This window comes from Paenibacillus sp. DMB20 (assembly GCF_000987955.1).
In the GTDB taxonomy this organism is placed as follows: domain Bacteria; phylum Bacillota; class Bacilli; order Paenibacillales; family Paenibacillaceae; genus Paenibacillus_AQ.
The window spans coordinates 1-57,671 of sequence record NZ_LAZU01000056.1 but is presented as its reverse complement, the minus strand read 5'-3'; the positions used below and the strand labels follow the sequence as shown (position 1 = coordinate 57,671).

General features: G+C 46.7%; 48 protein-coding genes, 1 other RNA gene and 4 pseudogenes (1 of these 53 running past the window's edge). 18 read left to right on the top strand and 35 right to left on the bottom strand.

The features are described 5' to 3' along the window. The 7 genes and pseudogenes from XI25_RS30705 to XI25_RS30675 form a co-directional block, all read right to left on the bottom strand. A protein-coding gene (locus XI25_RS30705; protein ID WP_046681625.1) for a 5'-nucleotidase C-terminal domain-containing protein crosses the window boundary here: on the bottom strand, positions 1 to 1,604 show its beginning. Its footprint begins 4,675 nt before the window's first position; the window shows 1,604 of its 6,279 coding nt (coding positions 1–1,604); it begins with the start codon at positions 1,602 to 1,604; its stop codon lies beyond the left edge, outside the window. Positions 1,605 to 2,057: 453 nt separating this feature from the next. Next, complete coding sequence (locus XI25_RS30700) at positions 2,058 to 3,041, bottom strand: SPFH domain-containing protein (protein ID WP_046681624.1); 984 nt, start codon at positions 3,039 to 3,041, stop codon at positions 2,058 to 2,060. Positions 3,042 to 3,062: 21 nt separating this feature from the next. Continuing rightward, a complete protein-coding gene (locus XI25_RS30695) occupies positions 3,063 to 3,845 on the bottom strand; it encodes a TPM domain-containing protein (RefSeq protein WP_046681623.1) in 783 nt (260 codons plus the stop codon). Then, positions 3,842 to 4,879, bottom strand: a complete 1,038-nt coding sequence (locus XI25_RS30690; protein WP_046681622.1) for a zinc ribbon domain-containing protein — start codon at positions 4,877 to 4,879, stop codon at positions 3,842 to 3,844. The genes XI25_RS30695 and XI25_RS30690 overlap by 4 nt, the downstream gene beginning before the upstream one ends. 42 nt (positions 4,880 to 4,921) lie before the next feature. Then, the gene (locus XI25_RS30685; protein ID WP_046681621.1) at positions 4,922 to 5,563 is read right to left on the bottom strand and encodes a PspA/IM30 family protein; all 642 of its coding nucleotides are present in this window, start codon (positions 5,561 to 5,563) and stop codon (positions 4,922 to 4,924) included. A gap of 266 nt (positions 5,564 to 5,829) precedes the next feature. Then, positions 5,830 to 6,741, bottom strand: a complete 912-nt coding sequence (locus XI25_RS30680; protein WP_046681620.1) for an AraC family transcriptional regulator — start codon at positions 6,739 to 6,741, stop codon at positions 5,830 to 5,832. A 263-nt stretch (positions 6,742 to 7,004) separates the two neighbouring features. Then, positions 7,005 to 9,790, bottom strand: a pseudogene (locus tag XI25_RS30675) (glycoside hydrolase family 3 C-terminal domain-containing protein). Positions 9,791 to 10,118: 328 nt separating this feature from the next. Here XI25_RS30675 and XI25_RS32670 point away from each other — a divergent pair. Beyond that, positions 10,119 to 10,526, top strand: a complete 408-nt coding sequence (locus XI25_RS32670) for a CHRD domain-containing protein (RefSeq protein ID WP_082112556.1) — start codon at positions 10,119 to 10,121, stop codon at positions 10,524 to 10,526. 119 nt (positions 10,527 to 10,645) lie between these two features. On the opposite strand, the gene XI25_RS30670 is transcribed toward XI25_RS32670, so the two are convergent. Beyond that, positions 10,646 to 12,727, bottom strand: a complete 2,082-nt coding sequence (locus tag XI25_RS30670; RefSeq protein ID WP_046681619.1) for a methyl-accepting chemotaxis protein — start codon at positions 12,725 to 12,727, stop codon at positions 10,646 to 10,648. Between the two features lie 204 nt (positions 12,728 to 12,931). On the opposite strand from XI25_RS30670, the gene XI25_RS30665 reads away from it, so the two are divergent. Together XI25_RS30665 and XI25_RS30660 are read left to right on the top strand one after the other, a co-directional pair. Then, the gene (locus XI25_RS30665; protein ID WP_052759814.1) at positions 12,932 to 14,554 is read left to right on the top strand and encodes an amidase family protein; all 1,623 of its coding nucleotides are present in this window, start codon (positions 12,932 to 12,934) and stop codon (positions 14,552 to 14,554) included. Positions 14,555 to 15,122: 568 nt separating this feature from the next. Next, on the top strand, positions 15,123 to 16,253 hold the full coding sequence (locus XI25_RS30660) for a DUF4261 domain-containing protein (protein ID WP_046681618.1): 1,131 nt from the start codon (positions 15,123 to 15,125) through the stop codon (positions 16,251 to 16,253). Between the two features lie 349 nt (positions 16,254 to 16,602). On the opposite strand, the gene XI25_RS30655 is transcribed toward XI25_RS30660, so the two are convergent. The 4 genes from XI25_RS30655 to XI25_RS37145 all read right to left on the bottom strand — a co-directional run bounded on the left by XI25_RS30655 (position 16,603) and on the right by XI25_RS37145 (position 22,624). Beyond that, a complete protein-coding gene (locus XI25_RS30655) occupies positions 16,603 to 18,183 on the bottom strand; it encodes a SagB family peptide dehydrogenase (RefSeq protein ID WP_046681617.1) in 1,581 nt (526 codons plus the stop codon). Positions 18,184 to 18,242: 59 nt separating this feature from the next. Beyond that, positions 18,243 to 20,186, bottom strand: a complete 1,944-nt coding sequence (locus XI25_RS30650; protein ID WP_046681616.1) for a TOMM precursor leader peptide-binding protein — start codon at positions 20,184 to 20,186, stop codon at positions 18,243 to 18,245. Then, positions 20,183 to 22,138, bottom strand: coding sequence for a putative thiazole-containing bacteriocin maturation protein (locus XI25_RS30645; protein WP_046681615.1), 1,956 nt, complete (start codon positions 22,136 to 22,138; stop codon positions 20,183 to 20,185). The genes XI25_RS30650 and XI25_RS30645 overlap by 4 nt, the downstream gene beginning before the upstream one ends. Before the next feature lie 291 nt (positions 22,139 to 22,429). After that, on the bottom strand, positions 22,430 to 22,624 hold the full coding sequence (locus XI25_RS37145) for a hypothetical protein (protein ID WP_442950448.1): 195 nt from the start codon (positions 22,622 to 22,624) through the stop codon (positions 22,430 to 22,432). 340 nt (positions 22,625 to 22,964) lie between these two features. On the opposite strand from XI25_RS37145, the gene XI25_RS30635 reads away from it, so the two are divergent. The 5 genes from XI25_RS30635 to XI25_RS30615 all read left to right on the top strand — a co-directional run bounded on the left by XI25_RS30635 (position 22,965) and on the right by XI25_RS30615 (position 25,138). Further along, a complete protein-coding gene (locus XI25_RS30635; protein ID WP_052759812.1) occupies positions 22,965 to 23,399 on the top strand; it encodes a hypothetical protein in 435 nt (144 codons plus the stop codon). A gap of 39 nt (positions 23,400 to 23,438) precedes the next feature. Beyond that, a complete protein-coding gene (locus XI25_RS30630) occupies positions 23,439 to 23,696 on the top strand; it encodes a hypothetical protein (RefSeq protein WP_046681612.1) in 258 nt (85 codons plus the stop codon). A gap of 22 nt (positions 23,697 to 23,718) precedes the next feature. Continuing rightward, the gene (locus XI25_RS30625) at positions 23,719 to 24,240 is read left to right on the top strand and encodes a hypothetical protein (RefSeq protein ID WP_052759811.1); all 522 of its coding nucleotides are present in this window, start codon (positions 23,719 to 23,721) and stop codon (positions 24,238 to 24,240) included. Positions 24,241 to 24,480: 240 nt separating this feature from the next. After that, on the top strand, positions 24,481 to 24,744 hold the full coding sequence (locus XI25_RS30620; protein ID WP_046681611.1) for an AbrB/MazE/SpoVT family DNA-binding domain-containing protein: 264 nt from the start codon (positions 24,481 to 24,483) through the stop codon (positions 24,742 to 24,744). A gap of 1 nt (position 24,745) precedes the next feature. After that, positions 24,746 to 25,138, top strand: a complete 393-nt coding sequence (locus XI25_RS30615) for a type II toxin-antitoxin system death-on-curing family toxin (protein ID WP_046681610.1) — start codon at positions 24,746 to 24,748, stop codon at positions 25,136 to 25,138. Between the two features lie 82 nt (positions 25,139 to 25,220). Here XI25_RS30615 and XI25_RS30610 read toward each other — a convergent pair whose 3' ends face one another. Further along, complete coding sequence (locus XI25_RS30610) at positions 25,221 to 25,451, bottom strand: hypothetical protein (RefSeq protein ID WP_046681609.1); 231 nt, start codon at positions 25,449 to 25,451, stop codon at positions 25,221 to 25,223. A gap of 189 nt (positions 25,452 to 25,640) precedes the next feature. Between XI25_RS30610 and XI25_RS30605 the strand changes: the two genes are divergently transcribed. The 5 genes from XI25_RS30605 to XI25_RS30585 all read left to right on the top strand — a co-directional run bounded on the left by XI25_RS30605 (position 25,641) and on the right by XI25_RS30585 (position 29,923). Further along, positions 25,641 to 26,270, top strand: coding sequence for a YfbR-like 5'-deoxynucleotidase (locus XI25_RS30605; RefSeq protein WP_046681608.1), 630 nt, complete (start codon positions 25,641 to 25,643; stop codon positions 26,268 to 26,270). A gap of 292 nt (positions 26,271 to 26,562) precedes the next feature. Continuing rightward, complete coding sequence (locus XI25_RS30600; protein ID WP_235440522.1) at positions 26,563 to 27,141, top strand: RNA polymerase sigma factor; 579 nt, start codon at positions 26,563 to 26,565, stop codon at positions 27,139 to 27,141. Beyond that, complete coding sequence (locus XI25_RS30595; protein WP_046681606.1) at positions 27,119 to 27,937, top strand: hypothetical protein; 819 nt, start codon at positions 27,119 to 27,121, stop codon at positions 27,935 to 27,937. The genes XI25_RS30600 and XI25_RS30595 overlap by 23 nt, the downstream gene beginning before the upstream one ends. Further along, complete coding sequence (locus XI25_RS30590; RefSeq protein ID WP_046681605.1) at positions 27,921 to 28,793, top strand: ABC transporter ATP-binding protein; 873 nt, start codon at positions 27,921 to 27,923, stop codon at positions 28,791 to 28,793. Before XI25_RS30595 ends, XI25_RS30590 begins: the two co-directional genes overlap by 17 nt. Beyond that, entirely contained in the window at positions 28,790 to 29,923 is a 1,134-nt protein-coding gene (locus XI25_RS30585) for an ABC transporter permease (protein WP_046681604.1), read from the top strand. Before XI25_RS30590 ends, XI25_RS30585 begins: the two co-directional genes overlap by 4 nt. A 189-nt stretch (positions 29,924 to 30,112) precedes the next feature. Here the strand turns inward: XI25_RS30585 and XI25_RS30580 are convergent, their stop codons facing one another. From XI25_RS30580 to XI25_RS30560, 5 genes and pseudogenes are all read right to left on the bottom strand, one after another. Beyond that, positions 30,113 to 31,807, bottom strand: a complete 1,695-nt coding sequence (locus tag XI25_RS30580) for a methyl-accepting chemotaxis protein (RefSeq protein ID WP_046681603.1) — start codon at positions 31,805 to 31,807, stop codon at positions 30,113 to 30,115. A 491-nt stretch (positions 31,808 to 32,298) separates the two neighbouring features. Continuing rightward, positions 32,299 to 33,057 carry an ABC transporter ATP-binding protein gene (locus tag XI25_RS30575; RefSeq protein ID WP_046681602.1) on the bottom strand — a complete coding sequence of 253 codons (759 nt, stop codon included), beginning with the start codon at positions 33,055 to 33,057 and terminating at the stop codon, positions 32,299 to 32,301. A 3-nt stretch (positions 33,058 to 33,060) separates the two neighbouring features. Further along, a pseudogene (locus XI25_RS30570) lies at positions 33,061 to 35,378 on the bottom strand (FtsX-like permease family protein). After that, entirely contained in the window at positions 35,363 to 36,661 is a 1,299-nt protein-coding gene (locus tag XI25_RS30565) for an MFS transporter (protein WP_046681601.1), read from the bottom strand. The pseudogene XI25_RS30570 and the gene XI25_RS30565 overlap by 16 nt, the downstream one beginning before the upstream one ends. Beyond that, entirely contained in the window at positions 36,654 to 37,301 is a 648-nt protein-coding gene (locus XI25_RS30560; protein WP_046681600.1) for a TetR/AcrR family transcriptional regulator, read from the bottom strand. Before XI25_RS30560 ends, XI25_RS30565 begins: the two co-directional genes overlap by 8 nt. Positions 37,302 to 37,635: 334 nt before the next feature. On the opposite strand from XI25_RS30560, the gene XI25_RS33870 reads away from it, so the two are divergent. Both XI25_RS33870 and XI25_RS30555 read left to right on the top strand, forming a co-directional pair. Beyond that, complete coding sequence (locus XI25_RS33870) at positions 37,636 to 37,812, top strand: hypothetical protein (protein WP_200901505.1); 177 nt, start codon at positions 37,636 to 37,638, stop codon at positions 37,810 to 37,812. Between the two features lie 806 nt (positions 37,813 to 38,618). Then, entirely contained in the window at positions 38,619 to 39,959 is a 1,341-nt protein-coding gene (locus tag XI25_RS30555; RefSeq protein ID WP_046681599.1) for a lytic polysaccharide monooxygenase, read from the top strand. Between the two features lie 134 nt (positions 39,960 to 40,093). On the opposite strand, the pseudogene XI25_RS32660 reads toward XI25_RS30555, so the two are convergent. The 4 genes and pseudogenes from XI25_RS32660 to XI25_RS30530 all read right to left on the bottom strand — a co-directional run bounded on the left by XI25_RS32660 (position 40,094) and on the right by XI25_RS30530 (position 44,528). Continuing rightward, positions 40,094 to 41,455 (bottom strand): annotated as a pseudogene (locus tag XI25_RS32660) (IS1182 family transposase). 219 nt (positions 41,456 to 41,674) lie between these two features. After that, positions 41,675 to 42,469 (bottom strand): sensor domain-containing protein, encoded by a 795-nt coding sequence (locus XI25_RS30540; protein ID WP_046681597.1) that lies wholly within the window; start codon positions 42,467 to 42,469, stop codon positions 41,675 to 41,677. A 196-nt stretch (positions 42,470 to 42,665) separates the two neighbouring features. Further along, positions 42,666 to 43,028, bottom strand: a complete 363-nt coding sequence (locus XI25_RS30535) for a hypothetical protein (RefSeq protein ID WP_046681596.1) — start codon at positions 43,026 to 43,028, stop codon at positions 42,666 to 42,668. 321 nt (positions 43,029 to 43,349) lie between these two features. Further along, positions 43,350 to 44,528 carry an MFS transporter gene (locus XI25_RS30530; protein ID WP_046681595.1) on the bottom strand — a complete coding sequence of 393 codons (1,179 nt, stop codon included), beginning with the start codon at positions 44,526 to 44,528 and terminating at the stop codon, positions 43,350 to 43,352. Between the two features lie 239 nt (positions 44,529 to 44,767). On the opposite strand from XI25_RS30530, the gene XI25_RS37140 reads away from it, so the two are divergent. Beyond that, positions 44,768 to 44,914, top strand: a complete 147-nt coding sequence (locus XI25_RS37140; protein ID WP_082112555.1) for a transposase — start codon at positions 44,768 to 44,770, stop codon at positions 44,912 to 44,914. A gap of 638 nt (positions 44,915 to 45,552) precedes the next feature. Here XI25_RS37140 and XI25_RS30525 read toward each other — a convergent pair. The 7 genes from XI25_RS30525 to XI25_RS30490 form a co-directional block, all read right to left on the bottom strand. After that, complete coding sequence (locus XI25_RS30525) at positions 45,553 to 46,335, bottom strand: sugar phosphate isomerase/epimerase family protein (RefSeq protein ID WP_046681594.1); 783 nt, start codon at positions 46,333 to 46,335, stop codon at positions 45,553 to 45,555. A gap of 238 nt (positions 46,336 to 46,573) precedes the next feature. Continuing rightward, on the bottom strand, positions 46,574 to 47,563 hold the full coding sequence (locus tag XI25_RS30520) for a hypothetical protein (RefSeq protein ID WP_046681593.1): 990 nt from the start codon (positions 47,561 to 47,563) through the stop codon (positions 46,574 to 46,576). Between the two features lie 923 nt (positions 47,564 to 48,486). Beyond that, positions 48,487 to 49,092 carry a response regulator transcription factor gene (locus XI25_RS30510; RefSeq protein ID WP_046681591.1) on the bottom strand — a complete coding sequence of 202 codons (606 nt, stop codon included), beginning with the start codon at positions 49,090 to 49,092 and terminating at the stop codon, positions 48,487 to 48,489. After that, positions 49,093 to 50,265 carry a sensor histidine kinase gene (locus XI25_RS30505; protein ID WP_046681590.1) on the bottom strand — a complete coding sequence of 391 codons (1,173 nt, stop codon included), beginning with the start codon at positions 50,263 to 50,265 and terminating at the stop codon, positions 49,093 to 49,095. 107 nt (positions 50,266 to 50,372) lie between these two features. Then, complete coding sequence (locus tag XI25_RS30500) at positions 50,373 to 51,008, bottom strand: ABC transporter permease (RefSeq protein ID WP_235440521.1); 636 nt, start codon at positions 51,006 to 51,008, stop codon at positions 50,373 to 50,375. Between the two features lie 45 nt (positions 51,009 to 51,053). Next, on the bottom strand, positions 51,054 to 51,941 hold the full coding sequence (locus tag XI25_RS30495) for an ABC transporter ATP-binding protein (protein ID WP_046681589.1): 888 nt from the start codon (positions 51,939 to 51,941) through the stop codon (positions 51,054 to 51,056). Positions 51,942 to 52,454: 513 nt separating this feature from the next. After that, positions 52,455 to 52,907 (bottom strand): HNH endonuclease, encoded by a 453-nt coding sequence (locus XI25_RS30490; RefSeq protein ID WP_046681588.1) that lies wholly within the window; start codon positions 52,905 to 52,907, stop codon positions 52,455 to 52,457. 458 nt (positions 52,908 to 53,365) lie between these two features. Here XI25_RS30490 and XI25_RS30485 point away from each other — a divergent pair, with 458 nt between their 5' ends. Both XI25_RS30485 and XI25_RS30480 read left to right on the top strand, forming a co-directional pair. Further along, positions 53,366 to 53,629, top strand: coding sequence for an AbrB/MazE/SpoVT family DNA-binding domain-containing protein (locus XI25_RS30485; protein WP_046681587.1), 264 nt, complete (start codon positions 53,366 to 53,368; stop codon positions 53,627 to 53,629). Next, a complete protein-coding gene (locus tag XI25_RS30480) occupies positions 53,626 to 54,033 on the top strand; it encodes a type II toxin-antitoxin system death-on-curing family toxin (protein ID WP_046681586.1) in 408 nt (135 codons plus the stop codon). Before XI25_RS30485 ends, XI25_RS30480 begins: the two co-directional genes overlap by 4 nt. Positions 54,034 to 54,233: 200 nt before the next feature. Here XI25_RS30480 and XI25_RS30475 read toward each other — a convergent pair whose 3' ends face one another. The 6 genes and pseudogenes from XI25_RS30475 to XI25_RS30460 form a co-directional block, all read right to left on the bottom strand. Continuing rightward, the gene (locus tag XI25_RS30475) at positions 54,234 to 54,551 is read right to left on the bottom strand and encodes a hypothetical protein (RefSeq protein ID WP_152669264.1); all 318 of its coding nucleotides are present in this window, start codon (positions 54,549 to 54,551) and stop codon (positions 54,234 to 54,236) included. 106 nt (positions 54,552 to 54,657) lie between these two features. Beyond that, positions 54,658 to 55,626, bottom strand: coding sequence for a hypothetical protein (locus XI25_RS30470; protein WP_152669263.1), 969 nt, complete (start codon positions 55,624 to 55,626; stop codon positions 54,658 to 54,660). A gap of 147 nt (positions 55,627 to 55,773) precedes the next feature. Beyond that, positions 55,774 to 56,138: a transfer-messenger RNA gene (gene ssrA, locus XI25_RS32650) on the bottom strand. 397 nt (positions 56,139 to 56,535) lie between these two features. Beyond that, positions 56,536 to 57,014 (bottom strand): annotated as a pseudogene (smpB, locus tag XI25_RS30465) (SsrA-binding protein SmpB). 11 nt (positions 57,015 to 57,025) lie between these two features. Then, the gene (locus XI25_RS33585) at positions 57,026 to 57,187 is read right to left on the bottom strand and encodes a hypothetical protein (RefSeq protein ID WP_160308973.1); all 162 of its coding nucleotides are present in this window, start codon (positions 57,185 to 57,187) and stop codon (positions 57,026 to 57,028) included. Positions 57,188 to 57,201: 14 nt separating this feature from the next. Continuing rightward, positions 57,202 to 57,564, bottom strand: coding sequence for a hypothetical protein (locus tag XI25_RS30460; RefSeq protein WP_152669262.1), 363 nt, complete (start codon positions 57,562 to 57,564; stop codon positions 57,202 to 57,204). Between the last annotated feature and the right edge of the window lie 107 nt (positions 57,565 to 57,671).

The following is a 57,671-nucleotide window of genomic DNA, read 5'->3' as shown; positions in this document are numbered from 1 at the left end:
GTCGTATCGCGCTCGATTGGAATCGGGGCGGCGTAAAGGGTGCTTGCCGTGGTCGGAACGGTTCCATCGAGCGTGTAATAAATGCTTGCCCCCTCCGTTGGACTGGATAACGTGACCTTTCCGCCAAGAATGATCGGTCCTGATCCAGGACTGGCTGTCACGGAAAACATGTCTTCGACTAAGGCGTCCTCATTTATAGGAATTAATTCATAGATGTTTCCATACTGCTTGACCACGCCCGTAACGCGGCTGAAGGTTTTGCCCGCGGACAGCTTGGGCAATGCGGAATAAATGATGAATTCCCGTCCGCCCTGCACCGCCGTAAATTCACCGGATTTGTTCTCTGCCTTGATTGACACATCCTCTAAATAGACAAGCCTTGCTTCGTATGCCTCTCCTTGATCCGCGGAAAGATCCCCGCCGCTAATCCGGAGGGCTTGCGGTAACCCCGCATTTTTATCGGTTATGTTATGGGATAACAGTTCGTGGGGTTTGATCTCTTGAAGGTTGTTGTATATCTCCATGACTCCGGCTACGCTTACTCGGTCGCCAACCTCGGCAGCCAGCGGATAGTCATAGAGCACGATTCCGGCGGAATCGTCCTGAATATAGGTTTCTCTGCCTTCCATATGCGTAATAATGCCTTCTGTCCATACATTGTCGGCTTTTGCCTTGCCGCGGGCTTCAGCTACCGATGTCGGGGTAAGAATATCGTACTTGAAGGAAGTCACAGGTCCATCCGGAGAGCCGTCTTGGACTGCGTAAGCATGGATTTGCGTTGGCTCCTTAAGCGCAATAGGACCTTTCACGAGTTGGTAGCCGGAGCCTTCACCGCCCGACAAATATACATCTGCATAGACGGAAGCTCCTACAGTGGGAGGGTTCAGCGTGATCGGCGTTCCGGCTGGCCAGGCATTCGGTGCCGGACTGGCCGTTACGGGACCCAGGGTGTTGCCGGGATTTCCCGGAGAGGAGGTATACGTGCTGTTGCGGGGATCGGGAGAGTCGACCATGAAATCCGCGGCATTATTGTCCGTGTCCAGGCCGCGGTTCCCGGCAGGCCCGGCTGCCGACTCCTTGCGGATTGCAGCAGTGGTGCTAGATAATGCCGGCGTCGACTGTCCTTCCGCTTGCGACACTGTGCCGTACCCGATCAAATCGACGGATTCGCCATCGGCGTTCACCAAATCCACTTTCCCTTTGGTTCCGCTCAACGCCAAGTTTCCTTCAAGGTCAGACGCAGGCAAAGGCAACCCGCTGCCGACGGTACCCGCTTGTTGTATTAATACATAATGATGGGGTTGAATGATGCCATTTAAAGAGGTTTCGTTATTGAAATCACCTGTTGCACTGGCATAACGCACTTTCCAGTTCGTGAGGTCAACCGGATGATCCGTCGGATTGTACAGCTCAATGAAATCATGGCTGTACTTTGCTCCGCTGTTTCCTCCGCCCCCGTAGACCTGGCTGATTACAACTTGGTCATTTTGGGGCGAAGCATCCGCCATCCTCACGGGACCGAAAGGAACCATGATACTCGCGAGCATAACGATTGCCAGAAGTAAGCTTAGCTGCTTTCTGAACTTATGTACCCGGATGCGCATTCAGGCTTTCACTCCTCTATTCTATTAAATTGGCCCTTCTTACTATATATACCAGAAATGTTTTGAGAGTTCTAATATAAAGTGGATTTTATGTAAAAAATATAAACCCTCTCATCCAATTCCGATAACAAGATATATCCGTTCGTAGCGGGCTGCTTGTTCAACGAAAGAGGAACATCTGTATTGGGAGAATAGGGGCAGGGAATGGTTCGGACGCCCAGCGTCTGACACAACCAAAAGAGGCCGCCCAGGGTCAGCGACCTTAAGAGACAGCCTCGTTTCGCGTCCAGTATGTGTTAGCATGAACTAATGTTCCGTAACCCTGGACCGGTTGGCGACAAGTTTTAATCTAACGGACCCTATTTTATACAAACAACCCGGTGCGATGCGGATATCATTAGTTCGGTAGAAATACTAACCTTAAGCAAAAAATTAGTTATACTGCCTTTCGCTTCACAATTTCTGGCCGCAATTCGGGCAAAAATTGGCTCCTTCGTTCTTCGAACCGCAGTTGGGGCAGAAGTTCGGCTTTTTATGGCCTTCGGAAGAAGAGGCGGCAGGCGCGGACTCTGCCTCAGCCGATGTCTTCTGGCTCCCGCTCATATTTTTCATCATTTCGTTCGCCAGATTCATCCCCATCATCATGCCTGCCATATCCGAGGCTGTCCCGCCGCCCTGCACTTTGCCGGATGTTATGCCGTCCGTCATGGTCACCTGCTGGTATTTTTGCAGGTCGCCGATCATTTGATGAGAAGCCGTCTTCGTAATCATGTCCTGGATTTCCTGAGGATAGTTGAAGCTCATCACCTGGAAGCCCGTTATCGTCATCCCGCTGTCCATGACCTGCATATCCAGATCCTCGCGAATGCCTTGGGAAATATCCATCGCATTCGCCTGCAGATTAAACATGTCCTTCCCTTCCCTGCTGATCCATTTCATGAGCAGCTGGTCCAGTACCGAAGTAATCCGGATTTTCACATCCTCCACCAGGTAGCTGTCCTTCATCCCGGCCACCTTATCGATGAGCGTAACGTAATCGTTCACTTTGAAATTGAACGTGCCATTGGCGCGGATGGGCATGCCGCCCGGAAGCTGCGGCGTCGGGATCAGAACGGGATGCTGCGTCCCCCATCTGACCGTCAACTCTTTCGTGTTGACGAACAACACTTCCACCCGCATGCCGCTGTTAAAGCCGAACTTAAATCCTTTTAACGTCGATAAAAACGGGATGATGTCCGAATCGATGCTGTACTCCCCTTCATCCTGGAAAATCCCTTCGATTTTGCCGTTATTGACGAAAATCGCGTCCTGCCCGGCCCGGATCACCAGTTTGCTTCCTTTTTTAATCTCCCGGTTGTTCCACTTCCAAAAAATCATGTCGTCCCTGAATTCGTCCCATTCCACCACATTCGCAAACTGGTTTCTGAAAAATCCCATTCGTGAATCCATCCCTTCTCGTTAAAATGAGCCTCGGCTCCCGCTATGCGAATGACCGCCCGAGGTGGTTCCTCCTCCGCCGCCGGAACTGGAGCTGCTGCTCTCGATTTTCCGTCTCGATACGCTTGTATGAAGGTACCTGTCCTCATGGGCCAGAACGCCTGACGTACTCGCATTCTCGTAGGTCCGCGAATTGACCGTAATCCGGCCGCCGGAACGGCGAACCATCAAGGTAACGATCCCCCCTCCGATGACAACCGAAATGCCCAATTGAACCCAAAGATTATATAAAAGATTATCCGGGTTCACCCCCGGGCGAAATCCCATATAATAATCCACTTTTTCGATATACGTTTGGAAGGCCAACTTGTAGTTGCCGTCCGAGAGATCCGAAGAGATCTTGTCGCGGATCTTATCCAGCCTATCGTCATCCAGATACTCCTTCGCTTTATAAAAACCGGCGATATACAGATCCCGGTGCGTCATATCCAGCATCAAGATCGCCGTATTCCCATGTCGCTTGTCAAAACCAGGTCCGTAATCGTCGTAAAAATCCTGCGTCATTTCCTGGACGTCATAAGCATCCGGGCTGTCGATGGTCACAATCATGATGTCCGTTTCCCGGAGAGCCCCGTATTCATTCGCCAGCGCGTTCAACTCGTTTGCCTCTTCCTGGGTCAGCAGCCCGGCTCCGTCATAGACCAGCGGCTTTATTTCGGCTGCGGACACCGGCGCTGCCAGAGGAAGCGCCAGCAGCAGGACGACAAAAAACAGGACGACAGGGATCGCTCTCTTCCTTCTCACAATGACCCACCTCCCAAGATCCACGAGGTCAACAGCTGCGCGGCAAGAAAAAGAATGCCGGAAATGCCCGTAAACCATGCGGCTACCTTCACCTTGCTGATCGGAGGCTTGCCGACCACCTTGCCCGTCCGTCCGTTCATGGCAAAGGCATGCTCCGATTTATTGTAGTCGTAGAGCACCATCCATACCGGAAGGAGAACATACTCGGCACGCTCCACGCTTGTATCGACATCGACGTCGGAATAACTCACGCTGTGATATTCATTGGTCGTCGAATCGATATAAGATTCTATGTAATCATAGATTTTGTCTTCGGCCCGCGGCAAAAGTTCCTCATGGTCATAGCTGTATTTCTCCGCGACGTAACCGGCAAGATACGGCGTTTTAAAGCTTTCCAGACGATCGTACGGAAAAGGCTCCAATTTATCCATCAGTTCATCGTTCATTTTCTCCGCCGCATCGATCGGTACTTTAACGTAATCCAAGCAAATTTTGCGGTAAAATTCATAATGATCGGTTTCGGTAACCTCGTAGTCGCCGCTTCGGTAGGAGCGCACTTTTGTTCCCCGGCCATGGACCTCCACGTCGTTGTGCAGGTCGTATAGCCAGAACGGGACGTACAGCCCGGTAATGCTCTTGATCCGGTCCGCGGACATAAAACCTCTCGGGGTTAAGATACCTCTCCGGCACCATTTTCGAAAAGCTTTCATCGCTTCTTCCTTGCCGATGGAAAAAGGAATGACTTTGGCCGGAGCCAGCTTTCCGGTCAACCGATCGCCAAGCACCACGGCTGCGCCGCAAAAGCTGCAGTTCGTAGCGCTCGTCTCCGCATCGGTCATGATCACGGCTCCGCAGCTGTTGCAGTGATACTCCCTGGCCCTGTCGTCATCGGAAAACACATGTTTTGTCAGAGGATCGGGAAATTGCCCGACATTGTCTTTTCTTCCGCAGCCGTCACAGGACAGCATCTGGGTCTCAGCATCGAAAACCATACCGCTTCCGCAGTTTGGGCATTTATACTCGATAACCGGCATTATGCTCACCTCTACAACCAAGAAGCTGTTATAACTTCTTGTTCATTTTTTCTTTGTCGTATTGGTTCCCGGGTTTTTCTCCAATTGGGCGATCAGGTCATCCAGGTCGTCTTCCTTCGCGCCTGCCCGCAGCTCGGCCAAGGCCATCGCTTCATCCAAGGCACGATTCGCCTTCTCTTCCATGGCATCGAACGCGGAATGAACTCCTAAAGAAGACCCGCCGTTGTTCAAACCCTGCTGTACTTTGGCAGCCGCGAGTTTCCCCTTCAGCTCAACGCGCCGCGCTTCCAGCCGGCCCAGATCCGACACGAGCTTATCCTGCATTTGTTTCATGCTTGCGGCGTTAGAAGAAGCCGACTCATAAGCGTTTTGCAGTTCGTTTAGCTTCTCTGCCAGCGCGGCCTTCCTCTCCAGAAACTTCAGCGCGTTCCCGTCATCGCCGGCTTCGGCTGCCTTCTCGGCGTACTTTTGCAGCTTATTGGCCTCGGCCTTGCATTCATCCAGAGCGCTTTTCGCCCTTCTCTCGTCCGCCAGCACCGAGGCCGTTTCCGCTTTCACCTTCCCCAGATCGCTGTTCAAGCTTCGCATATAATCATCGATCGTCTTCTCCGGATCTTCTGCCCTATCCAATAAGGCATGTACATTGCTCGCCATAATATCCCTGAACCTCGACAAAATTCCCATGATGAGCGCCTCCTCGAAAATTTTGCATACTATCAACATAATACATGAAATCTGGTAAAAAGGTTTCATTTTCCGAGATTATCGGGTATGGAGTCCTATGCTTCTTTATGTAGAAGTTTGGGAGATCTTTGCCCGTTCCCAACATGTATCATAGAATGAAAAAAAGTACCGTCAAACGCATCACAAAGACGCGCCTGACGATACTATACTTTCACACTCACAGAAAACAAAGTTGACGCCCACGTGAAGGGCATACTAGTTGCGGTTTAACCCAGCTTCTTAACAGGCCGCAAAACTGCGTAGCCATACCCCTCCGGGAAATGCCGCTGATAATCCTGCTTATTTTCTTCATCCCAATCGTATCCCATGCCCCTGGGATCAAAATTCCACGCCGCTTGTTCAACCGTGTTCATGACTGTGCCATTGTCCTTTAAATAGTCAAATGGCGGATGATAAAACACCAGGTATTCAGATTCCGGAATCTCCTTACATTCCATTCCTGGCGGGATCTGTCCATTGTAGTCCAATGAAACCGGAATTCCATAGAAATACCCTTTCTCCCCGCTCCGATAAAACCACCCTGCCGTTTGTCCCAATTGCCCGGGAAGCACCAGGTTGGACATGCTTTCGAGCGTCCCGCAAACTTCGTCACAATCATGGTCATTATTCCAAAATTCCCCGTAATTTTTCGAGGCAGGATCCCAGATTCCGATGAACTTATGCGCCGGAATGATTTCAAGCTTGATTTCAGCCTGCTGTAAATGCATTTTATCCATACCCATACGATTTTGCTCCTTCATCAAATAGTGGTAAGGCGAGAACACCTCCATCCGAATGGCTAACGGTATAGGCCGCGGCGCCTTACGGTAAGCTTGGGGAGTAACTTGAAAAGCCTTAACGAAGGCTCGCGTAAAAGCTTCCTGCGAAGAAAACCCATATTTCACGGCAATATCCAGAACGCGTTCATCCGTATCACGGAGCTCCAACGCGGCACGGCTAATTCTTCGCATCCAGATATAGTCCCTTAAAGTCGTTCCCGTTATAGAGTTGAATTGCCTGGAACAGTAATAAGGCGAATAACCAAGCTGCTCGGACATCTTTATAAGGGAGGGAGTTGATGATAAATTGCTCTCCACCCAGTTCACCATAAGCTGGACCATCTCATTCCATTCGTACATGAAAGTCCTCCTCCTTTCTATTTGATCTTAGCAAAGCAACTGTACTGTATATTTGATTTGAGTTGCAACACGATAAGTCCGTATATAATCCAAAATAGTGCCTGTTGTAGCTGCCGCTGAGGACTTAAATCCCGATACAAAATTCGGTAACCGGTTAACCCTTGACGAATGCCTTGAAACCCATTGGGTTGGATCGGAATGCAGGCAAACGGTAAAAAGACGCCCTTCATCAGGCGTCCAGGCGTCTCTTTACGTTTTTCGCATTACACTTGTTTAAACTCGATCCAATCGATCTGCAAACCTGGTTTGACGAAATCCAGCTTCATCTCGTAAAGGCCTGCTTCCAGTTCGATTTTCGCAAGCTTTTGTCTGATCCATCTGCCGTCCGTACCATTCGTTTGAATGGTCGTCATCGGCTCGCCGTTCAGCGTCACGTTGCAAGCGCTTTGGGCCAGTTCCGATTCCGGCGACATGATGCGCACAATGATCCGGTACTTGCCGGATTGATCCGCTTTTATAAAAGTCGATCCGGTTGCGGCAGGTTTGACCTGTGTGTTTTCGGATAAGACTAACGCCTGTTTCGGCGAGAGGGACGGATCGGCTTTGAAAGCAATGACCGCTTCTTCGATGACCTGTTTTCTGGAGAACACCGGCGCTTGCATCAGGAACTCGCAAATATTCATGGCGCTGCGCTGAAGTTCTCCGCGGGTGAGGGTACCATTTTCCAGGGATTCCAAGGTATTGTCGTCCCACGCATTGATTTCCGCGCCGTAGTTCATGACCACCATATAAAGATCGTTTTGCGCACGGACCATCCAGTTCGTATATTTCCGGTCCGCAGGGCCTCCATGAACCACGTCGTTCATAATGGCCCACCAGTCCGTCATCACGATGCCTCGAAAGCCCCACTCCCCGCGAAGAATGGTGGTGTTCAAATCATAATTGGAAGCCGCCCAGTGTCCGTTGATCGGATTGTAGGAGGTCATAATCGAATTCGCTCCGCCCTGCTTCACCGCGATTTCAAAGCCTTTCAGATAAATTTCCCGAAGCGCGCGCTCGGACACGACGGCGTCGACTTTGCTGCGATGCTTTTCCTGGTTGTTGCAGGCGAAATGCTTCAGCGTGGCATTGGAACCGCCTTTCATAATCCCGCGGGTGCATGCGGCGGCAAACATCCCCGAGATTAGCGGATCCTCCGAGAAATACTCGAAATTGCGCCCATTCAGCGGGCTGCGCCGAATATTCAAGCCAGGGCCGAGCAAAGCATCAATGTTGTAGCTTAATAATTCCCGGCCTTCCATGACGTAAAGTTCTTCGACCAGTTCCGTGTTCCAGGTAGCCGCAAGCAAGGTTCCGATGGCAACCTGCGTTGCTTTTTGCCCGCTGTCCATCCGAATCCCGGACGGTCCGTCCGCCGTGCAAGCAATCGGAATTCCGTAGTCAAGCAAGCCGTCGCTTACCCCGCCGAAAGCCGAAGCCGTGCCCGGCGTGACGAGCGGACTGCTCATGCCTTCTCCCCTAACGATCACCGCCAGATCCTGATCGCTGAGCTGGGCAATAAAGGCTTCCATGCTGACTTTTCCGTCATGCACGTCCCTTAGTTTATAGCCCTGATTTCCGGTTTGCTCCAAGGTTCGCGGCAAATTGTTTTCAATCCGTTCCGCCATGGAAATCTTGCGTTTCGGCACCTCTTCGAAGGTTAGTTCGTACGAACCGTCTTCTTTGCGGGCGCCGGCTTCATTCTCGTAAAGTTTTCCGTCGGGGCCATGGCTTCTTGCAGCTGCTCCACGATTTGAAGGGTTTCCACAACATAGCCGTTTTGGCCTTCGATGCCGATTTCCTCCACGTTTTTGACGCTGGTTCCCACATACAAGCGGTACATTCCGGCTTCTAAGACATAAGCGGAAGGGTGTCCTGTCACGCCGGCGTCGTCATAGGAGGCCATGGCATGAACCGGGAAGCCCACGATGAGATGCTGCGATTCGCCCGCTTGGAGTTCCTTGGTCTTCGCGAATGCCGCCAAAGCTTTAGCAGGCTGGCCCAGCTTTCCTTGCGGCGCTTCGTAATAGACCTGCACGACTTCCTTGCCCGCATAGACAGTTCCGATATTTTTTACGGTTACGCCGATCTCAATGTATTGTGCTCCTTCTTTGACGGATAATTTGGCTTCTTCGGGCTTGATTTCGAACTGCGTATAAGACAATCCGTATCCGAATTCAAACTGGACCCGATCCGGTCGAAACGTTTCGAAAAAACGGTATCCGACATAGATATCTTCCTGATAAAGGTTTTTATGTTCATTGCCGTAATTGCGGGTTGATGGATAATCGTCAATCGAAAAGGCAATGGTATCGGTTAATTTACCGCTGGGCGTGACCTCTCCGACCAAGACGTCGGCAATCGCATTGCCCCCTTCCATGCCGCCCTGCCAAGCGTAAACGACGCATGGAATCGGGTATGTATAGCCTTCGTCATGCATCCAGCTCATATCGATAATATTCGATACATTCAGGACAACGATGGTTTGTTCGAAATAGGCGGTCACCTGCTTCAACATCGCTTTTTCTTCTGTCGTCAATTGATAGCTGCCCGGCTCATTGGCATTATCTTGGTCTTCCCCCGCTGTACGTCCGATCACGATGATCGCCTTGTCGGATTTACTCCTTGCCGATGACACCAGCTCATCGGATAAAGGCATTTCCTTTTGATGCCACGGCTCAGCCGCCCAACCGCCTCCGCCGTTATCAAACGGATTTTGCTCAATCCATTTTTCATAAACTGCCGCTAATTCTTCGTTAATGGCGATGTCCTTTTTATCCCGGAGGCCGCCAAGCAGATTGGTCGTATGGGAAACATGGACGCTGCCGCCCGAACCTGTGCCGCTGCGATAATAATTTACCTGGGTTCTGCCAAAAATCGAAACCCGTTCGTTCTTCTGAATGGGAAGGGCATGTCCGTCATTTTTCAACAGTACGGCGCCTTCTGCGGCTACTCTTCTGCTGAATTCCGCAAAACCTTCTAATGGAGTACCCAGTTTCTCTCCGCTCAATTTATTCCCTCCTGTTTGTCATCTCCATACCTATTGATAGTATGAAGAACGGTAGTAACGTTTGATTCCAACAAGTAATCTCTTACGAAGAGACTCTCGCTTAGTATCATAGTAACAAATTCCATAGAAAAATATAGAAATACGTTTATGGGTTATCTCCTAAGTACGTTAGCTTTACGATTTGAGCCAGCCCCTGAAAAACTGGTAACTGTAGAAGTTGTGATCCGTGCAAACATAACTTAATAACCCAATTGTATTCATGCACAATCCACCGATGAAGTTGCAGAATATTATACCCTGACAACACTAAAGGGAGTGGTGCAGAGTAATGGGAACGTTCAGAGCAATTCTATCAGGGCGTAATGAAGTGCCTCCTGTTCGGACAAACGCAAGCGGCAATACAGTTTTTAATCTGAGCTCCAGTGGTAATCAGCTACGTTTTTCTCTTGTTGTTCGTAATATTACCCGCATGACGCAAGGTCATATTCATCTTGGCCGTCCAGGTGAAAACGGTCCAATCGTCGCTTTTTTATTCGGTCCTTCCAGCTTCGGCTTATCCACTAGAAGAGGGATTGTTCGGGGTACTTTATCTAGGGAAAATCTTATTGGTCCATTGAGCGGAAAAACAATCCGGGATCTTATCCGCGAGTTTCAAAGAGGAAACGCCTATGTAAATGTTCACACCATTCAAAATCCGAATGGGGAAATTCGCGGACAAGTCCGTAAAGTTAGATAATTTTTCCCCTGCGTTCAATTCAGTTAACAGCAAGCCAGCCCGGAGAAGTCTGTGCTTCCGGGCTGGCTTGTTTTGTTCCGAAGAGTGACTCCTCAATACGGGGAGTAATCACCCACCTATTATTTATTTATGGTGAATTTCTTAATATTGTCCTCCAGATCCTTGGAAAGTCCCTCAAGCTGAGACAGATAACCTGCAAAGTCATCGATTGTAGCCAGCTGCTCCTCGGCTGCCGCGGACACGTCTTGGGTAATAGCAGCATTTTCTTCAGTAATCGCTGAGATATTGGTGAAAACGTCCGTGAGTTCATGGCGTTTTTCGACCATCGTCTGGATATGGCCGTCAACCTCGTTCGTCTTGTCCATTTGGCTGTCTACGGAATCCATGATGTCGTTAAAGATCGATTCGGTTTCCCGAACCGCCGTTTCTTGGTCCATAAACAGCCCGCGGGATGTGCCGATGGCTTGAACAGCTGCTCCCACCTGGCTGTTCACATTCGAAATAATTTCGCTGATATTATTTGCGGCGGAAGCCGATTGCTCCGCGAGCTTCCTGATTTCGGCAGCTACGACGGCGAATCCGCGTCCATGTTCGCCTGCTCTTGAAGCTTCAATGGACGCATTCAGGGCCAATAGATTCGTCTGCCTGGAAATTTCGAGAATCGTGGACAGTATGCTGCTGATTTCACCAGCGCTTTCACTTACATGATTAACGGCTTGTGCCGTTTCCTCCGAAGATTGCAGGGTACTGTTAAATCTTCCGACCAACTCCTGCACAATAATGATGCCGCGTTGATTCAGTTCGCCTGTACGACGGGCAAGATCCAGTATTTCCTGCGTGGATGCCGTGACCTGATCGATCGCTCCGCCGAGTTCCTCGACTTTTTCAGAGCCCCCCATAACGGTATTCGCTTCATCGCTTGAAGCGTTGGACAGCTGAATGATGGACTCGGTAATTTGCGAGGAAGCCTTTTGAGTCTGATCCATGCTTTCTTTAAGGTTGGCCGCCGATTGAGAGACAACATGCGCCGAACCGGAAATCCCGCCGATCATCTCCTGGATATCCTGTTTCATGCTGTTAATGGCCCGAACCATGGTGCCTACTTCACTTCGTTTGTTCAACATGGACTGCGGAATATCGGTGGCCAGATTGCCGCTGCCGATTTGCTGCAAATACTGTACAGCCGCATTGAGCGGCTTCGTAATGGCGCCGGATATAAACAAGGAAAACCCGATGGCGATCACAACGATAATAGCCATAACGAGAAGGATAATGTTCTGGATGGCATCGACGGATTCCGCTATTTCGCTATTGTCCATGATTGCGATGTATTTCCACTGGGTTTCCGGAGAAACGAAGACGCTGGCGGTATAGCTCTTCTTATTCATGGTGATCTCGAAATTTTTATTCGCCATTTTGTCGATGTCGGCAAATTCCTTCACGCCCAGGTCCTTCAGCGTTTTAAAGTTCGTTTTTGGGTTCTTGGGATTGGCGAGGATCGTACCGTTTTGGTCTGCCAGGATGACATAGCCGGTTTTACCGATTTTGATGTCATTGATGGTCTTGGTCAGCGACTCCAAGCTTACGTCCACACCCTGAACGCCAACGATATTACCGGCTTTATCCTTAATGGTGATGGAAGAGCTGACGATCGGAACATTTCCGGTAAAGGAAGCGTAGGCACCCGTGCGCATGACTTTGTCGGGATTCTCAACGGCCTGGGTGTACCACGCTCTGGGTCTCGGGTCAAATCTATCGTTGGAAGTGCCTTGGGGCCACTGTATGTATCCGCCATCCTTTGTTCCCAGATAAAGATAGGCCACATTGGGATGCGTGTTGGCGTAATTCAAATAGAAGTTATAAATTTCCGACTCCATGCCTTTTTTTTCCGACGGAGTCATCTGAATGGTCCCGTCCTCCCCTACTGCATTCACATAGGAGGTAATGGATTTGTCGATCCGTTTGATGAGAGGCTGATTGGCAAAATATTCAACCGATTCATTCACGGTGCTAAAGTATAGGTTCATAGCCCCGCTGACTTGCTTGATTTCCTTCCGGGTGGCTTCATAGAAGTCCTTCTCCATGTCGCTCTTAACTCTCTCATTGATCGCGAAGCCCAGAGAAAGTGTCGATAACAATACAAGGATAACCATCGTAACGAGTAGCTGAATCTTCAGATTCCACTGCAGTTTCTTTCTCAAGTTGTTTCTCCTCCATTTTATCTATAGTCTTTACATACTATCGGCAAAAGATCTAATATTGTTAAATATTGTCGAATTGATTACGGAAAAAGTAGGCCTTTTGTCTTAATCTATTCATTTTTTCGGGAGGAATTACGATACTACTAAGGGGGAGAGAAACAAAATGCGAAATATGAACTATAACGACATCAGGAGGTAAGGCACGTGAGCAAAACATTTTTGAATTTCAAAGCTTTGCTAGCTATTTTGCTAGTTGCCGCGGTATTCCCGTGGAATCAAACAAATGCCGAAGCAGCAAAAAATACGTTTGATCCGTTTGAAAAAAGCATCGATGAAATCGCAAATGCTTTGAACGCCAAACAAATTACATCGGAAGAACTGGTGGAATACTATCTGAAACGCATAGAGGCCTTTGATAAACAAGGCCCTGCTATCAATTCCATTATTACGGTAAACGACAAAGCCCTCGAATCAGCCCAGGCACTCGATGCCGAGCGTAAATCCAAAGGACCAAGAAGCAAGCTTCATGGTATTCCTTTTGTCGTAAAAGATAATTTTGACGTCGTTGGCATGCCGACGACAGCCGGATCTGCAGCGCTGAAGAATGCCTATCCTACCAAGAATTCGTTCACCGTACAGAAACTTGTGGATGCCGGCGCCATTGTCATCGCCAAAACAAACATGTCCGAGCTTGCCGCTTCCTACGGCAGATTGGGCTACAGCTCCATGGGCGGTTTGACGCTCAACCCCTACAACCTGAACCGCGATGCTTCCGGTTCCAGCAGCGGCAGCGCTGCAGCCGTAGCGGCCAACTTTGCCGTATTCGGTCTTGGAACGGATACCTCCGGTTCCGTTAGAGGTCCAGCCAATGTTACCGGCCTGGTAGGTATCAGACCGACGCTGGGATTGACCAGCCGCAGCGGCGTTGTCCCTTCCGCCCTTTCCTTGGACGTAACAGGTCCTTTGGCACGCAGTGTCAAGGACGCAAGCTTAGTCCTCTCCGCGATGGCTGGAACAGACAAAGAAGATAAAGCGACGAACGCCGCGAAGCAGCATGTTCAAGACTACGGCAAAAAGCTGAACGCTTCTTCGCTGAAGCATGCTCGTATCGGCGTTGCGACTGATTTCTTCGGTGATAATGCCGAAGTAGATGCCATAACGAAGAAAGCTATTTCCAAAATGAAAAGCATGGGAACGGTTGTGGTTCCTGTCACATTCTCCAAGCAATCCAAATACCTGTGGACTCCGGTTCTTGGGCCGGTCGGCGATGCGGAATTCAAAAGCCAGTTTGAAAAATATTTGAGCTTTCTTCCTTCCGACGCACCCAAAACGCTGCAGGAAGTGATCGACATCAGTGAATCTCCTGAAGTAATGAACTCGGCGACGCCAATGAACCCTGCACGTCTGGAAGGCCTGAAGACCGCTTTGGCAAAAGCCGATGACCTGAATTCCAAGGAATACAAAAACATCATTAACCAGGAAATGCCGAAGACCCGCAAGGAAATTACGAAAATCATGAAGGACAATAAGCTGGACGCCATCGTTTTCCCTACGATGTCCTGCCCTGCTTCGAATCGTTTTGATAAAGAGGATCCTACCTATGTCTGCAAGGCATATGATACCTATGCGGCAAGTTACGTGGCATCAGCTACAGGTTTCCCTGAAGTTACCGTGCCCGCAGGAACCGTGAAAGCGGGAGTACCCGTGGGCATCTCGTTCTTGGGAACAGCATACACCGAGCAAAAACTGCTGGACCTTGCTTATTCCTTTGAGCAAGCCGCCAAAGCAAGAACTGTTCCTGTAAACACGCCGAAACTGACGAAATAACAGCATTACAGCCTCTGAAAAACGGTCCTTCTCTCCCATTCATTATGTAAGCTTCAATAGGTTGCAGGTCAGTTATAAAAACGCTCCTCCATGCGGGGCGTTTTTATTTATAGATATAGAATTTATAAGTTATCAGCGGAGCTGATGGAATTCTATATCGCAAGAAAAACTTCAGCTAAATGCGGTCTGTCTTCTGGGAAAACACGTCGATAGAGTTTTTCTTATAGGAAATGCCAGCATGTTAATAAGTAAAAGCGCAGAGACAATCAACGAGATTGCGGCTACGCAGGACCGGCGCGAACGTATCCCGGAGGTATTATCCAAACGATCAATTAAAGCAAGAATCGTATATCCGTCGAGGAAAATGAACGAACAAGACGCTCATCAAGATATCATCTCGTTAAAGTAAAAGAGCACAGCGTTTACTTTAACGGGATTTTTTATCGTTTCCACGATTGCTGCGCAGCCTAGTGTCATGAAAAGATTTCCATTAACCTCCCTATTTTTGAGGCGGATCGGTTAGAATATACAATTATAGGATTACACCCTCATATAAGGAGAGAGATGAATGACAGCCCAACAACATGCGGCCATGGAATCCATGATCGACTGGCTGGCGGATGAGCGCGAACTCGGCCGTAAGCCCAGCAAAATCGAAATTGCAGGAGAATTCGATTTACACGAAATGCATTACTACATATTCAAGTACAAAAAAACCATGCTCGGAAAATGGCTTCTTGGCGTCTGCGGCGGCTATGAAAGCCCATCTGACACCGAGCATTGCGGCCATATCTTCAGTGAGATGCAGCTTTATGACCCTGCTACTGCGGAGCAGGAAGCGATAGCCATGGTAGAAATGATCCGCGAATACTGGATGAAGCAAGCGGCAGCCATTGAAGCCGAACAAGCGCCAAATGACGACACGAAGCCTGAGGGCGATTCATCCGGCATTTTCAACGGGTTCGTTCTGCTGAACTCGCCCGAATGCGATCTGGATCAAGTGAAGAAGAACTTGCTGCAAGACTGGAACATCTCCTGCTCAACGGAAGATGGAGAAGATCAGAACGCCGGCGAGGAAAAGGAAGGAATCCTTGTCTTCGAGGTGGACGGTTTTACGTTAGCCGTTAGCTTTGTCGATGCTCCCATACCTGACGGTGAGGCCGAACATAACGCGCAGGCAAATTATCTCTGGCCGGAAGCGGCGGAAGTCGTCAAAACGCATGTTGCCCAGATCATACTGGCTGTATTCACCCGCTCAGGCTCCCCGCTGGATAGCGGCAGGCTGTATACGAAGCTGGCGGCAAGCTGTTTGAAACTTCCCAATGCCATAGGGATCTATATGTCCGGCACCGTATTTCAGCCCCAACTTTTTCTGGAATTGGCTGAAATCATGAAGCCCGATGACAGCTTTCCACTGCTGAATCTGGTTCATTTTGGCCTCGTCAGAAGCGAAAACGGGATCAGCGGGTATACTTACGGACTTAAATCATTCGGCAAAGATGAAATCGAAGTCCTGGACAGCCAGGCCGCCCCTGCCGAGCTGCGCGACTTTCTGATCGATATCGCCGGTTACGTCGTAGAACAGAACGTTACTTTGCGGGATGGAGAAACGATCGGCTTTTCGGCAGAGCAAAAGCTGCCCATCACCCGGTCGGAAGGCGTTTATGTCGAGGGAGAGAGCTTGAAAATCGGATTCTAGACAAAGAAATCAAAGAAATCATTGCATATAGCAATTGCGCATATTCTTTTACAAGAAAGCAGTAGTCTGTTCTCATGTTAAAAATGATTGATTTCAGAGCCTGTCCATGACAGGCTCTGCTTGAATCGCCAACATGGAATACATGCCGGAATCATTGATCGCTTCTCTTCAGCCGCGGAGTCTTCTATGCCAACGCAAGCTCCGGGAGAGATGTTGGGCATTTGGGCTGCCGTCAGAAATATCTTCGGATCCGACTTCCCGTTTTGGATTTTTTCCGGATCTACAATGACATCAAAAAAACTTCTCGCGGCTGGCTTTTATGATTCACACGATCTTTATCCATGCTCTTCTAGCCATGTAAACCTCCTGCTAAACGGGGGCTGTGACGATAGGATCCTACCGGGATTTGGATTAGGCTGGTTATTCCTTGCGAAGTCATCTTATAGATCTCATCACATAGTCTGGCATCGAATCCAAGGAGCGGATGTCCCCCTAGCCCGACAGCCGATGCTGCTAACAGCAAACGCTGAACGAGCATCCCCGCTTCCATCTGTTGGATTCGGTATCCCCTATACCCCATTGCTGCTGTGAGATGATCCTTATCCCCTGCTATATGGAAACATATCGGTACTTGGATCAGGTTCACATTATCGGAAGACATCCCATGCTGCAGCTGAAGCCGAAAATCCCCATAACGTACCGGTCGTAACGCATGAGCAGCGCTGTCATAATAGTAAGCTCCTGCCGGAATACCATCAATATTATACAAACAGACGTATAATGAGATGCGAGAAACGAGGTTCTCATGTTCTTCATCCAAATCATTCCAATAGGTGAAGGAAGCCATTGCCTCCTGCAACAGTAAGGCCAGTTGTTCTTGGCTTACCTTGCTCATCATAAAATCACTGTCCGGAGAATACCGCTTTCGGCTTACTGACGCCAGATCATACAATAACCGTTTCGCGCGGGGGAGTGGTACCGTTTGATCACCGAAAGGAACGATCTTCTCTTCCCCGATTCGCGGTATCGACCGAAGTGTTTCCAATAGAGATGCTTCGTTCATTTTGATTAACATCGGAAATTCCTTGACCCTCCGGGACCGGACGTAATGATCATGCTGAAGCGTCGGCAGCTCCGAGCATAATTCAGTGGCGGAGACATTCCCCTCTTCCTCATTCCTATTGGCAAACCAAGATTTCGCAGGCTCCACCGACAAAGGAATAACCGCATACACGCTCTCCTCTTGTTCGGATACCCCGAGAAGATCATTCACGGCCCGATCAAGAAACCGAAAATACACCCCCGACGAAAAGCCAAACCGTTTCGCTACTTCCAAGAGCTGCCCGATCAGCGCACCCGCATCAAGTCCTTGCAGACGGTAAGAAAAGTTATTGTATTTAAAGAAGTTTTTCCAAAACATGGTCGAAACAAAAACAGCGCCAAAGCAAGCCGACACGTCACAGCGATTACCAAGAGCCCTGGCTAAATAAGAATCGAAATCACCTTCTCGCAGCAGCACCAAACGGTGGTGCGCCACATCATAATGATATATCCCTGCAGGCAAATCCTCCATCTTCAAATATACGTATAACTCATTCGGATATAACGCTCCCCCGGAAGGAACAAACCTCCTGTACAGCTGCAGCAGCCCCATTGTTTGTACCATGGAATTCGAGGCAAGGACTGACTGGGACAATTGAGTCAGCCCGAATACGTACCAGAGAAAATGACCCATTCGACGAAGATCGGGCTTCACCGGCGCTTCAACGTCTTCGAGCGTCAGCGGTATTTCCGGAGATAACGGAACCACAGGCAGACCGCGATAAAGCTTGTATGCGAGCGGTCCGTCTTCCCAATCCACCACCAAATCCGGCGGTTTGGTCTTGTCAATGTCATAATGCAGATTATGCAGAAACGACTTCAGACTCATCCTTGTCTCTCCTTATATGAACGAAGGCGGTCAACCACGCCACGTTTCAATTTTTGATGCTATGGAAATGGATGTGGGTATGGATTAAGATGCTCTAGCGTCAGCGGCTTCTTCGCGTACCCGAGTTCCACAGGTACCCGGAGCACACGCTCCAACCCTGCCAGGCGGGTAAATTGATGTCCGAACGTCATCGGCAGCATGCCCGGGATCAGCACTTTCACGCAATGCAGTCCATTTCTTTTGATTTCCGGCGCTGTAACATCCACCACGATCACATCAAGATTCAGTCGGCGGAATGCCTTAAGAATGTCCTTCAGATCATCGGTTAAATCGGCATGCCTTGCCTTCCGCTTGAATTCCTCTTCAAACGTTCGCAACGGACGGTTTTCATCCAGCAGAAATTGCAAGCGTTCCTGCGCTTGCGGCAATCCGTAAAGCAGTGAATGATCCTCCATCTCTTGCACCAGGGATGAATCATGGAACATTCGAACATACGTCTCCCGGTTCGCATCAAATTTCTCGTCAAGCGCCTGCACCATGGCGGCCAACTCATGAACCGCACTTTTCACGGCCCGTACCGGGTCCGGATGGGCTCCGGCCGCACAGATGAGATTCAATCCCGTTTGCTTCCTGTTTTTTGCCACTCCCCAAACGCTTGGAATCCCATTCTCCATCGTCGAATTAAAGAAAAACACATCAAACCCCGCCACTGCCTTCAAACGATCGATCATCAACCGCAATTCTTGGTCGTTAGCGGAGTCAAGGTCAAGGCGTGGGAGAGGCAGCTGCGCATACCAAGTCATCAGAAACGAATCCCGCTCCACCACTTCCAATATGCCGTAAAAAATAGCCTCCTCCAAACTTCCGCCTAACGCGCATCCGTTGGAAGTTTCAGACACAAAGCTGTGCCTGCAACCCATGCTGTAATAGGCCAGCTGCTCCGGAACCAGAATCGGACGCTCTTCCAAAAACGAATAGCCCCATACCCAATCGATGGCTTGGTCAGGATTAAACGGTGTGAACGGAACCCCCGGTTTAGCATACTGTTCCTCCGTGTGCACCCCTACTTTTACGGGATCGAGCGCTTGATCTTTCAGATCGTGGAAGCTGCCATGGACTACCGTCCGTTTGCTTCGCGGTGCCAGACCGCAATACCGTTCCAACCCCTCCAATATGGCGGTCAACTCGCTCGCCGCATAGGAATGAGTCCGACCTGCCGTTCCCACGTCCTCTGTGAACAACGGCAGGTTTACGCTCACATCGGCAAATGGCGACTTAAAGTCAACCATTTTCCCATTCAAAAAACCGGTCCGGTAATCCAGATAGTCTTTGGTCAGAACTTTGCTCAGCTCATCCATCGGACGGCAGCGGTAACTGTCTATGCTCGTCTTCGGACTTGGTTGGAGCGAAATATGGGCTGCCGTCAATGAATCGTCAGGCAATTGACTACAAACCGGACACAGCGGGTCAGGGAGAATAAGGTGAAGTGTGCTCTCCAGCGTCTTCAGGTTGATTAAAAACACCCTCCCTTCCGTTTGAACCGGTTTGCCTTGTAACACCCTCCGCGCCTCTACTGCCAGCAAATAAGCTGCTTGCAAAAGTCCTGTGCGCGACGCCCATGCATCACGCGGCATTCCCCCATGCGTCACCAGCCTCTGCTGCAGCTCCCGCATCTCCCTGCGTTCGCGTCCTGCCATGAGGCGCCGCGCGTCCGCACACTGGGAGCACCCTTGCGTACCCGGTCGAACCAGCGGTCCGATCATGCCCTCACCAAATGAAACGAAACCGCGAAGCCAAGGGATGCCGGCCGGCTGCAAAACCTCTTCCGCCTTTTGATGAACGTAAGGATGCCAAGCATCGTGCAGTACCAGAACCAAATCCGCCGCTTCCGGCACCCCTGTCTCGAAATCGATCTGACGAACGACCTCAAATTGGGTTGACAGTTCTCCGCTCACACAATCCGCCAATACCCCTTCTCCAACAATCGCAATGATCGTGCTCATCGAGATCCCTCCTCTCGCAGCACCACGCCAAAAACCCCTACCGCTTCCTCCTTCAAAAACGGTTCTAATGCCAGATCAAAGACCAAGATCCTCTTCTTGTTCTGCTTCAAAACCTGCAAGGCCGACTGCAAAACCTCAGGTTGTGAGGTTACTTCATAGGCGGGGATATCAAGGCTTAGCGGCACCTGTTCTTCCAGATGAACGGACGAAAACTCCAAAACTTGCGATTTGAGGAAATCCGGTTGGTTTTGTACTGCCAGCAGAGCCTGCTGTAATGCCCTCCGCAAGGCCATTGCCGCATTTAAGCCCACATTTCCATACCAGCCATCGCTCGTGCCGACCCATACAACGGGAAATCCGGACACTTCCTCTCCCAAAGCGATCATCGGCTCTTCCCTCATAGTCGTTAATGCCTGCAAATAAAAAAGGCAATGCTCATCTTCTACCGTACGCAACTGTACCCGAGAGACAATAGGCAGCTGGCACGCCTGCTGCTTGCCCAGCACTTCCTCCAAGCACCTTTGCAGCCCTCGGCAAATACCCTCCGCAACCGTTTCTCCTGCTCCGACGCCGATAAATTCCCGTGTTTCCATCCTGCTGCCTTCAACTCTCTGATGGGAGGGGAGCTTCGGGACGAACAGATCGGCCATTCGCGACACATAGGCTTCAATCCCAGCCAGCCCCGCTTCCAGACGCGCCCCCTCATGCGTCAGATCGGTACAGATCATGTCCGGCAGCAGCCCGGCCGGTCCTTCCGATAGCGGATCGATTGCCTGGACGCGACACTGGGAGAGCGGCAGCTGATTTAAATCCCCCTCCTCCCAAACATGAAAAATCCCTGATTCCGCCGATGTCAACCGGTTGAAGTAAGGAATCAATCCGTTCTCACTTTTATTTAATCTCCGTTCAAGCTGAAGATCGAAATCATGGATCAATTCAGGTGCGCCAAATCCTGTCACAAGCGGATGAGGCATAAACGAATGCCATTGTCCTTCGAGAGTCTCCAAATTCAACAGAAAAAAACGATTACTCGGTTCCGAATCGTTCGCTCCCGTAATCTTTTTAAATAATTCAAATACGATCACATTGGCCAACATCGCTCCCGCCGTGGAAGAAAAGGCGTGCAATTGCGGGTCTTTAGAAATTGCGGATTGGTGTATTCGACGCCACGCTGACTCCCAGCATCCCTCAAAGTCCGGATGCACTAGCGGCCCCGCCAGACCCACCTGCTGCAAACATACAGCAGGAATAAACACCTTCTTCTCCTCCTTGCAGGCCGCATGAAGGGCTCGAAGCACCTCGACATCGTCACGTGACGCAAACAAAATCGAATCAAACGGCCTCACAGCCTCCCGCCAACAACTTCCCCCCTCCTTATGTAGGGTAACCTCCTCTACGGCCACCTCGGAGTCCGTTTTCCGGGCATATACGGCAAGTTCCGCCATCCGCTGCCGATCCGTCGAATCCGAACCCGAGACCAGTACATTAAACTTGGGCAATCCGGATTCGAGCAGCGCGGAAATCGCCGAGATCAAGAATGGACCGGAACCGACGACCAATACTTTGGCTTGACGGTAAGACTGAAATCGATATGCACCCGAATCACCGAAATGATCCAAAAATTCAATTTGAGAAGCATACTTTTCAAGAACCTCTTCCGGCAATTGATGCGGTGCATCTTGGCCCACATCCCGAACAAAGCCATTACGATATAAAACTTCCGCGATTTCATATACTTGGTTCCGGTGTTGGTCCGGCAATCCGTCTGTCAAGTCCCCCAAACTATGCTCCCCATTGAATATGGGTATCAGCATTTCAATCCACTGATCGATCGCCTCTCCTTCCATGCGGAACGAGCTTACATTGTTTCGAAAATACACACCGCCAGAATCAGGGAGAAAAAACGTATCCCTTTTCACCTTAAGACGCATCGAAGGGTTCAAATTTGTCATTCTATTCCTCTCCTCGGTAAGCTGTTCTCAATCTGCCCAGCACTTCACAAATAATCTTATGTACAGCTATTTGTCCCTCATAACTGTAACGTTTGAACTTTTGTCCTTTGTTGCCAACGTAAAACACCCCCTAAAAATGAGTTTAGATTAACCGTGGTTTTTCTAAAATCTATTTAGGGGGTGCACTTCAGATTGATACAGGGGCTTTTCTCTTCCCATTAAGCAGCCACTGTTTCCGTTGAGCAGTTAGCAATAATGGACACAAACATTGCCTTATCGGCAAAAACGACCTCACCGTCCTCCACGGTGGCAATGATGACAGTGGTGACAGTTATGACAGTTGTGGCAATTGTGGCAGTTGTGACAGTTGAAACAATTGAAACAATTAAAACAATTAAAGCAATTGGAGCATCTGAAGCAATTGAAACAGCTGAAGAAGAAGCACAGTCGAGCCGACTGCCCGTTTTGAGCGTTCCAAGGAGTCATCTCACCCGCCTTAAACTTGGAAACATTCAATTTCTGTAGATCATTTTTGAAATTATTCATACGCTTACCTCCATTTTAGATAAACAGTATTACTGGCAGCATAAACTGGCACTAGCAAGAAGAACAAAGCCAAGATAATCAAGGAACAATCGCACCTGTGAAATCCGCCAATCCTAGTACTCATGACAACATATGAATCGAGTTCCGCTCTTGTTACTGTTCTAAATGCCTATATTTTTTCTTCATAAATTCAAGTTGGAACTTGCTTCGTATCGAATCACTGTCCCTTGGCCAAGGACCGGCGATCTATGCCTTTTACGAGAACAAAGAGGATTTGTTCATGACGGTCTTTCGCGAGGCGATGCAGTCGTACAATTCGTTCATTCAAGAAGCGTCTGAGGAACAAAAGGCGCTGAGTGCTAAGGATAGTCTCTATCGAATCCTGGCCAGGCAATATGAATTCTACCAACGGAGTCCGGAAGCGAGTTTAATCGTGCTGCGGTATGTGATCTTTCCGCCCGCTTTCTTGAAGGAGACGATCGATGAAGCTTTTCTCCATTCGGACGAGCTATTGACGAAGGCTATTGAACAATTGATCGTTCAAGGAATAAAAGAGGGCGTTATTCGCGAACAACCCGTGGAGCTTCTCGTAGACTCTTTTCTCAACTTGATGGACGGATTAAGCATGCAATATTTCTATTACACCTCCAAAGAAGTATATGAGCGCAAGCTGAACCATGCGTTTGAGATGTATTGGAACGGCGCGCGTTCATAGACGCAAACAAGAAGATTCATCAACAAGGGGATGGGGAAAATGACAGAACTCAGTCAAGCGAAGAGTAATGATTTAAAAACGCAAGATTTTGAAAGAGAGCCCGTTCCTGCGAGTATGCGTAAAAGATGGCTGTCCATGTCGCTGGTCTGGATCGCGATCGGGATCGATCTGTCGGCCATGTTTTTGGGGGCTCAGCTTGGCAATGGCATGAATCTGGCGGACTCGCTAGTGGCCACCATCGCCGGTTCGATGATTCTTGGAGTGATCGGAGCCCTGTGCGCGTACGTCGGGGCGTAACGGTCGGCCCGGATAGCGTCTGTTGAAGCGCGGCCGCATCTTTGGCGGCGATACGCTTACGGCAACCGATGTGGCGGTAAAGCTTGGGCGATACCAGTGGGAAGGCGCCAAGACCGAGGAGCTTGATGAATCGGTCTGCCGCAGAGCGGATGAGATCATTACGCGGGATATCGAGGATGCGATTGATCGCATGAAGACAAGCGCCGACCCGGTTGACGTCGTACTCGTCGGCGGCGGAAGCATCCTTGTCGCAGATAAGCTTGAAGGCGTGGCACGGATCGTGCGACCGGATCACTACGATGCCGCGAATGCGATTGGCGCAGCCCTCGGTGAAGTCAGCGGAGAAACCGAGCGGATCTATTCGCTGGATGAGATGTCTTATGACCAAGCCAAGGAAGATGCCCGGAACCATGCGATTGAACAAGCGGTTCTGGCCGGCGCAGATCGCGATACGGTGCAGATCGTGCTGTCGGAGGATATTCCGATTGCGTACTTGCCGGGCAACGCCTTGCTGGTGAAAGTCAAAGCGGCAGGACGGTTGTAAGTTTGACGATGGCCTGTCTTGTGGAGAAAAATCTCTTCAAGGCGGGCCTCTTTGCGTAAGAACAGGAGAGTCAAGCTGCATAAATGACCGGGAGACTGGCTTGAAGGAGAAGCCGATTTCGAGGAGTCTTTGGGGATATCAAAGTCACCGGTGGAAGCCCCCCTATTTCTATCTTTTTTTTCTCTTCAGTGCATGTATAATTGTTATAACAGTTGAATATTATAACAAGGAGAAAAAATTATGACCAAGGTGATCGAAATGGAGCGTAAAGTAACAAAATTGGGAAATAGCCTCGGCATTACAATGACCGAAGCCTTAAAAAAAATCGGACTCGAGCTTGGTGATACTGTGAATATCGAGGTAAAAGAAACAGATGGAGAGATTATTATTCGCAAGGCCAACAAGATAGCATTACCTGCAGGGATAAGCACTGAATTTCTTGAGACCCTCTCGGATGTTATGGAGAAATACGATGAAACACTAAAAGGTCTAAAGGATCGCTAATATGAGCATTCGATTCCTGTCTGTCCAAGAAGTCGTTGCAATTAATGTCGCTGTTATACAGAAATATAGCCCAGGAGAAGATATAGGAGTCAAGGATGTGGGCTTGTTAGAATCCGCGGTTCTTCGGCCGCAATCTTCCGCATTTGGCGATGACGCGTATCCTTCCCTATTTGAGAAGGCCACTGCTTTGTTCCAATCCTTAGGACAGAATCATCCCTTTCAAAATGCAAATAAGAGAACCGCCTTTACTGCTCTTGTGATTTTCTTGAAGCTTAATGGATATCATTTCGTCATGGATCAAAAGGCAGCGGAAGATCTAACCGTTGATATGGTTAATCATCATTATAATTTTAGAGACCTTGTGCAAGTTATTAAACAGCACAGCAAAAAATGATAATTAGCTTCAGCATACATCCGTTTCACTAACGTACCAGCCTATCGGTATACTCCTCTAAACCAATCTACCATTTTAATGTCTAGAATTCTTCTGGCGGAAGGCTTTCAATGGCTGTAAAAAACACATCAAAAAGCTCTATATCAAAATTTGCCTTTATGTATTCCGAGATTCTGTTCAGTTCTTCCTGGCTGTCATATTCCAGGCATGGACGTCCTTCGCACCATAAGACCCTGCATTGAAATAGATCCGTCACATGGTCAATAACATAATCTTGCTCCACGGATTCACGGCTGGCTGCCACGATTTTCATGCCCCCTCCACAAAACTTCCACATATTAATTGCTATCCTTATTATTTAAAATTTGATCTATGTTTTCGGCGACATTTGTCACACGGATGTGTGAATAACTTCCTGTTCGAGTTAATTATCCATTAACAAATCGGGTTTATACTCTACCTAAAGACACACGCCATTAAAAAAAAGAAAGGAAATCACCATATGGGCATTCATACGTATTTTCAATCCCTAACCGATTTAGAACGAATTATCCGCTGCCCGGGTAAATTCAAGTTTCAAGAGCATAGCGTATCGGCCCATTCTTGGAAGGTCGTTCAATATGCTAAGACGCTGGCGGATATTGAAGAAAGCAACGGGGTCATCGTAGACTGGAAAAAGCTGTACGAGATTACAAGCAGTCATGATTACGGCGAAATTTTTATCGGGGATATTAAAACACCCGTGAAACACTATTCACTGGAGCTTCGGGCCATGCTGCAAAAAGTAGAAGAAGGAATGGTCGCTCATTTCATTGACGAACATATTCCAGAGGAATTTAAGGACATATTTCGCAGACAACTACGCGAAGGCAAAGACGATTCCGTAGAGGGCAAAATTTTGGAAGTCGCTGATAAACTCGATCAGATCTACGAGGCCTTTGCCGAGCTTCAACGAGGCAACACAGAAAAAGAATTTATCGGGATGTATCGAAATGCTCTAATAAAAATCAAAAAAATCAATCTTCATTGCGTTGAATATTTTTTGCGGCATATTTTGCCCGATATCGTGAGTGAAGGTTCAAAATCTCCTATCGATATTGAAAAAATTACGAAAGAAGCATTGGCGTCTTAGCAATCCTTACAGGGTTCACAACCTCTAAGTTAGTCCCCAATACTTTCAATCTTCCGAGCATCCCTTCCCATCATTTATCTACCCATCTAAAAAAATTCCATCCCCTTCATTCACGCAAAAAAACCAGCCTCTTGCAGCTGGCTTTTTGGTGTAGGCGTCTACAAATCCACTATTCGTCGTTCCATTATACTCAAGCTCCATTAGTACAAAGGCGTGGGGAGTCAAACCCCTGTCCGAAAATCGTAAATCCTTTGCCTTTTTTTCGGCTTTTTTCGTTACATATAGAGAGGGGGTGAGTACTGTTCTTACCGATGAGGAGCTAATTGAAGAGATTCGGGACGGGAGTCAAGCTGCCATGGAAGTGCTTGTAAAGCGCCATTATTCGGACGTCTACGCCTATCTGTATCGAAAGATCGGGAACCAGCATACCGCTTACGATCTGACCCAGGAAGTATTTATCAAGATGATGCAATCGCTCGGCAACTACCGTGACAAGGGGAGGTTCCGCCATTGGCTGTTGAAAATCGCGGTCAATCACTGTTATGACTATTACCGCAGCAAGCAGTACCGGCACCGGCAGGCGCATACGGAATTGGAAGTGGACATGCCGGATGAAAACAGCAATGTATGGGATCTGTTCCATTGCCGCTATCAGCAGGAGCAAGCAAAGCAGGCCGTACTCACCTTGCCGGAGGAGCAGCGGGACGCGATTATACTGAACTTCTATCATGATCTGAAAATCAGAGAGATTGCGGAGATGACGGACACGAGCGTGTCGACAATCAAATACCGTATCAAAGCGGGAATATCCAAGCTCAAGCAAATACTGCTTGCCGGAGGTGAAGGTAATGATTACAAGAAGCAAGGATAAGCCAACAGAACAGCCGCATGACGCCGATTACGAAGCTATCCGCAGCCTGCTCATGCCATATGGGGTGGAACTCCCTCCCGATAAGGGGGTAGATCAGACAATTGAAGCATTAAGAAGACATGTCCCGGTAAAGCCCGCAGCAGTACCGCCTGCGAAGCGGCGATGGGGAGATTTGATGCGCCGGGCGGGAGCAGACATCGCCATGTTCAGCCGCTTGTACTGGCTCGGCTGCCTGATTCTGTTCGGAGCAGGACTGTGGTTTACGTTAAACGCTGCTCACTCTCCCCACACCGCAGTCATCCTTTTAGCACCGCTTCCGTTTATGATTGGATTGCTGGAAGTATTCAAGGGACGAGAGCAGGGAGTGCTCGAAATCGAGCTGGCCTGCAAAATCTCCGTTCAAGAGATTATGCTGTCGCGGCTGCTGTTCATTTTGCTCCACAGCCTGGTATGGAATACATGCTTGTCGGGCCTGCTTTATTTAGTATGGGACGGCTTTTCGTTCTGGAGTCTGACATGGAGCTGGTTCACGCCGTTCATCATCGTCGCCTCCATTTCCCTATGGATCGCCATGCGCATCCGCGGCACATCTGCCATCATGGTTCTGACCGTCGTCTGGATATCGCTGGGCATGATCGTGCCGAATGTCATGCCGTACTTGATGGAAATCAACATCGGCATCACCGTCATCATCAATGTCGGGGCACTCCTGATCCTCATTCGGGAGGGCATGCAGCTTGTCCGGCGCCATTCATTTATCATAGAGGGGAGTCTGAATTATGGAGCTGACCATTGAAAATATATCGAAGCACTACAAGGACAAGCAAGCGGTGCGGCATTTCACGGCAGAACTGAGCCCCGGCGTATACGGATTGCTGGGCCCCAATGGAGCGGGCAAGTCAACACTGCTTCGCATGCTTGCCGATATCCTGCGTCCGACCTCCGGGAGCATTCGCTTAAACAATCAAGACATTAGCAAGTTGGGAGAAGCCTATCGCGACATGTTAGGCTATTTGCCCCAGCAATACGGATTCTACAAAGGGTTTACGGCCCGGCAATTTCTGATGTATATCGCTTCGTTGAAAGGGTTGGATCGAGGTTATGCCGTCGGCAAGGTCGATGAGATGCTGCAGTTGGTCGGATTGGCCGATCAGGCGAAGCGGAAGATCAAGTCCTTCTCCGGCGGAATGCGGCAGCGGCTCGGCATCGCTCAGGCACTGCTGAATGACCCGAAGGTGCTGATTCTGGACGAGCCTACGGCCGGGCTTGATCCTAAGGAACGGATTCGCTTCCGCAATATTTTGTCCGAGCTGTCGGGAGACCGCATCGTCATCTTGTCGACCCATATCGTGTCGGATGTCGAATATGCCGCCAAAGAAGTGCTGCTCATGAAGGAAGGCCGGCTGCTGAAGCAGGACAGCCTTGCTTTGCTGCTGGGAAAACTTAGCGGCGGCGTCTGGAAGGCGAAGATCGATGAGAGCCAACTGCTTCAGTTGAAGCAGCGCTTCAAAATCGGCAACATCCTCCGCCAGCCGGACGGCATTGAAGTGCGGATTCTGGCGGCAGAGCAGCCGTTCTCCTCGGCTATGCCGGAATCTCCGGGACTTGAAGATTTATATTTGCACTATTTTAACGAGGAGCTCGAAGCATGAGACAATTGTTGAAGTATGAATTAATCAAAATTTTTTCGCGCAAAAGCGTGTTTGTCGTCAGTCTGCTCCTGCTGCTCGTTTATGGCCTTTTTATCGTGAACGATATTGATTATTATGAAGACGGATCCCAACAATATAAACCATATGAACGGGTCATAACGGAACAAGATATTGCGGAGGTACTAAAAATATTCGAAGAACATGAGGACAGAAGAGCATGGCCGATCGTTGAGCGCGGCTTGCTGAATGATATTTGGGGTGCGCCCATGTTACAAGAGAAATATACGAAGCAGCTTGCGGAGATTCGGGACAAGGTTAGACTTAGCGCTCCCGGAAGTTACGAATACAAGCAGCATGCTCTGCACGAACAGCTCCTGACGCAAAAGGAGCCTCCTTCGGGACAAGTCTATTACAACAAGCCTTGGGCGAATATAGTTTATATCATAGATCAGTTCGGCGTTGCCTTCATGGGCGTGATGATTCTCATCGGTCTGGCTCCGCTGTACTCCGAGGAATATGCAACCAGAATGGACAGCCTTCTTTTAAGCGGCCGATATGGGAAGGGACGGCTCATCTCCGCCAAATGCTTGGCCGCTATTATTTATGCGTTCATATGCACCGCTGCCTTCCAACTGTTCAATCTCGGTGTGACTGCGCTGCTGTTCGGTAATCTGGATGGAGCCGGCACTCCGCTCTATAGCATAAGCAGATATTTGGACTCTTACTCGTTCCAGAGCTCGCCATATTCATGGACGGTCGGACAGTACTACGTCATTCAGCTCGGAGTGCATATCATCGGGTGCATTGCATTCGCGCTTGCGGTCATGTTCGTGTCTTCCTTAAGTAAATCATCGTTCTTGACGCTATTCATTGCGGGTTGTATCCTTGGCGCCCCTTACGTCCTATATGATGTGTTCAACATTCGAATTGCCATTACCGAGTGGCTGGCCACTTTCAGTTACAGCCAATTCATCCGGGTTACCCGATTATTTACTGGATTCGAAACGGTCAATATATTCCACGTCCCCGTCCTCTATCCCGTGGCTGCGGTAATCTGCGTCGCCGCCGTCACTGGAGTTCTTGTCTGGGCGACCCGGCGCGTGTTCCAGCGGCATCAGGTGACTCATTAGAAGCTGCACCCTTCACAATCTTCAATTCTTAGCTATTTATCTAACCAAACACCCCGGAGTCCGTATAGCTCCGGGGTATCTTTATGTATACTCATCGCTGTTTCCCGTGTCGTAATTAAAACACATAACGCCATTAGCCACGGATGTTTCCGCATCGCGCGGATGACCCATATATGGGTAGATTGAAGATTACACTTTAAACTTCATAACGAGAGCTTCCAAGCTTCGAGAATCTTTGCTAAGCAAGTCAGTAAGTGAAGCAACCTCCTGAACTAAGGAGTGTTGCTTGGCAGTCATATCGTTCACAGCTTTAACTCCTGTAAGCGATTTTTCAGCTACAGCTGCCATTTCGGAAACGGATGCGGCAATTTCTTCTGAACCTGCCGCCATTTGTTCGCTGATAGCAGAAACCTCGTGAACTTGCAAAGCTACTTTCTGAGTGGATTTCAAAATGTTTTCAAATGATTCGATGGCTTCTTCCATCTTCTTTTGGCCCGTCAACACTTCTCCCGTCACTTGCTGCATCGCACGTTCGGTTTCCTTAGAGTCTTTCACAATATCCTGCAACAATCCGAATATTTGTCCGGTTGAAGTAGAGGCGTGCTCTGCCAGCTTTCGGATTTCGCTGGCCACTACCGAAAAGCCTCTTCCATGTTCGCCTGCTCTTGCCGCTTCAATTGAAGCATTTAACGCAAGCAAATTCGTTTGACTCGATATTTCCGTGATTGAGCTAACAATTTTCTCGATATGAGAAGAGCGTTCTTTCAAATTAGATACGATTTCTACCGTAGAACTTACAGAATCGCTAATTTGGGCCATCTGCTTGCTAACTTGCTGTATAAAGTTCACGCCGCTTGCTGCCTCTTTCTCCGTCTCCGTTGCGGTATTCGCAAGATCCTCCGCGGATTCGGCGACGCGCTGCACGCCTGCAGACATTTCATTGATGGCATGAGAAGCATCAAGTGTGCTTTGCACGGATGTTGTCGCCCCTCGCTCAATACCGGTTCCCTGTCTGGTAATTTCCTCTGTCGCATTTGCGGTTTCTTTCGTATTTTCAACCAGTTTACTTGATGAATTCAATACACTGCGGGAGGTATCACGGACATCTTTAATAATGGATTGCAGAGTCTCCAACATAGCATTTAAGGATTTCGAGATTTCTCCAATTTCATCTTTGCCGGAATAATCCAGTCTTCCGGTAAGATCACCCCCGCTCTGCGCAATTTCGGCGATTTTTTCATTGACTAACTTAAGCGGTTTTAACTTAACAAAAATAATAATAAGTATTGCAAGTAATGCCGCAAATGTAATTATAAGCAAAAGAACAGTTACCGAAAGCATCAAGCTTGCTTTTTGCTTTGCAACGTTTGCTTCATTTTCCGCTCTAGTATTCATCTTTTGTTCAAATTGCTGTAGCGGCTCCATGATGGTCTTTTTGTTCGCATCGTAATTGTTGTCAAACATGAGTTTCCGGGCTTTGGCAAAATCTTTGCCTTCCACAGCTTTCATTGCCTCACTTTCTGTTTTGACAAGAACATCCGATTTTTGTTTTGACTGTGAAATAAGATCCAGCTCTTCTTTAGGCGCACCCAATTCAGTTAATCTCTCCACTACATGATCTCTCGTTTTGGTCTCGTTTACTTCTTTCCAATAGTTGTCAGAGTGGACTTTATCTCCGAACTGCACGAAAGCTCTTGCTTCGTTAGTCAAATAGTTCGAGGAGTTGGCTAAATCGATACCTAATTGCTTGAATTCTGCTTGCCTTTTTACAGCGACGCGTTCCTGCGCTACGCTCTTTTGCAGGTTATAAATACTAATTCCGTTCAGGACCGTCAGAAAAATAAAAACTCCACTCATCGTTTTGAGCCAGGTAGAAATCTTCATTATTAGCCCCACTCCTTTATTATGAAAAAAGACATTATTTAGCTTTATCGGTTGACTTTATTCGACAAAACATAGATCTTTTTACCCATTTAAAAAATGTAATAATATGGTGATTGTCTATAACAAGCTTGTTGATCTTATTTTAATGCTGCAAGTACCGGATAAGTAAAATCCACAACCTCATGCGGTTGTGGATTTACATGGTAGAGGTGAGGGGAGTTGGACCCCTGGCCAAAATAAGGCCATCGTCTAAATTCGTCATGCAGGGTTGCGGTCACCTTCCATTTATCGAGGAGCCGCATGAATTCAACCAAATGGTTCTTGATTTCCTGTCAAATAGAACGAGCCCCAATTCCAACCCGCTTGAGCATGCCCTTCATTTATTTCACTGATTCAACACGCAAAAAAGCCAGCCTCTTATGGCTGGCTTTCGTACCGATATCCGAGTGACCTTTCAGGCATGATCCCCATCGTGACTGTTAAACAACAAATCAAATTCCGATTTCTCTCATTTTCGCCGTGACTTTCTCGACCCTGCCATCCATATCCGTCCCGTCAAACTTCGGAAGTTCCAAATCGCTTATGATGGTTCCGTCGCGCATAAACATAATGCGCTCCGTCCGCGCCGCAACCTTGGCGTCGTGAGTTACCAGCATGACCGCCGTACCCTCCGCGTTGATTTCGGAAAATAAGTCCATAATCCCCTGCGCGGATTGGGAGTTGAGCGCACCCGTAGGCTCGTCGCCAAAAATAATTCTCGGGCTGTTCATAAGCGCGCGGCATATTCCCGCACGCTGAAGCTGACCTCCCGAAACCTGGGTTATGTCGCGCTTTTCAAGCTCCGCAATGCCCACCCTTTTCATAAGCGCCCTTGCTTTTTCCGTCATTTTTGCGGCGTTTTTTCGGTTGTCCCGCATGGACGGAAGAATGATGTTGTCGAGGATATTCAGATTTTTCAGCATCGTCGGCTGTTGGAAAACAAATCCCATCTTTGTTCTGCGTAGATCGGAAAGCTCATTCTCCCCCATCTCCGATAAATCCCTGCCGTCAACAACGACTTTTCCGCCATTCACGTAATCCGTCCCGCTCAGCGCAAACATCAGCGTTGATTTCCCCGAGCCCGATGGGCCCATCACCGCAACGAACTCGCCCTCGTTTACGTAAGCGGACACTCCGTCGAGAACATTGCGCTTTTCATCGCCCTCGCCGAAAGATTTTATGATGTGATCACCGATAATCATCTTTTTCATATGTTACTCCTTTAAATTTTCGGAAATTTTGATTCGTCCCGCGCCCGATGTGCCGATGATCGTTGCGATAAGTACCGAGCCTATCAACATCAGCGGACTAAGCAGATATGCAGAAACCGGATTGACCGCAAAATGAAACGTCGACGCTCCAAAAGAGGAGATCACCGCGCTCGCAAGCTTCTCTCCGAGCGTGTTAGCCAGAAGCGTGCCGAGAACGATTCCGACAATCAGCACGAATACCGAACGCGAAACATACTGCGCCTTCATATCCGAATTTGTAAAGCCGAACGCTTTCATGACGGCAATGGAATATCTGTCTTTGGCGACAAGCATTTTCATGAACAACAGCGTAACCAATACCGTTATCATCAGCGCGACGCAATTGCCGACTTGGAGGCCTTTCCGACGGAGCTTATGGTCGAGCCGTATGTCTGTGCCATATATTCATCGATGTCCGAAACCTTTGCATAATCAAACCTGTCCGCATATTCCGAAACCTTACTGTCGAGAAGAGATCGATCGGAAAGCTCCGCACAGATGACGTACCACATAATGTTCGCCGAATGGTCGGTAAAAACAGCCTTTGCGGTTTTACCTCCGTTGGTAATGTCGGAATAAATGCCGCTTACCGTGAGCTTTTTTTCCTTCCCTTCCATCACCAGCGTAATGATCTCGCCGACCTTTTTGCCCAGTTCATCGGCGTTCATCGCCGAAAGCGCAATTTCGTTTTCTGCGGCGGGTGCTCTGCCCTCGGCATATTCTACAGGAAATATGGAATGGTCGCCGAGCTCAATTTTTAACCTTTCCTCCGAGCCGTCCTCCGTTTTTGCTTGAAATGTTTTGGTTGTAAGCACGGCATGCTTTGAAATGGCACTGTCGCTGTTCATCGCTTTTATAATTTCAGCGGCTTTTTCAGAAATATGGTCGGTCTGCTGAATGTCTATGCGTATATCGCTGTTACCGATCCCCATATATTTGATGAAGTTTTCCGAGGAAATCGTGTTGTGCAGGTTCTGCGGAACAATCATGATGAATGCGGAAATCACAAGCACGGCAAGCATGGTGGCGTAAAGTCTTTTCCGTGCGAGAACATCTTTGACACCGAGAAAAACATTCGTGTTCAACAGCTTGTTTCCGCTCAGGTTAATACGCTTTGCACCCACGGTTTTTTCCTGTGAAATGCCAAAGCGGATGGCTTCGGCGGCAGATATGTTCCGAAAGCGTCTCAACACTCCGTTTACATAGGCAATGATTGCAAGGAACACAAGCAGTATGCCGATGATTCCGAACAACAAGGCAAAAGAAGCATTTTCGCTTTCACCCATATAGAGCCGGATATTTCCAAGAAGCAAACCTTTGAACATAAACGAAAGCGCAAAACCGAGTATGCAGCCTGCTGCCGCAATCGCCGCGTACTTCGCAAGATAAATCTTCTTGATGTCGGAGATCCGCAGCCCGATTGCTTTCATAACGCCAATTTCGCGGTAATCGTCGTCGATTTTCGCAAGGAGCGTAAAGCGTATGCACATCAATGCGATGGCAACGACAAGCAGGCTCACAAGAAGGATAACCCCAATCATCATCCCGTCGGAAAGAGCGTTCATCGTTTTGAAAAGCGGATATGTAATGGTTGGTCCGTTCGCTTCAAATCCCGCGGAAGCATAAGCCGTTTCGAATTCGCCGAGCTTCGACAAGTCCTTTAATCTAAACTCAATCAGATACTCTATGCTTCCAAGATTTTTTAGATCCTCGAAATCAGATTTACTGATCAGAAATCTTTTGGAAGAGGCTAGGGCGGAATTCATCTGCGAATCGCGGAGAAAACCCGCAACGGTAAATGCCTTGCCGCTGATTACGGCCTTGTCACCGACCTTTGCGGTGTTGTCCTTCATATAACTTATCGGAACATAAAGCTGACCCTCGGAGACGTGTATGACGTTTCCGTCCAGATCAAGGAGATAATCGAACTTCTCGCTCTGTATGCTAAACCCATTGTCCTGAACGCTTTTCGCAAGCGAACGATTGCCAAAACGAATTTGCGAGCCGTCCATGTTAAGAAATTCAAGCACCTGAAATTCATCGACGTTATGATTTTGCTCCGCAAAAGCCTTAAGCCGTCCAGTATCAAGTTCACCCGAATGCATCTGCATAAAATGCGGCGTTTTCGCTTGCGTCATCAGCGTATCCAGCGCACCCGAAAGATTGACGACGAGTATCGCCGCAAGCGAAACGAGCATGGCCGCGGCAGCCACAAACATCGTTGTCGTCAGCGTAATTGCTTTGCTTTTTAAGATATCGTTGCGGATTATCCTCCAGTACATAAGCCACCTCTGTTTTCAAGCTCTTTAACCGATTTCAAGTTGTACAGAATTACGGAAGTCGCACATAACAGCATCCCAGCGATGATAATAAGAAATCCCGTTCCTCTGCCGCTGCCCGTGCCGATGATTTTTCCCACGCTGTCAGCAAGCACCCCGCCGTCAACTAATAAAGGAGTGAACACATAATCCGCCAGCACACCCGAAAACGCATAGGCGGCAACAAATCCAAGCTGAGAAATGATTCCGATAAGCGCCCACGCTCTGCCCTGAACCGAATTATCTATGTTGGTGCGAACAAGAAAGTCCAGGCTCGTGTTCGTAAACGGGAGCATTGAAAAAAACAGAAATCCCGAAATGCAAATCAATACGATATTTTCGCGCAATCCGAACACCGCCATAAATATTCCGATACAAAACAGCGATATCGAAAGAATTTTCACATAACCTTTTTTGATGGGAAGAAATCCTATGATCACACTGGATACGAGCATTCCCGAAGCGATAATGGTTTCAATCGTTCCTACTGCGGAGCTGTCCGTAAAAGCAAGTAACATCGGTATGGATAGTGTTTCAACAACTCCAAGATAAAATGTCAACACCGATGTCATGACCACAAGAACAAGCACGCCTCTGTTTCCAGATACGGCGCTCCAACCTTCTTTGAATTCGCGGATGAACGATTGGGTCTGTTCGCATGTCTTGGTAGCAAGGCCGCTGCGTACAGCAAGCGTTGTAGCAACGGTGACAAAAAAAGTGCAAATGTCGATGACAAGCAACAGCTTTATGTCCGAAACGGTTAGCAGAAATCCCGCAACTATTGGGGAAATCAGAAATTTTGCCGAGCCCGCTACCTGGACAAGACCGCTTGCCTTCGTGTACTGCTCCTCGGTAAGCAAATCCGTAACCGTAGCTTTATACGCAGGATCGAGCAGCGATGAAAACACCGAACTTATGGTAACCCCCACGCAAATCTGCCATAGCTGTGCTTCTCCCTGAAGCATACAAATGAGGATGTATACAAGTCCTATCGCGGAAAGACTGTCGCCTAACACCATTAAAAGCCTGCGATCATAGCGGTCCGCAAGCACTCCAGCAAAGGCGCTTAAGAGAAGCGAAGGCATAAACGCAAGCAAGGTTACAAGTGCCATGGCCGATGCCTTTCCCGTCTGCTGGAAAACATAAATCCCAAGCCCGAACGACGTAAGCCCGTTTCCTATGGTTGAGACAAGTTGTCCCGACCACAGCAGCAGAAATTTCTTGAAGGATTTCCCCGATTTATTCATGGCTGCTTTCCTCTCCTCCGCCAAACATCTGCATAACGTCCATAAGACTCCCGCTTTCTGCGCCGAGCAGCCTTTCGACGTTGCAAACAAAGGCCAGCATGCGTGAAACGCGCTCCTCGTTCGTCATTGGAACCATATCATCGTCAAAAACCGTATTCGCATAGATCACAACCATTTCCATGCATTCATACGGGAACGGCGTGCTGAACAGTCCCTGTTCAATGCCCTCGCGGATGATTTCCGTCAGGATCGGCGGAACGCCATTGATGATGACCTTTTGTATTTTTTGATGCATAAGCGCGTTCTGCGGCTTGTGAATATGCTCCATAATTTCCTTGCTGCTTCCGCCGCTTAGGTTCAGTGCCATCACAACGCGGATAATGCGCTCGACTACGGGGATGCTCTTGTCTGCGGCAATTTCCCGTGCCCCATCCAAAAGACGGACATTATACCGATCGATCAGCGCGTCCATAATATCCTCTTTCGACTTGAAGTGATGATACAATGTTCCCCGCGCAATTCCGACCTTTTCGAGAATATCGTTTGTACTTGTGCCGTCAAAACCCTTCTGACCGAAAAGCTCATCCGCCGCGTCAAGGATTTCGTTTCTCCGTTCCTCCGCTTTTTTTACAACTCTCATTTGTATACCCCCTTAAAACCGACCGACTGCCTGTCGGTTAAATAATAACATGTTATTTTGTGATGTCAAGTCGGTTCTACATCTCGTTAAAAGAAAAGCCACATAAAACAAGCCAATAAGAAAAACGTCTATCGACGTACATTTTCAAGGAAGCCCGACCGCATTTAGCCGAAATTTTTCTTCCGATATAAAGAAGCCGCGTCTTTGAAGCTTATACTGTTCTTATATCTAAAAAAATGGGCTTTCGCCCCGAAATACAGCACGAATAGCCACACAGCAGCCAGCGTATAATAAAATTCACAACCTATTCCAGTAAACAAGGAGGACCTTTCAATTGAGCCCGAACCAACCGGACAAGAACCTGACCAACACGGTGAAAGAGCTGGATGCGGCACCCGTGAACAGCCATGAGGCCCAGCAACAACAGCAGGCCCGCAATGATCGCCGGAAACAAGCGCTGCATGACAGCAATGGCAAATACACGGAAAATGAATCCGGCAACTATCATTAAACGCCGTATTCTTTACAACGTGTTTCAATAAGAAAAACGTCTATCGACGTACTTCACAGAAGACAGACCGCATTTAGCGGAAGTTTTTCTTGCGATATAGAATTCCATCAGCTCCGCTGATAACTTATAAATTCTATATCTATAAAAAAGGCCCTGCTAAAGGGTCTTTTTACTGATTATTTCTTCACCGGTAGTGGTATATCATCGTAGCATACATCCTCAGCATCCCTTTGCCGATCTGATCGATTGAAACCTTCATGTCCTCACTCGCTTTGACAAGTAACTTTAAAACAACCCATCCGATTTCGATGTCCCTCCCGTTAAACGCCCACTGACGTACTTTCACGGATGAACAGACATCTCTCTTAACAATACCCCCAATGGACAACATGTCTACATCAGGGGCTTCGAATCGCTTTCTTATCTTCAGAATCCTATTCCTAGGATTGGCTCTTAGCGTAGGCCTCTACTCAAAATTTATCGCTTTCCACTCAACTTCCAACAACAATCTTGTCAGGTTATCGACCGACATTTTTAGGCGCTCTCTTATAATAGTTCTCATAACCATTGCAGTGCATAGAAGTCTAATATAAAATGGCGTTAAATTCCTTTTAATTCCATAATTGATCCAAAATGTGATTCGTTTAGTGTAGATGATTACCAAAAACATTAGTTATTTATGTTTACTTATTGAGCATACATATTGACCTGGAAGGAGGTGAGGAAGAACGCCGTTATGCAATCAAGGTGCGAATGAGCGTTTGGTTCTTCGTGCATAGTTTATCGAAAAGAGGAGGGTTTTTTTGATGCCAACCCTAAGTTTGCCTAATTCTGGACTCATTAAGAAAGTTTTGGCCGGCGGTCTATTGATGACGCTCGCTTTTATGGCTCTGTTCTTATTCGAGTCCAAAGCATCCGCTCACGGATATGTAAGTAATCCTTCCAGCCGTGCGGATTTATGTGCAAGAGGAATCAATACGAATTGTGGACTTATTATTTATGAACCGTATAGCTTAGAAGCAGCCAAAGGATTCCCGGCAGCAGGTCCAGCCGATGGTAAAATTGCAAGTGCTAACGGCTTGTTCGCTCCGCTTGATCAGCAATCCGCAACGCGTTGGACAAAAGTAAACATTTCACCTGGACCAACGACTTTTGACTGGAAGTTAAAAGTACCTCATGCAACAGCTAGCTGGAAATATTATATTACCAAGCAGGATTGGGACCCGAATGCACCATTAACTCGTGCATCCTTCGACTTAACTCCTTTCTGTAATGTACCGTATAAGGGCATGCCGTCAAATACCTATTCCGACACTTGTAACGTACCGAGCAGAACGGGATATCAAGTCATTCTCGCTGTTTGGGAAATTGCGGACACAGGAAATGCATTCTATAACGTGATCGATGTGAACTTCACCGGTGGTGGAAATCCAGATACAACAGCGCCAACTGCTCCTACAGGAGTAACAGCTTCCAATGTTGCAACCACTAGTGCAACCATTTCTTGGAATGCTGCTACAGATAATGTCGGCGTTACGAATTATCGTATTTTTAACGGTTCAACCCAAATCGCTTCCACAAGTGCATTGAATTACAATCTAACAGGTTTAACACCTAATACAACCTATACCATTACCGTTAAAGCCGTAGATGCTGCTGGGAACGTATCACCGGCCAGCAATGCTGCATCTTTCACCACACAAGCTGTAGAAGGTCCTGATACGCAGGCTCCTTCAGTCCCTACAAGCTTGCATGTGATGGGTACAACTACATCTACTTCAGTTCCTTTAATGTGGAATGCTTCAACGGACAATGTGGGTGTAACAGGCTATCAAGTGTTCCAAGGCTCGACATTAGTCGCTACGGTTTCGGGTTCAACGCTTGAATACACGGTTACGGGGCTGTCGCCAAATACGGCTTACTCCTTTACTGTAAAGGCTGTTGATGCCGCTGGTAATGTATCCGCTGCTAGCAATATAGTCAATGTAACTACACCTAACGCACCTGTCACATACCCAGCCTGGGATGCATCCACGGTTTATGTTGGTGGCAGCAAAGTAAGCTATAACGGTGTAAACTATGAAGCGAAATGGTGGACGCTAGGTGAAACTCCAGGAAGTGCAGACGTTTGGAAAGTCATTCCTTAATATTCTGATTTCATAAAAAATGACTACAGAAAATTCTGTAGTCATTTTTCAGATTGTCGAGAAACCCTGTCCTTTTTCAAAGGTCACAGGGTTTCTCTTGTTTGCCTGCTGTGGATTTGAGGAAGAACGAGGGACTAGCCCCGTTTTTCCAGGCGATCCAGATGTATCGCCATCTTCTTCATGTTCTGCACGGCCGCTGTCATCAGGGCTTGTTCCCTGACGTTCTGTAAACCGCGCAAACGACAATAGCGAAACCCATGGAGCTCTTTGGCGTCCGCGAAGCTTCGCTCAATCGTTTCTTTTCGTTTTCGGTATAAATATTTGCCGGATCGGCTAAGCCGGTTGCCCCGGACCCATTCCTTGCTGTCCTCCCAGACATGCCGGGTTACCACCTTCTGGTGGTTCCGGGACCTTGTACATTCATTTAACATAGGGCAGTTCTTGCAGCGCTGCGAATCGGAAGCATACTGCCTGTATCCTTGACGATTGGTAGTTCGGTAGGTCAACTCTTGGTTAGCCGGGCAAATGTAAATATTCCGTTCCGTATCATAGGTAAACTTCCATTTCGGGAATAAGCCTTGGGTCGGTCGAAATCGCCGGTGGGCAATGACGGCAAAAATGTTTCGATTCTGCAACCCTCTGCAGATAGGCGAAGTTAAATAACCCGAATCCAGAGCAACCGCTTCAACTTTAAAGCCAAATCGTTCCTGCTGGCGATCTAAACGTGACAAATACGGCACCGAATCATGCACATTCCCTGGGGTAATATGTACATCGGTAACCATATTGTACTTCAGATCAACCGTACGATGATCCAAATAAAAGAATCCTTCCGGTTTGCCATCTCGAATCATATAACCGCTATCTGGATCGGTTGTGCTCACTTTAACCCTCTTTTTCTTCCACCACGTCCTCTCTAGGTTTTAAAGCTTTTTTCCATGTCCCTTCCGGTCTGATTCAACGGCTGCATTCAGCTCATCCACGTAATCTCGAGTGTTCTGTAGAACCTGTTCTTTGGTATATCTATGCTTGTTCGCATTGGCCTTAACATGGGTAGAATCTGAAATTAAAACGCGCCCACCGACCATCCGATGCTCAATGGCCTGAAGCACAATTTCATCGAAAATGTCCTGGAAAATATTCGTGTCTTTAAAGCGAGTACGACGGTTCCAGCTAATGGTTGAATGGTCGGGGACTTTGTCTGTCAGGCCTAGTCCTAAAAACCAACGGTAAGCCAAATTTGTCTGAATTTCACGTTCCAACTGACGTTCTGAACGGATGCCGTAAAAATAACCGAGAAAAATCATCTTGAACAACACTACAGGATCGATGGCAGGACGCCCATTGTCCGTGCAATAAAGAGGGCGAACCTTCTCATCAATAAAGGAAAAGTCGATATGCTTATCTATTTTACGAAGCAAATGATCTTGGGGGACCAAATCTTCAATGGATACAAGTTCATAAGCCTGTTGTTTTTCCCAGTTTGAACGCAGCATTGTAAGACACCATCCGATCTTGTTTTATTGCTTATATTATATAATATTAACGCGGTGTCGTGTTGAAATAAATAATATAAAAAATAGCTGTCGAGACTTTTTCGACAGCCTGAAAAATGACTACAGAAAATTCTGTAGTCATTTTTCTTATCTTATATTTATCCCATCCAGCTAATATCAGCATGGAGGACTCCGAAAAGGTATTAAAAAAGAGAGCTTCTAAAGCTCTCTATGGGCTGGCTGCATCATCCCTTGAGTGGGGTGATCCTCTTGGTACTCGTAATATTGCGGCTGAACGGGCGCATGGATGGGTGCTTCCATTGGCGGCACTGACGGCTGCTGATATGGCTCATCCACATACATAATTCTACGCTGAATTTGCATGAGCCCATTCACGACGCGCAGCGCGATCCAGAAAAGGATAAGACCAACGCCTACGTACAGCAGATATTGCTGATTATAGGTCCAATCTATATGAAAATAACTAAACAAGCTATTCTCTAAAATATCAAGCTGCATTTCGTTCATCAAAATGATATGCACGACAGGAAGAGCAATTAATCCAAGTCCTAGTGAAATCGCTGTTACCATAATAACAACGAATACAATGCCTGTTACAAATCTTAGGAATACAAGCAGCAGATTTCGAATGAATAGCCCACCATCAAAGCCTCTCACCATTCGCTTCAACCAGTTCTCCCCAGATTCAGATTGCTGATTGTAGGTATACGATACAGAAGGAGTAGGTAAACCTAAAATTTGTCTAATCATGCTTTGTTCAAAATTCACAATCCCATTCAACAGCTTGGCTACTCCAAAAAACAGCGGTATTCCGATAAATATTGGAGTCAAACCGATGGATAGTGCAAGTCCCGTTACCGCTACTGTAAAATAAATAATCCCTAACGGGAGAGATAGCAAGAAATAGAGGATCGTTGCATAGGTTTTTGGATTAAAAAGCGCCCAATTCACCTTGCCTGCCCGCGCCGTTGCAGTCGCTTCTGTTGCCTTCATATTCAAACACCCCTTATGGCTTCATAAGTCACGCTCCGAGTTATAAATCCATTATATCCGCCTTAACTGGCTGACATAACCGTCTTAGGGAGTGTCTGAACCTAGACTTTAGACTAGGGACTGTCCTGCTCAGATGAACTTATTGAAGCAAAGACACTTTTTAAACTCGCCGAACGACCTTTAAACACAATATAAACTATAGTGAAAAATCCGTAACACCCTTTTTATAGGCATACTTCAGAGTATAGGTTTCTTCTTTTCCATAGGGCATGGTAGCAATTTTTATACGGGTATAATCAAGCCTGCTCTCTCTTAACACTCTTTTTACCAAGGCTATACTCCGTTCCTCTTCCGTGATGACACAAAATATATTAAGAGCATATTGTTTCGGATCGGATATGCATTTCCCCATATCAAAGCCGTCAACATAGCCTAAATCAGCATCTGCTAGAGATATCTCCAAATATTCCATTACCTTTTCTCTTAACCAGTGGTCGCGTTGGCTGCCTTTTGCACTTTTCAGAGGATACTGTACCACTAACCAGAATTTTTCGCTCATTCCGATTCACCAGCCAATTTCAGTTATTATACTTACTTGTGCACATAAACTGCCCCTGTCATCGGCTTTTGTCAGGGTCAGCTTGATTGTCTTCTCTATCTCAGTTAAAACCTCCAAAACGACGGGAGGATTTTATTGACCATCGTGTTTTAAAATTACATCTGCCGACCAGTCGGGAAGCTAGAGCAGGCTTGAGATTTTGTAGAGACTGACCGTATCGCCAGCGAATGTCCTCAGCCGCCAATGCTACTCATGCACGAATTAGGCCTTAGCGATTTACTGGAAAAGGTAGTTTTCTTCAATAATATCTTCGCTTTAAGCTCATTTATGGAAATGAGTCCGGTTCTCTATCGTAACCACTGGATGATCCGGTTCGTCTTTTGGGAGCATAGTTAACAGGAGTGGAACGAGCAGAGCCATACTTACTGCAAATATAATATAAGGAACAGTAGGGCCATATGTATCAAACACAAAACCACCCAATGCAGGTCCTATAATCCCCCCAAGATATGAGCCGATGGAATATTTGCCGGAGGCATCCCCAATATGTTCTTCTGAAATCCCCCTAAAAAACATGGCATCAAGAGAAAGAGAAGATGTAAAATGGGAAATGATAAAAATGGTCCAAAGTACAGCAAAAATACTTAGCCTAGGGGAAAATACAACGGTCGAAATGGTGATGCAGGAGATAACGATTGAAATAGTAATAGCCTTACGATAACCTGCACGATCTCCAATTTTGCCCAAAAAGGAACCTGAGAAAGAAGAGACAAGCATGGGCAACAAAAAAGTAATTGCGATTTCTTCGATGTCCGCATCAAATCCTGCCTGTAAATAGGGTATTAATAACACACCAATCATACTGAAAAACAAACAGAGCAGCATATTAACGAACCAGATTTTGCGCTTTTCTGGAGATAAAATAAATTTAGGCAGATCTATCATACGTTGCTGCTCAGATGCTCGGGATGTGGCCAAAGTATAAACAAATGCCAACGCGGCAACTGCTCCACAAACCATAAATAATATTGTCCATCCGTTTAGGAGTTCGTATCTGTATAGAATATAAAAACATAATCCAACACCAATAAGACCGCCTAAATTTCGGTTGCTGCCAAATCCCCCCAACTTTTGTGCAAACCCACTTTTTGTATCTGTGATCATTCCGTATAGGGATATTGTAAGTAGAATACTTGCCATACCATGTATCACTCTGGCGAGAAGCAGAGTCGGTAATTCAGTCGCAACCGCATACACAAAGTACGCTATGCAAAAACACAATAAAGAGCTTATAAATATGGAGCGCCGACTGTATTTATCCGAGACCTTACCAAGAACAAGTCTCATGATCAATTGAAATATGGAGAACACCGAAATTAAGATCGTAAATTGAAACGTAGTAAATCCCAACTCTTTTGTATACACAGGCAATAAAACGTCAAAAAAAATGATTGGCAAAGAAATCATAATAACAGGAATCTTTAATTTTTTATAATCCATGACAATACCTCTCTATTTTTTCTGAAGCCGATTGTTCTATGCAAATAATACTTTACCTCTTCGATCCATTCCCTCATCTGTAAACTAAGCGTGCTTTTCCCTGCCCCGTTAGTTCCCGCAAAAACGGTGCATCATCGTGAAAAAGAAAAGGCTGATGTGGACGCCTTTATTCGCTTCCTCGAGATCCTCTGTCCGCGTACCCGAATGGAAAAATCGCCATGATTTAAGATAACAGTCGGATTCATCATGCCACCGGCTTGCAGCCCTTTCTGAAGAAACATCCGTCCCTGCACTTGGTCTTTCTGCCACCGTATGGTTCAAACCTGAATCCAGTCGAAGGACTTTGGCTGCGGCTCAAATCCGATGTGGTCAATAACGTCTTTTGAGAAGTTCTATAAGATTAAGCTTCATGTCCGCCAGTTTATGAACGAATCAATAAGCATCCGATGGAAACTATTGATCGCCTGTTGATTAGGTTTTAATCTTAGTTGCGTTTTATACAATTTTAAAAATCACCCCATTATAACAATAATATGGGAAAACCACCAACCAGAACAACTGATTGATGGCCTTTAAGTAATTAATAGAGGCGAGGGGAGGCCAATGATCTTTCTTCAAAATATTACTTTAATAACGATCCATCGTCTCCGAACGAATTCAAATCTGATTCATTATATTTTAATCCCTGCCCACGGTAATGTTGTATTTAATGTTGCAATTGGATTGTAAAGCGCACCTAATATTGTGTGTATATAACGTTTGCAATAAGGTTTTCTATACATTTAAAATTCCAAGGATTCGGCAACCTCTGTTAATGTGGAAAACCAGTCTGAAATGAAGGTGGATATTAATGAATAAGGGCATAAATGAACTATGCACTCTACATGATTGATGTAGAGTGCATAATTTTAAAGCGATTTTATTCTCTTACGATAATGTAAGCCATTTGGATTATTCGTCTTTGGGAAATAAGGCGAAGATGCTGCTAATTACGGTATCCTGCATATATCAAAGATTTTGCAGATTATTTCCGTTTTGATGCTTCCAGCCTCTTTGCTTGCTCAAACGCCTTATGTAAAAACTCTCTAGCCGATAAATTTTCATAATCCCAATTCATGGCCTCGATTGCAATCGCGCCTGAATAACCCGTTTCCGCAATTTTTTTCATGGTTGTAGACCAATCTATCGTGCCGTCAAGGGGCAACCCGTGTTGGGCATAACTTCCGTTATTATCATGTAAGTGTAGTGCCATCAGCCGAGAACCATACATAGATAATAAATCTTTCTCCGGATAATGGCGGTAGTGATGTCCGCTGTCGTAACAGAATCCGATACGCAGGGAATCCACTTGCTCCAGCACATATGCCAAATTGGAAAAGTTCCATAAATTCTCCAGTGCAACATTGACACCAAGCTGCTCGGCTTTTTCAGTGATTCTCTTGATTCTATCCAGTCCCAATGTGTTATATGGATTGTCTTCGTTCGGCAAGTGCACCACCATTGTCGGAATCTCAAATTCGGCGCAATCTGCAACACATTGCAAATAGCATTCAGCTGCGGCTTCACCGTCCAGATTGTCAAGCCAGAGGTTGTTTTCGATATGGACTGGCGTATGGATATTTTCTATAAAAAGACCCGCTTCTCGCGCAATTTTCGGCCCGTTGCGGTAATCGTTCCGACCAAAGCAGTCACGACCAAAGCCATCACTCCACCATAATAAAACACCATCAAATCCAGCTTCTTTGATTAACTGAAAACGTTCCTTATTCGGCAATTCATAACCAAACCAATCATAAATGGCAATCATAAGCCGCTTCCTTTCTTGCTTTTCCGTCATAGTTTTTCTATATAAATTCATAGACTTCATTTCTATAAATAATAGAATATAGTTAATATTGGAATAAGACAATTAGAAAACGGTATCATTACACTAACGGAAGATGAACATGACCACTTCTTTACCAAATGTGTATTTTTTCTTTGAATACGGCTATGATAGCCTTTTTCAAATTCATGATAAACGTCCTTGCATCTATTTGTGTTTTTTAATTCCCTGCGGCCGCTCTGCTCCCGGACTTTATGTACACGACATTTTTCTCGGCATCCAATGCGGCTCTCACCGCTGTAACATCATCTTTTTCGACGAAGCGGTAATCTTTAAATAAGCTGTCCCATTTTACTTCATATCCCGTAATGTCGATATTGTATAATTTCTTCGCGAGCGGGGCGACCGCTTCTTTAGCTTCTTTTTCTGTCATCTCTTTATTCGTCGTGACCTTATTGCCTTGTTCATTGATCAGGCTGATTGCTTTCCCGTTCTCCATATAAACCGTCACTTTGTCGTCCTGAAGCACCCACGTATGATTTTTCCACTGACTCTCAATCGTGGCCTTCGTCACGTCAAATTGATGATCGAACGCCGTTTTGATCGCTTCCGTTGCCGATTTCAGCAATTTCGGATCAAGTTCTTTTTTGTCAATATCGATCGTCGCAAAGGCGGTGGCATAGCCTTCTGAAATATTAGCATTTACTTGAACGCTAAAATCCTTCCCGTTAAACCCATAAGATACATAATCTCCAAATTTGCCCTTGCTATTATCGTAGGATCGTGACTGTGTAACGTCTTTGTTAAATACGTATTTCTTCTTTGAATAGGTGCTCTTTAACTGTTCTAAGGCTTTATTTTGAAATTTTTTGTCAACTTTGTCGATTGTCGTCTTGACGGAAACGCTCCATATTTTTCCGCTTTTAGAATCAAAGTGAACACCATATTTTTCGTCTGCCGATAGAAGAGTGACCTGCCCATTGTTAAGTTCACCGACATCCTTAAGCTTAATCTCTTTCCCCGCAAGTTCATTTACCGCTTTTTGCAGCTTGGGAGCCAACTTCTTATCGATGGGAACCTTCTTACTATCGGATTGCTGCTCTTGCTGCTGCTCTTGTGCTGCCTCCGCTCCGACAGGAATTGGACCTGCCAATGTAGCCAACATACTGGATACGATCATGGATGCCATAATTGCTTTTTTTATGTTCATAATAAATCCTCCCGTTCATCTACTTAATTTACTCTACTAATTTCATCTTCGATAAACCTTTTATCCTCTGTAGATACATACGCGGCCTCCTCAACGCAATGCCTTTCAGTTATATTTTGGAATTTTTAAACTACATTAGTAGTTAAATAAATACTACATTTGTAGTTTATAGATGTCAACATGATTTATGCGAAATTTATTTTTCCGCTTTCCTAACATGCAATGTATGACTCCTATCAACCTGCGGATCACGTTCAAAAAGATAGCCCATACATTCTCTATTCAGACTGCATGGGCTTGTACGCAAGACCTAAGACGATTCCATATTATATAATCTTCAGTGCTATACGAAACATGGTTATGCCAAGACTGTTTCCGAATATTGTCACTTTCCGTTTCATGTCCATCGCCTTATTCATCGGCTTAAGCCAAAGAGATATCATGTTGATTGATGTTAACCAGGCAACGGGTGAAATCATTATTAAAAAATCAACAAAAGTCTCATTGCACCATAGGATTAGCGAAGACTTCATGAACACACTGTCCAGCATAGTTGATGAACACGCTCAAAAAGCCTTAAAGATCGATGAACGAGGCAGGTTACTTATCTGTAGAAGAAGTCATAACCATTAACATAGCCATACATTTGAGGAATTAGCTGAAATGATTAAGAAGCATTGCGTAATTTAATCATACGAGGATACAAAAAAGCGACCATGAACGGTCGCTTTTTCTGATGTTACATATGGAGGCGAACCGTGGCTGTGTAAAACCACAATTCGCCGGAGTGTATTGATTAGGTTACGGTATGCTAAGTAGCGGATCATAAAAAAGAGAGCTTCTAAAGCTCTCTATGGGCTGGCTGCATCATCCCTTGAGTGGGGTGACCCGCTTCCGCTTACCTCCATACCTCGGAGTTCTCCTCAATCCAACCATCCCTTGCTACGTGCGATATCTATTGCCTCGATCCGCGTATTCGCCCCGAGCTTCCCAATCGCCTCTGACATATAGTTCCGTACCGTTCCATAGGATAGAAACAGCTGTGCTCCAATATCTTGAAGAACTAAGCCTTGGGCAGCCAACTTCATGACTTCACGTTCTCGAGGCGATAATGGACATGGATCATCCCATACCGCGAGCGACAATTCTGAATTAATGACACGTTTCCCATCATAGACCCGACGAATCGCATCAGCCAGTTCCTCGCTGCCCGTATCTTTGAGAAGATATCCATAAACTCCTGCCTGCATAGCCCGCTGGAAATATCCAGGACGCGCGAATGTCGTCAAGATGATGACACGACAAGCTGACTTATCTTTTTGAATTAATTCCGCAATATCTAACCCCGTTTTTAGCGGCATCTCAATATCCAGAACAGCTACATCGGGTTCATATTGCTGAATCATGGACATCACTTCTTCCCCATTTTCAGCTTGACCGACGACTTCAATATCATCTTCTAACGAGAGTAAAGTTGCCAGTGCTCCCCTTAATAACTTTTGATCTTCTGCCAAAACAATACGAATCATCTAAGCACTACCTACCTTTTCATTTCGTATTACCCTAGGTATATGTAAGGTGACTTCCGTCCCCTTGCCTGGGGACGAAGACAGCGACATACGACCATCGATCATAACCAACCGTTGCCGCAATCCGGCGAGGCCATTACCGCTAGTATAGAATTGATCCATATCTGCCCCAATACCGTCATCACTTACCGATACACGAACTTCCCCTTCCTGAATGTCAAGAAGAACGTTGCACTTTGTTGCTCGGCTATGTCGAACCACATTTGTAATCGTCTCGCGAAAACACATCGCCAAAATAGTCTCCTGCAAGGGTGTTAACGGAAGCGGAATGTTCACTAAAGCGTCTTCCGTCCCTACATTAGAAGGTCTAGGATCTGAAATCGATTGATATTGGAAAAAAAGCGGTATGCCCGCAGCTGAACATAACGATACAGCATGCTTATATTCGTCAGCGAGATATGTAACTTTCATCTCCGTAACCAATTCTCGCATTTGTTTCAAGGCTGCGCGTGCCGTTTCTCGTATTTCACGAGCCTCTTCTATCGCTCTCTCGGGATGGCGATTGACCAGTTTCTCAACGACCTCCCCTTTTAGTGCGATTAATGACAGCGTATGCCCCAATGTATCATGTAATTCACGTGCGATCCGCTGGCGCTCCTCCTGCTGTGCCATTCGTTCAGCAGTTTCTGCCCGCAACAACGCAGACTTCTGTTGAAATCGAGTCGAAGTTCGAATAATATATGGCAGAATACAGATGCCAAACATAGGCACCAGCACTATCCATAATAGGCTGCCCATCCGATCCAAGTAAGGAACAGCGATAAATCCCATAGCTACAGTAAAAACGATCGTTATAGAGAGTAATATCGGTAGCTTTTGTTTGCTCAGCGGAGCAGCTATCATAAAACCTATAAATGTATACATAGGGTGAAATACAGCTGCTAAAATTAAAAGTACACCCACCTGAACCATCAATATTGGCGTGGCCCACTTTGCATAAAAGTAGGATTGTCGAAACGACAGAACGAATATGCCTAACAGAACAAAGCCAAGCCACTGTATACTTGATGGTTCATAAAGTAAAAAGTACATGGGTATCATTAAATTTGTTAACAAAAAATAAGGGGCGACTCCTTCCGATTTTGGAAAGAGACGCCATTTCTCTCTATTCAATTAGACCGCATCCCGTCGATTATAAATATAGATTGATAGTAGCATAAAGAAGAGACCGCATCCTGTCAAAATTATGAAATCAATACTTGATGGAGTTTTTCCGGCGATCATATTCCATGCCCCATTGGCGTAACGGTGAGATGGAAGCCATTCCCCGACCGAGCCATCCAACTTGGCAAAGTACTAAGCGGCATCCATAGCCCCCCCACAATGGCAAGCCCCATCTGTAATACATTTCCGATGGCAACGGAGGTATTCGCATTTTTAAGCGTTCCTAACAAGGCACCAAGCGCCAGAAAAGATATGCTCCCGATCCATAACCATAATCCGCATAAAATCCATTGCCCGGCTGTCAATTGTATATCATGAACAAGGCCAGCAGATAAAAATATAACTACAATGACGATCAAGTGAACAGCCATTTGCGATACAATTTTGCTGCCAATCCAGACTGCAGGAGATAGTGGAGTTAGCTTCAACAAGCGTACCCACCCGTCTTGATGCTCGAACGATAGACGGATACCGAATTGAGATACTGCTGTACCAATCAAACTGAATGCAGTCATTGACATCAATGAAAAGACACCCCAAGTTGTCGATTGAATCGATTTATCTACCCCATTCATACTCGCAAATAAAAAGTAGAAAGCAAGCGGCATCGCAATGGAGAAGAGTAAGAAAAATGGACTGCGGATAATTCGTATACTTTCTGCTTTGGTCTGGGCAACAAACATATGTAACATGGCTATTTTCCTCCTAAAAATGTTTTTTATCGTAGAATCGTTTGTTTATTTTGAGCCTGTAAGACTTCGGAATGTATCTTCTAAACTGGCAGACTGTATATCAATATCGGAAATTCCCCATTCAGACTGCATCAGTGTAAATAACAATACATCGGTCTCTTGAGCATGCAGACGAATTCGCTCGCCGTTGCACTCTGCCTTTTCTACACCAGGTAATGTGAGCCATTCTTGCTCAGCTGGCGCGTTCGCCGCTCGAAATGAAACGGTTCTAAGTGCGGTTTGAGCCTTTAAACGTTCTGGAGTCCCTTCCGCAACAACCTGTCCTCTAGCGATGACTGCGATGTGATCTGCGACAGCATCAGCTTCATCTAAATGATGTGTAGTTAAGAGCACCGTACGTCCGTCACTTGCCAGCGCTTGGATGGTGTCCCAAAAGCGGCCACGGGCCTCGATATCCATTCCGACGGTTGGTTCATCCAGCAGGAGAAGCTCGGGATTTCCCGCCAAACTCTGGGCGAAAGCTAATCTACGGCGTTGTCCTCCAGACAGCGAGGATGCGCGTCGTTTCTGATCCGTGTGGAGACCCGAAATGTCTAACAATCGCTCGAGCGACATCGGATTACGATAATAACTGCGGAACAATTGAAGCACTTCTTTCACCGTAAGTCCATCTGCTGCTTTAACATCCTGCAAAAGCGCTCCAACGCGTTGCCGTAATTCTTTTGTTCCAGACGGCATCCCCAAGACCCTGACTTCTCCTGATGTTGGTTTGATCATTCCGAGTATCATGGAAATGGTTGTTGTCTTGCCTGCACCATTCGGTCCGAGCAATGCTGTTATTTGACCTTTCTCAAATGATAGATTCATATGATCAACGGCACAGTAGTCGCCGAATTTCTTCACTAGATTTATGCATTCAATCGCCTTTGTCATTTTGTACTAACCTCCGCTAATTTCTTTTCGTTACTTGTTGTCCTCATTATATTGAAAAAGCGCGAGATTCAATTAGTGTGGGTTGTCACAAGCCGGATATGACAAATGTCAGAAAAAAAAGAAAGCAAAAAAAGAAGGACCTCTAGGCCCTTCTTCAGCATAACGTGCATTTAACGCTCTTTGAGTGAGGCGTCTTGTTTTGCAAACTTATAGCTAAGGATTTTACACTTTTAATCGAACACAGCAAGATTATTTCGGGAAGTGACTTAGGTACCGCATGAATCACGTTCTATTCATTTTGTCTTTAAACTTCATAACGAGTGCTTCCAAGCTTCGAGAATTATTGCTAATCAAGTCCGAAACTGAAGCAACTCCTGAACTAAAGATCGAATCGTGTTCAACAAGGCGATCATCAATTGAACCTCGATCACTTTACCAAAGGAGGAGGTGAATTTTTTGCCACGATTCCTGCATAGACTTCGGTCGGTCGAAACAACAATTCTAGGTCTTTACTCAAGTGTCCCCTTTTTTCATTGGGCGATGTCTGTAATTAGCGATAAAGATACGCCAGCACAGCTTTATAAGATTCGGAACAGCGCGTGCGTTTTCTTTGAGATAGGACCATGCCGGACGGTTTCCACGTTTCGTATTGCATTCGCTGCATGAAGCCATCAGGTTGTGGGGAAGATCCGAGCCGCCTTTGCTTGAGGGGATAATATGGTCTACTGTCGTGGCGTGCCCCCCGCACCATAAACAAGTGTGATGATCTCGTTTCAGTGCAGCTTTTCGATAGCCCCGGAATAAGAAAGGATTATAAAGCAATTGGATCGTCTGCTCATCAATCCAGACAGCTCGCGATCGCTCAACTTCCCGCCAGGCCCGATGGAGCAAACACGGGGTTAGCTGTTGACCATCCATATTGAGCACCGTTATCAATCGATCCTCTCCATCATGACTATGATTCATCGATTTCACTCCATCTGTAAGACATGCTCTAGCCTATAGTATTAATATAAAACAAAAACACCATCCTCATGCGGATGGTGTTTTTCGTGATGGAGGCGAGGGGAGTCGAACCCCTGTCCGAAGATAACGACAACACAAGCTTCTACGGGTGTAGTGACAGATTTGATGTCACCCTAGGAACTCCCTGTCACCGGATTCCCTTCAGGTCAGCCTGATTGTCTTCTTCAGCTAGCCCCAGGCGGAGACTAGGCAGCGTATCCCACTAAAGTTGAGCCCTCATCCCGGCACATGGGCTATTGATGAAGCAGGCCCTGATACCCGCTGGCATAAAGATAAAATCTCCACTTTCATATCTTCCTACACTAGATCGTTTAATCTTCAACTCTATAGTTTAAATCTCGATTCTATAACTGTATAATTGTTATAACAATAGAATAAGATGATAAGGAGGAAATCTAATGAACAGGATGGTTGAGATGGAAAGAAAAGTGACCAAATTCGGCAACAGCCTCGGTATAACCATGACTGATGCTTTAAAGCAAATTGGACTGGATCAAGGCGACACAGTCAGCATTGATGTTAGTCCGGCCACGGGAGAAATCATTATTAAGAAGTCAACAAAGGTCTCCCTTCCTGAAGGAATAAGTGCGGATTTTATGGATACTTTGACGGATGTCATTGAAGAATACGATCAAACGCTTCGAGGACTTAAAGACAGATGACATCCATCCGCTATTTATCCGTCCAAGAAGTAATAGCAATCAATGTAGCCATGATACAACGATATAGTCCGGGGGAACATATTGGAGTTAAAGAACCTGGATTGCTCGAATCGGCTGTCCATCGACCCCAATCTTCTGCCTTTGGCGAAGAAGCTTATCCTACTATTTTCGAGAAAGCCGCAGCTTTGTTCGAATCCCTTGGCCAAAACCATCCTTTCCACAACGCAAACAAACGGACTGCTTTTACAGCATTAGTTGTCTTCCTACGCTATAATGGCCTGCACTTCAAGATGGATACAAAGAAAGCTGAGAATTTTACAGTGGATATGGTTAATCATCAATTCGACCGCCAACAAACGGCTGCGATCATTGAAGCTCACTGCAGCACGATTCCCAACTCATAAAATGCAAAAAAGGACCATGATCGGTCGCTTTTTTAAGTATGTATGGAGGCGAGGGGAGTTGAACCCCTGTCCGAAGATAACGCAACATAGGCTTCTACGGGTGTAGTCAGTTTTGATGTCACCCATAAAATAAGATTGATTGCAAAGAATGCAAGCATTTTGGCGATACTCAAGCTCCCTTAACCGAATTCTTACCTTCATCATTGTAAACATCTGTGTTCAGCAACGTGGAAGTTATCACCTAATATTTCTGTTGCTTTAGCTCTTACTACTGGTATATAGAGATGCCTATGTTTAGTTCCGCCATAAATCTGACTATTATTATCCATAATATCAATAAGCTTCAATACGTTTTCCTGATTGAACTTATCAAATAACGGAAAAATTACAGTTTGAAAGACATAAGGGGTGGAATCATAACTCGAACTCTCTTTTAACCATTGAAGGGCAAATTCAATTAGTGATTGCGTGGAGTTTCGTCCCTCTGCTTCATGTAATAGATAAGTAATCTGCTCCATTGTAATGGAAGTGTCTTGCTTGTAATAGTGATAAAAATTAGAGTTCCTAATTTCATTGGATACATCTTTGCGGTATTGCATGATAGAATTCAAATGTTCTGCAAAACTATTCTTCATAAATAGTAAACGTATAATCTGCTTCATGTTTAATTACGGTATCAACATGTTCCTTCATTTCACTGTAAAACGAACCGAATTCACTCAAAAAATAAATTAATAGGGCTTGAGGAGATAAAACTAATGTCAAATCGACCTGCTGAAGCTTCTTATATTCATTAAATCCTGTTTCTATGAATGCATCTTTATCATTTATTTTTATATTAGAATATTCAAGAGGTGCTTCCTTCAGATAACCTAAAAATCTATACTCATCTCTCTTAACCAAAGCTACTAGTGCATAATAACAACCAAGCCTATTTTCATCGTATTCCTCACCATATTTTTGAAATGCGAATTTCCATAACGTTTTAAATAATTCTCTTTCCGCTTTCCTGTTTAGTTTGGCGTAATATCTAGTAATTAAATGCTGAGTGAATCTCTCTAAGTTATTACTCCCAACTTCATTAAAATGTCTTTTAATATCCTCTAATATTGGCTTGATTATTTCTTTCGCAAGTATAGTTTCCTTTAGAAAAATGGTTTCAAACATATTTCTAATATGTGCTCTTGTCTGATCTTTATTAGGGATAAACAATGTCATATCCTTTAACGCCGGATGAGCACAATGATGTCTATCCTCTCTCAGTCTTTTGATTAAGTCGGCTTCCTGTTCATCTATTAATTTTGTTTGCCTTACACCATCAATCAGTTTCTTCTCCCAATCAGAATACTTTTCCTCAATATTGGACTGGCTATCCCCTAACTCAGTAAGAATGTCTTGAGCTTTCTGATCCTCATAAACTTCACTTAAAGTTCTCAGTTTATAGATTAGATCACACAGAACAACATTATGTAAAGATACAATAACGGATCTATAAAAGCCCATATTATAGCACGATATTACCTCGGCAAGATATTCTCGAATTACTAAATTCGGTATGTATTTAAGTTGTTCTTCAAAAATAAAATCATCCATCCAAGCATTCCTCACTTAATATAGAATAAATTCCGCCTCCTTGAATTCATTTCGACATTACCTGTCAACATCCTCTAAGAACATCCAATTATTGTGAATCCAAATAAGCAAAAAAGCGACCGATTAAGGTCGCTTTTCTGACATTAGTTATGGAGGCGAGGGGAGTCGAACCCCTGTCCGAAGATAACGACAACACAAGCTTCTACGGGTGTAGTGACAGATTTGATGTCACCCTAGGAACTCCCTGTCACCGGATTCCCTTCAGGTCAGCCTGATTGTCTTCTTCAGCACACCCCAGGCGGAGATGTGACAGCGTATCCCACTAAAGTTGAGCCCTCATCCCGGCACATGGGCGATACAGAGCGAGAGCACGCTCACAGGTTATTAAGCTGCGAAAGCGTAGTTGTTTTGTTGTTTGCCATTTAATTGGCTTTAGCGTTGATGAAGCGGACGCGTCCCCACTACCCGCTACTCATGCCCGAACTATCCCCGTCGAATCCAAAAACGCCCCCTTAATATGGTGAAATGCCATCGTTCGCTTGAACGGGACCTTCCGCCAAAAAGGGCTTCCGGATTAGATCTGAAGACGATCAAGCCTAAGCAGATCGATCTATTCCGCATCCTTTCCCTCCAAGAAAGAATGACGAAGCTTAACGCTTGTTTTCAATGATCTTAACGATCTCTTACATCAAATAGTATATCACATTTTACATCAAAATGATATACATTTCACAGGGAGAGCAGCTAAAAGCTGCCACCGCCGCGTATTATGTTTATACGATATGATCGTGTCTTAAACATCATGCCAACATTTTATGACTAAATCTCAGCCGTAGGGCAAAAGACGCCTGGAGAATAGAAGTCTTGCTTTTATCCGAAAGGCGCGACTTACCAAAACACGAACCAAACTTATCTCGCAACCTTCTGCTTCTCGCGCAGCGCACGCTGTATATCGCGCTGAGCATCCCGCTTTGCGGCATCGGCGCGTTTGTCGTACTGCTTCTTACCTTTACCCAAGCCGAGCAGCAGCTTCGCATAGCCGTTACGGACATATATCTTCAGCGGCACAATGGCATAGCCTCTTGCTTGGACAGGCCGAGCAGCTTGTTAATCTGCGCTTTATGCAGCAGTAGCTTCCGCGCCCGCGTCGGGTCGGTCGGATTATAGCGATTCCCCTGTTCGAAAGGGCTGATATGCATGTTATGGATATGAATCTCGCCGTTACGAATCGTGGCAAAAGAATCCCCGATGTTCGCCCGTCCGTTGCGCAGCGATTTGATCTCCGTTCCGGTCAGCACCATCCCGGCTTCGTACGTATCCTCGATGAAGTAATCATGGGAAGCTTTTTTGTTCTGGGCCAGAACCTTCCCGTCACTCTTCTTACCCATAGGATCACTCCTTATCCCTTAAAAATAACTGCCAAAACAAGCAAAAAGACTTCCGGCAGATGCCTTTCATCAAAGCAACCCCACCAGAAGTCCATTGTATCAACAGAAACCGCTAAAAGCAAGGCGGGGCAAGCATTGGGAAGCTTTCGACAACCAGGCAAAACTTCCGCCACAGGTCCCCCGTCCCTTACTTTTTCTTCTTCCGCACAAAAGCGGCCGTGCCGTTCGCGCCTTTGGCTTTGCGCTTACGTCCGCCCCCGGCGCCCGGTCCGGGCGTTGGCCCTTCGCCAATGAAAACACCGCTGCCGGACGTTTTCTTGCGCCGGCCTTTGCCGGTTTTGCCCGCGCCGTACCCGGCGTTGCGGTCAAAACCGGTTGGGCTGGCGCCCTGCGAGCTGTAGCCGCCCTTGCCGCTGCCGAAGGCGAAGCTGCGCTGCTCGCCGGCATCGCCGCCGGCAACGGGCCCGCCAAGGCTAACGCCGGCGCTGGCACCCGCCTGGCAGCGTTTCAAAACAAATGAAGTGATCAAAGAAGGACTGCCTCTGGTCAAAGACCTTAAGGAAGTCCTTCTTTCGGATAACATGGCTGTTTTAGATAGAGGTACCCGACTTTTGGGAAAGGGCCTGTTCGATAAGCACGCCGGGATTTTTCTTCCAC

Excerpts from the sequence above, each read along its gene's own strand:
- XI25_RS30700 (WP_046681624.1), bottom strand. The coding sequence starts at position 3,041 with ATGGGATTTTTCAGAAACCAGTTTGCGAATGTGGTGGAATGGGACGAA.
- XI25_RS30690 (WP_046681622.1), bottom strand. The coding sequence starts at position 4,879 with ATGCCGGTTATCGAGTATAAATGCCCAAACTGCGGAAGCGGTATGGTT.
- XI25_RS30685 (WP_046681621.1), bottom strand. The coding sequence starts at position 5,563 with ATGGGAATTTTGTCGAGGTTCAGGGATATTATGGCGAGCAATGTACAT.
- XI25_RS30680 (WP_046681620.1), bottom strand. The coding sequence starts at position 6,741 with ATGTACGAATGGAATGAGATGGTCCAGCTTATGGTGAACTGGGTGGAG.
- XI25_RS32670 (WP_082112556.1), top strand. The coding sequence starts at position 10,119 with ATGGGAACGTTCAGAGCAATTCTATCAGGGCGTAATGAAGTGCCTCCT.
- XI25_RS30660 (WP_046681618.1), top strand. The coding sequence starts at position 15,123 with ATGACAGCCCAACAACATGCGGCCATGGAATCCATGATCGACTGGCTG.
- XI25_RS30655 (WP_046681617.1), bottom strand. The coding sequence starts at position 18,183 with ATGAGTCTGAAGTCGTTTCTGCATAATCTGCATTATGACATTGACAAG.
- XI25_RS30650 (WP_046681616.1), bottom strand. The coding sequence starts at position 20,186 with ATGAGCACGATCATTGCGATTGTTGGAGAAGGGGTATTGGCGGATTGT.
- XI25_RS30645 (WP_046681615.1), bottom strand. The coding sequence starts at position 22,138 with ATGACAAATTTGAACCCTTCGATGCGTCTTAAGGTGAAAAGGGATACG.
- XI25_RS37145 (WP_442950448.1), bottom strand. The coding sequence starts at position 22,624 with ATGACTCCTTGGAACGCTCAAAACGGGCAGTCGGCTCGACTGTGCTTC.
- XI25_RS30635 (WP_052759812.1), top strand. The coding sequence starts at position 22,965 with ATGACGGTCTTTCGCGAGGCGATGCAGTCGTACAATTCGTTCATTCAA.
- XI25_RS30630 (WP_046681612.1), top strand. The coding sequence starts at position 23,439 with ATGACAGAACTCAGTCAAGCGAAGAGTAATGATTTAAAAACGCAAGAT.
- XI25_RS30620 (WP_046681611.1), top strand. The coding sequence starts at position 24,481 with ATGACCAAGGTGATCGAAATGGAGCGTAAAGTAACAAAATTGGGAAAT.
- XI25_RS30615 (WP_046681610.1), top strand. The coding sequence starts at position 24,746 with ATGAGCATTCGATTCCTGTCTGTCCAAGAAGTCGTTGCAATTAATGTC.
- XI25_RS30610 (WP_046681609.1), bottom strand. The coding sequence starts at position 25,451 with ATGAAAATCGTGGCAGCCAGCCGTGAATCCGTGGAGCAAGATTATGTT.
- XI25_RS30605 (WP_046681608.1), top strand. The coding sequence starts at position 25,641 with ATGGGCATTCATACGTATTTTCAATCCCTAACCGATTTAGAACGAATT.
- XI25_RS30595 (WP_046681606.1), top strand. The coding sequence starts at position 27,119 with ATGATTACAAGAAGCAAGGATAAGCCAACAGAACAGCCGCATGACGCC.
- XI25_RS30590 (WP_046681605.1), top strand. The coding sequence starts at position 27,921 with ATGGAGCTGACCATTGAAAATATATCGAAGCACTACAAGGACAAGCAA.
- XI25_RS30585 (WP_046681604.1), top strand. The coding sequence starts at position 28,790 with ATGAGACAATTGTTGAAGTATGAATTAATCAAAATTTTTTCGCGCAAA.
- XI25_RS30580 (WP_046681603.1), bottom strand. The coding sequence starts at position 31,807 with ATGAAGATTTCTACCTGGCTCAAAACGATGAGTGGAGTTTTTATTTTT.
- XI25_RS30575 (WP_046681602.1), bottom strand. The coding sequence starts at position 33,057 with ATGAAAAAGATGATTATCGGTGATCACATCATAAAATCTTTCGGCGAG.
- XI25_RS30565 (WP_046681601.1), bottom strand. The coding sequence starts at position 36,661 with ATGAATAAATCGGGGAAATCCTTCAAGAAATTTCTGCTGCTGTGGTCG.
- XI25_RS30560 (WP_046681600.1), bottom strand. The coding sequence starts at position 37,301 with ATGAGAGTTGTAAAAAAAGCGGAGGAACGGAGAAACGAAATCCTTGAC.
- XI25_RS30555 (WP_046681599.1), top strand. The coding sequence starts at position 38,619 with ATGCCAACCCTAAGTTTGCCTAATTCTGGACTCATTAAGAAAGTTTTG.
- XI25_RS30540 (WP_046681597.1), bottom strand. The coding sequence starts at position 42,469 with ATGAAGGCAACAGAAGCGACTGCAACGGCGCGGGCAGGCAAGGTGAAT.
- XI25_RS30535 (WP_046681596.1), bottom strand. The coding sequence starts at position 43,028 with ATGAGCGAAAAATTCTGGTTAGTGGTACAGTATCCTCTGAAAAGTGCA.
- XI25_RS30530 (WP_046681595.1), bottom strand. The coding sequence starts at position 44,528 with ATGGATTATAAAAAATTAAAGATTCCTGTTATTATGATTTCTTTGCCA.
- XI25_RS30525 (WP_046681594.1), bottom strand. The coding sequence starts at position 46,335 with ATGATTGCCATTTATGATTGGTTTGGTTATGAATTGCCGAATAAGGAA.
- XI25_RS30520 (WP_046681593.1), bottom strand. The coding sequence starts at position 47,563 with ATGAACATAAAAAAAGCAATTATGGCATCCATGATCGTATCCAGTATG.
- XI25_RS30510 (WP_046681591.1), bottom strand. The coding sequence starts at position 49,092 with ATGATTCGTATTGTTTTGGCAGAAGATCAAAAGTTATTAAGGGGAGCA.
- XI25_RS30500 (WP_235440521.1), bottom strand. The coding sequence starts at position 51,008 with ATGTTACATATGTTTGTTGCCCAGACCAAAGCAGAAAGTATACGAATT.
- XI25_RS30495 (WP_046681589.1), bottom strand. The coding sequence starts at position 51,941 with ATGACAAAGGCGATTGAATGCATAAATCTAGTGAAGAAATTCGGCGAC.
- XI25_RS30490 (WP_046681588.1), bottom strand. The coding sequence starts at position 52,907 with ATGAATCATAGTCATGATGGAGAGGATCGATTGATAACGGTGCTCAAT.
- XI25_RS30485 (WP_046681587.1), top strand. The coding sequence starts at position 53,366 with ATGAACAGGATGGTTGAGATGGAAAGAAAAGTGACCAAATTCGGCAAC.
- XI25_RS30480 (WP_046681586.1), top strand. The coding sequence starts at position 53,626 with ATGACATCCATCCGCTATTTATCCGTCCAAGAAGTAATAGCAATCAAT.
- XI25_RS30475 (WP_152669264.1), bottom strand. The coding sequence starts at position 54,551 with ATGGAGCAGATTACTTATCTATTACATGAAGCAGAGGGACGAAACTCC.
- XI25_RS30470 (WP_152669263.1), bottom strand. The coding sequence starts at position 55,626 with ATGGATGATTTTATTTTTGAAGAACAACTTAAATACATACCGAATTTA.